Annotated in this window: 57 protein-coding genes and 3 tRNA genes (1 of these 60 only partly in view); 7 read left to right on the forward strand and 53 right to left on the reverse strand. The window is 65.7% G+C overall.

Annotation, left to right across the window (positions count from 1 at the left end; genetic code table 11):
* Positions 1 to 133: 133 nt before the first annotated feature.
* Complete coding sequence (locus ACEQZD_RS08175) at positions 134 to 1,573, reverse strand: hypothetical protein (RefSeq protein WP_067608112.1); 1,440 nt, start codon at positions 1,571 to 1,573, stop codon at positions 134 to 136.
* A 347-nt stretch (positions 1,574 to 1,920) separates the two neighbouring features.
* Here ACEQZD_RS08175 and ACEQZD_RS08180 point away from each other — a divergent pair, with 347 nt between their 5' ends.
* The gene (locus ACEQZD_RS08180) at positions 1,921 to 2,448 is read left to right on the forward strand and encodes a hypothetical protein (protein WP_138771171.1); all 528 of its coding nucleotides are present in this window, start codon (positions 1,921 to 1,923) and stop codon (positions 2,446 to 2,448) included.
* A 399-nt stretch (positions 2,449 to 2,847) separates the two neighbouring features.
* Here ACEQZD_RS08180 and ACEQZD_RS08185 read toward each other — a convergent pair.
* The 10 genes from ACEQZD_RS08185 to ACEQZD_RS08230 all read right to left on the reverse strand — a co-directional run bounded on the left by ACEQZD_RS08185 (position 2,848) and on the right by ACEQZD_RS08230 (position 9,440).
* Positions 2,848 to 2,924, reverse strand: a tRNA-Pro gene (locus ACEQZD_RS08185).
* A gap of 131 nt (positions 2,925 to 3,055) precedes the next feature.
* On the reverse strand, positions 3,056 to 3,439 hold the full coding sequence (locus tag ACEQZD_RS08190; protein ID WP_142948647.1) for a MerR family transcriptional regulator: 384 nt from the start codon (positions 3,437 to 3,439) through the stop codon (positions 3,056 to 3,058).
* The gene (gene ihfA / locus ACEQZD_RS08195; protein ID WP_142948648.1) at positions 3,420 to 3,719 is read right to left on the reverse strand and encodes an integration host factor subunit alpha; all 300 of its coding nucleotides are present in this window, start codon (positions 3,717 to 3,719) and stop codon (positions 3,420 to 3,422) included. The genes ACEQZD_RS08190 and ihfA overlap by 20 nt, the downstream gene beginning before the upstream one ends.
* A gap of 27 nt (positions 3,720 to 3,746) precedes the next feature.
* On the reverse strand, positions 3,747 to 6,122 hold the full coding sequence (gene pheT / locus ACEQZD_RS08200; protein ID WP_370184884.1) for a phenylalanine--tRNA ligase subunit beta: 2,376 nt from the start codon (positions 6,120 to 6,122) through the stop codon (positions 3,747 to 3,749).
* A gap of 13 nt (positions 6,123 to 6,135) precedes the next feature.
* Entirely contained in the window at positions 6,136 to 7,155 is a 1,020-nt protein-coding gene (gene pheS, locus ACEQZD_RS08205; protein ID WP_142948751.1) for a phenylalanine--tRNA ligase subunit alpha, read from the reverse strand.
* Positions 7,156 to 7,293: 138 nt separating this feature from the next.
* Positions 7,294 to 7,653 carry a 50S ribosomal protein L20 gene (gene rplT, locus ACEQZD_RS08210; RefSeq protein ID WP_067610411.1) on the reverse strand — a complete coding sequence of 120 codons (360 nt, stop codon included), beginning with the start codon at positions 7,651 to 7,653 and terminating at the stop codon, positions 7,294 to 7,296.
* Between the two features lie 26 nt (positions 7,654 to 7,679).
* Positions 7,680 to 7,874, reverse strand: coding sequence for a 50S ribosomal protein L35 (rpmI, locus tag ACEQZD_RS08215; protein WP_067610414.1), 195 nt, complete (start codon positions 7,872 to 7,874; stop codon positions 7,680 to 7,682).
* Between the two features lie 50 nt (positions 7,875 to 7,924).
* Positions 7,925 to 8,482: a translation initiation factor IF-3 gene (gene infC, locus ACEQZD_RS08220; RefSeq protein WP_142948650.1), complete on the reverse strand. Its 558-nt coding sequence runs from the start codon at positions 8,480 to 8,482 to the stop codon at positions 7,925 to 7,927.
* Between the two features lie 125 nt (positions 8,483 to 8,607).
* Positions 8,608 to 8,684 (reverse strand) — tRNA-Val (locus ACEQZD_RS08225).
* 63 nt (positions 8,685 to 8,747) lie between these two features.
* Complete coding sequence (locus ACEQZD_RS08230; RefSeq protein WP_067610418.1) at positions 8,748 to 9,440, reverse strand: GntR family transcriptional regulator; 693 nt, start codon at positions 9,438 to 9,440, stop codon at positions 8,748 to 8,750.
* Positions 9,441 to 9,627: 187 nt separating this feature from the next.
* Here ACEQZD_RS08230 and ACEQZD_RS08235 point away from each other — a divergent pair, with 187 nt between their 5' ends.
* From ACEQZD_RS08235 to ACEQZD_RS08250, 4 genes are all read left to right on the forward strand, one after another.
* Entirely contained in the window at positions 9,628 to 10,170 is a 543-nt protein-coding gene (locus ACEQZD_RS08235) for a hypothetical protein (RefSeq protein ID WP_142948651.1), read from the forward strand.
* 112 nt (positions 10,171 to 10,282) lie between these two features.
* Positions 10,283 to 11,725 carry a cytochrome ubiquinol oxidase subunit I gene (locus tag ACEQZD_RS08240; RefSeq protein ID WP_370184887.1) on the forward strand — a complete coding sequence of 481 codons (1,443 nt, stop codon included), beginning with the start codon at positions 10,283 to 10,285 and terminating at the stop codon, positions 11,723 to 11,725.
* A 3-nt stretch (positions 11,726 to 11,728) separates the two neighbouring features.
* Positions 11,729 to 12,736, forward strand: coding sequence for a cytochrome d ubiquinol oxidase subunit II (gene cydB, locus ACEQZD_RS08245; RefSeq protein ID WP_370184889.1), 1,008 nt, complete (start codon positions 11,729 to 11,731; stop codon positions 12,734 to 12,736).
* 17 nt (positions 12,737 to 12,753) lie between these two features.
* Positions 12,754 to 12,915, forward strand: coding sequence for a DUF2474 domain-containing protein (locus ACEQZD_RS08250; protein WP_370184891.1), 162 nt, complete (start codon positions 12,754 to 12,756; stop codon positions 12,913 to 12,915).
* 330 nt (positions 12,916 to 13,245) lie between these two features.
* On the opposite strand, the gene ACEQZD_RS08255 is transcribed toward ACEQZD_RS08250, so the two are convergent.
* The 5 genes from ACEQZD_RS08255 to dapA form a co-directional block, all read right to left on the reverse strand.
* Positions 13,246 to 14,418 (reverse strand): phosphoglycerate dehydrogenase, encoded by a 1,173-nt coding sequence (locus tag ACEQZD_RS08255; protein ID WP_370184893.1) that lies wholly within the window; start codon positions 14,416 to 14,418, stop codon positions 13,246 to 13,248.
* Positions 14,419 to 14,482: 64 nt separating this feature from the next.
* Positions 14,483 to 15,199 (reverse strand): phosphoribosylaminoimidazolesuccinocarboxamide synthase, encoded by a 717-nt coding sequence (purC, locus tag ACEQZD_RS08260; RefSeq protein WP_142948656.1) that lies wholly within the window; start codon positions 15,197 to 15,199, stop codon positions 14,483 to 14,485.
* A 51-nt stretch (positions 15,200 to 15,250) separates the two neighbouring features.
* Entirely contained in the window at positions 15,251 to 16,024 is a 774-nt protein-coding gene (locus ACEQZD_RS08265; protein WP_142948657.1) for an MBL fold metallo-hydrolase, read from the reverse strand.
* Positions 16,025 to 16,069: 45 nt separating this feature from the next.
* Positions 16,070 to 16,687 carry an outer membrane protein assembly factor BamC gene (gene bamC / locus ACEQZD_RS08270; protein WP_370184895.1) on the reverse strand — a complete coding sequence of 206 codons (618 nt, stop codon included), beginning with the start codon at positions 16,685 to 16,687 and terminating at the stop codon, positions 16,070 to 16,072.
* Positions 16,687 to 17,568, reverse strand: a complete 882-nt coding sequence (dapA, locus tag ACEQZD_RS08275) for a 4-hydroxy-tetrahydrodipicolinate synthase (protein ID WP_142948659.1) — start codon at positions 17,566 to 17,568, stop codon at positions 16,687 to 16,689. The genes bamC and dapA overlap by 1 nt, the downstream gene beginning before the upstream one ends.
* A gap of 147 nt (positions 17,569 to 17,715) precedes the next feature.
* Here dapA and bcp point away from each other — a divergent pair, with 147 nt between their 5' ends.
* On the forward strand, positions 17,716 to 18,180 hold the full coding sequence (gene bcp, locus ACEQZD_RS08280) for a thioredoxin-dependent thiol peroxidase (RefSeq protein WP_142948660.1): 465 nt from the start codon (positions 17,716 to 17,718) through the stop codon (positions 18,178 to 18,180).
* A gap of 114 nt (positions 18,181 to 18,294) precedes the next feature.
* On the opposite strand, the gene ACEQZD_RS08285 is transcribed toward bcp, so the two are convergent.
* Entirely contained in the window at positions 18,295 to 19,392 is a 1,098-nt protein-coding gene (locus ACEQZD_RS08285; protein ID WP_335629303.1) for an AI-2E family transporter, read from the reverse strand.
* 15 nt (positions 19,393 to 19,407) lie between these two features.
* The gene (locus ACEQZD_RS08290; protein WP_142948662.1) at positions 19,408 to 19,635 is read right to left on the reverse strand and encodes a sulfurtransferase TusA family protein; all 228 of its coding nucleotides are present in this window, start codon (positions 19,633 to 19,635) and stop codon (positions 19,408 to 19,410) included.
* A 118-nt stretch (positions 19,636 to 19,753) separates the two neighbouring features.
* Here ACEQZD_RS08290 and ACEQZD_RS08295 point away from each other — a divergent pair, with 118 nt between their 5' ends.
* Positions 19,754 to 21,190: a M48 family metalloprotease gene (locus tag ACEQZD_RS08295; RefSeq protein ID WP_370184898.1), complete on the forward strand. Its 1,437-nt coding sequence runs from the start codon at positions 19,754 to 19,756 to the stop codon at positions 21,188 to 21,190.
* Positions 21,191 to 21,217: 27 nt separating this feature from the next.
* On the opposite strand, the gene nadA is transcribed toward ACEQZD_RS08295, so the two are convergent.
* The 35 genes from nadA to tolQ all read right to left on the reverse strand — a co-directional run.
* The gene (gene nadA, locus ACEQZD_RS08300; RefSeq protein ID WP_370184900.1) at positions 21,218 to 22,267 is read right to left on the reverse strand and encodes a quinolinate synthase NadA; all 1,050 of its coding nucleotides are present in this window, start codon (positions 22,265 to 22,267) and stop codon (positions 21,218 to 21,220) included.
* Positions 22,268 to 22,413: 146 nt separating this feature from the next.
* Positions 22,414 to 23,688, reverse strand: a complete 1,275-nt coding sequence (locus ACEQZD_RS08305) for a class I SAM-dependent methyltransferase (RefSeq protein ID WP_370184902.1) — start codon at positions 23,686 to 23,688, stop codon at positions 22,414 to 22,416.
* Positions 23,675 to 24,457: a DUF1365 domain-containing protein gene (locus ACEQZD_RS08310; protein WP_370184904.1), complete on the reverse strand. Its 783-nt coding sequence runs from the start codon at positions 24,455 to 24,457 to the stop codon at positions 23,675 to 23,677. The genes ACEQZD_RS08305 and ACEQZD_RS08310 overlap by 14 nt, the downstream gene beginning before the upstream one ends.
* A complete protein-coding gene (locus ACEQZD_RS08315; protein WP_335629299.1) occupies positions 24,454 to 25,731 on the reverse strand; it encodes an FAD-dependent oxidoreductase in 1,278 nt (425 codons plus the stop codon). Before ACEQZD_RS08315 ends, ACEQZD_RS08310 begins: the two co-directional genes overlap by 4 nt.
* Complete coding sequence (locus tag ACEQZD_RS08320) at positions 25,728 to 27,170, reverse strand: deoxyribodipyrimidine photo-lyase (protein WP_370184906.1); 1,443 nt, start codon at positions 27,168 to 27,170, stop codon at positions 25,728 to 25,730. Before ACEQZD_RS08320 ends, ACEQZD_RS08315 begins: the two co-directional genes overlap by 4 nt.
* A complete protein-coding gene (locus ACEQZD_RS08325; RefSeq protein ID WP_370184907.1) occupies positions 27,145 to 28,035 on the reverse strand; it encodes a MerR family transcriptional regulator in 891 nt (296 codons plus the stop codon). The genes ACEQZD_RS08320 and ACEQZD_RS08325 overlap by 26 nt, the downstream gene beginning before the upstream one ends.
* 7 nt (positions 28,036 to 28,042) lie before the next feature.
* Complete coding sequence (locus tag ACEQZD_RS08330) at positions 28,043 to 29,017, reverse strand: YbgA family protein (protein ID WP_370184909.1); 975 nt, start codon at positions 29,015 to 29,017, stop codon at positions 28,043 to 28,045.
* A gap of 572 nt (positions 29,018 to 29,589) precedes the next feature.
* Positions 29,590 to 30,621: an ATP-binding cassette domain-containing protein gene (locus tag ACEQZD_RS08335; RefSeq protein ID WP_370184911.1), complete on the reverse strand. Its 1,032-nt coding sequence runs from the start codon at positions 30,619 to 30,621 to the stop codon at positions 29,590 to 29,592.
* Positions 30,608 to 31,288, reverse strand: coding sequence for a molybdate ABC transporter permease subunit (gene modB / locus ACEQZD_RS08340; RefSeq protein ID WP_370184913.1), 681 nt, complete (start codon positions 31,286 to 31,288; stop codon positions 30,608 to 30,610). The genes ACEQZD_RS08335 and modB overlap by 14 nt, the downstream gene beginning before the upstream one ends.
* Positions 31,272 to 31,994: a molybdate ABC transporter substrate-binding protein gene (modA, locus tag ACEQZD_RS08345; RefSeq protein WP_185956906.1), complete on the reverse strand. Its 723-nt coding sequence runs from the start codon at positions 31,992 to 31,994 to the stop codon at positions 31,272 to 31,274. Before modA ends, modB begins: the two co-directional genes overlap by 17 nt.
* Positions 31,995 to 32,043: 49 nt before the next feature.
* The gene (locus tag ACEQZD_RS08350) at positions 32,044 to 32,502 is read right to left on the reverse strand and encodes a molybdenum cofactor biosynthesis protein MoaE (protein WP_370184915.1); all 459 of its coding nucleotides are present in this window, start codon (positions 32,500 to 32,502) and stop codon (positions 32,044 to 32,046) included.
* A complete protein-coding gene (locus ACEQZD_RS08355) occupies positions 32,503 to 32,748 on the reverse strand; it encodes a MoaD/ThiS family protein (RefSeq protein WP_142948674.1) in 246 nt (81 codons plus the stop codon). It lies immediately after the preceding gene.
* Positions 32,745 to 33,227 carry a cyclic pyranopterin monophosphate synthase MoaC gene (moaC, locus tag ACEQZD_RS08360; protein ID WP_370184917.1) on the reverse strand — a complete coding sequence of 161 codons (483 nt, stop codon included), beginning with the start codon at positions 33,225 to 33,227 and terminating at the stop codon, positions 32,745 to 32,747. Before moaC ends, ACEQZD_RS08355 begins: the two co-directional genes overlap by 4 nt.
* On the reverse strand, positions 33,208 to 33,804 hold the full coding sequence (gene moaB / locus ACEQZD_RS08365) for a molybdenum cofactor biosynthesis protein B (RefSeq protein ID WP_370184919.1): 597 nt from the start codon (positions 33,802 to 33,804) through the stop codon (positions 33,208 to 33,210). The genes moaC and moaB overlap by 20 nt, the downstream gene beginning before the upstream one ends.
* Positions 33,801 to 34,382, reverse strand: coding sequence for a molybdenum cofactor guanylyltransferase (locus ACEQZD_RS08370; RefSeq protein WP_370184921.1), 582 nt, complete (start codon positions 34,380 to 34,382; stop codon positions 33,801 to 33,803). The genes moaB and ACEQZD_RS08370 overlap by 4 nt, the downstream gene beginning before the upstream one ends.
* 1 nt (position 34,383) lies before the next feature.
* A complete protein-coding gene (gene moaA / locus ACEQZD_RS08375; protein ID WP_370184923.1) occupies positions 34,384 to 35,355 on the reverse strand; it encodes a GTP 3',8-cyclase MoaA in 972 nt (323 codons plus the stop codon).
* Between the two features lie 26 nt (positions 35,356 to 35,381).
* On the reverse strand, positions 35,382 to 38,030 hold the full coding sequence (locus ACEQZD_RS08380; RefSeq protein ID WP_370184925.1) for a molybdopterin-dependent oxidoreductase: 2,649 nt from the start codon (positions 38,028 to 38,030) through the stop codon (positions 35,382 to 35,384).
* Between the two features lie 3 nt (positions 38,031 to 38,033).
* A complete protein-coding gene (gene nirD, locus ACEQZD_RS08385; RefSeq protein WP_370184927.1) occupies positions 38,034 to 38,390 on the reverse strand; it encodes a nitrite reductase small subunit NirD in 357 nt (118 codons plus the stop codon).
* A gap of 29 nt (positions 38,391 to 38,419) precedes the next feature.
* Positions 38,420 to 40,975: a nitrite reductase large subunit NirB gene (gene nirB, locus ACEQZD_RS08390; protein ID WP_370184929.1), complete on the reverse strand. Its 2,556-nt coding sequence runs from the start codon at positions 40,973 to 40,975 to the stop codon at positions 38,420 to 38,422.
* 14 nt (positions 40,976 to 40,989) lie between these two features.
* The gene (locus ACEQZD_RS08395) at positions 40,990 to 42,276 is read right to left on the reverse strand and encodes an NAD(P)/FAD-dependent oxidoreductase (RefSeq protein ID WP_370184931.1); all 1,287 of its coding nucleotides are present in this window, start codon (positions 42,274 to 42,276) and stop codon (positions 40,990 to 40,992) included.
* Between the two features lie 12 nt (positions 42,277 to 42,288).
* On the reverse strand, positions 42,289 to 43,170 hold the full coding sequence (locus ACEQZD_RS08400) for an ABC transporter ATP-binding protein (RefSeq protein WP_370184933.1): 882 nt from the start codon (positions 43,168 to 43,170) through the stop codon (positions 42,289 to 42,291).
* 37 nt (positions 43,171 to 43,207) lie between these two features.
* Positions 43,208 to 44,209, reverse strand: a complete 1,002-nt coding sequence (locus ACEQZD_RS08405; protein ID WP_194855438.1) for an ABC transporter permease — start codon at positions 44,207 to 44,209, stop codon at positions 43,208 to 43,210.
* A 25-nt stretch (positions 44,210 to 44,234) separates the two neighbouring features.
* On the reverse strand, positions 44,235 to 45,644 hold the full coding sequence (locus ACEQZD_RS08410; protein ID WP_370184935.1) for a CmpA/NrtA family ABC transporter substrate-binding protein: 1,410 nt from the start codon (positions 45,642 to 45,644) through the stop codon (positions 44,235 to 44,237).
* A 277-nt stretch (positions 45,645 to 45,921) separates the two neighbouring features.
* Complete coding sequence (locus ACEQZD_RS08415) at positions 45,922 to 47,106, reverse strand: CmpA/NrtA family ABC transporter substrate-binding protein (protein WP_370184937.1); 1,185 nt, start codon at positions 47,104 to 47,106, stop codon at positions 45,922 to 45,924.
* Positions 47,103 to 47,723, reverse strand: coding sequence for an ANTAR domain-containing protein (locus ACEQZD_RS08420; RefSeq protein WP_323745338.1), 621 nt, complete (start codon positions 47,721 to 47,723; stop codon positions 47,103 to 47,105). Before ACEQZD_RS08420 ends, ACEQZD_RS08415 begins: the two co-directional genes overlap by 4 nt.
* Positions 47,724 to 47,725: 2 nt before the next feature.
* On the reverse strand, positions 47,726 to 48,946 hold the full coding sequence (glp, locus tag ACEQZD_RS08425) for a gephyrin-like molybdotransferase Glp (protein ID WP_370184939.1): 1,221 nt from the start codon (positions 48,944 to 48,946) through the stop codon (positions 47,726 to 47,728).
* Positions 48,947 to 49,123: 177 nt separating this feature from the next.
* Positions 49,124 to 49,199, reverse strand: a tRNA-Lys gene (locus tag ACEQZD_RS08430).
* A 66-nt stretch (positions 49,200 to 49,265) separates the two neighbouring features.
* Positions 49,266 to 49,937 carry a 7-cyano-7-deazaguanine synthase QueC gene (queC, locus tag ACEQZD_RS08435; RefSeq protein ID WP_142948688.1) on the reverse strand — a complete coding sequence of 224 codons (672 nt, stop codon included), beginning with the start codon at positions 49,935 to 49,937 and terminating at the stop codon, positions 49,266 to 49,268.
* A gap of 37 nt (positions 49,938 to 49,974) precedes the next feature.
* Positions 49,975 to 50,616 carry a 7-carboxy-7-deazaguanine synthase QueE gene (gene queE / locus ACEQZD_RS08440; protein ID WP_370184941.1) on the reverse strand — a complete coding sequence of 214 codons (642 nt, stop codon included), beginning with the start codon at positions 50,614 to 50,616 and terminating at the stop codon, positions 49,975 to 49,977.
* A gap of 150 nt (positions 50,617 to 50,766) precedes the next feature.
* The gene (gene ybgF, locus ACEQZD_RS08445) at positions 50,767 to 51,552 is read right to left on the reverse strand and encodes a tol-pal system protein YbgF (protein ID WP_370184943.1); all 786 of its coding nucleotides are present in this window, start codon (positions 51,550 to 51,552) and stop codon (positions 50,767 to 50,769) included.
* 3 nt (positions 51,553 to 51,555) lie between these two features.
* On the reverse strand, positions 51,556 to 52,128 hold the full coding sequence (gene pal / locus ACEQZD_RS08450; RefSeq protein WP_370184945.1) for a peptidoglycan-associated lipoprotein Pal: 573 nt from the start codon (positions 52,126 to 52,128) through the stop codon (positions 51,556 to 51,558).
* Between the two features lie 46 nt (positions 52,129 to 52,174).
* A complete protein-coding gene (tolB, locus tag ACEQZD_RS08455) occupies positions 52,175 to 53,464 on the reverse strand; it encodes a Tol-Pal system beta propeller repeat protein TolB (RefSeq protein ID WP_142948691.1) in 1,290 nt (429 codons plus the stop codon).
* Complete coding sequence (tolA, locus tag ACEQZD_RS08460) at positions 53,461 to 54,294, reverse strand: cell envelope integrity protein TolA (protein WP_370184947.1); 834 nt, start codon at positions 54,292 to 54,294, stop codon at positions 53,461 to 53,463. Before tolA ends, tolB begins: the two co-directional genes overlap by 4 nt.
* On the reverse strand, positions 54,291 to 54,725 hold the full coding sequence (gene tolR, locus ACEQZD_RS08465) for a protein TolR (RefSeq protein WP_142948693.1): 435 nt from the start codon (positions 54,723 to 54,725) through the stop codon (positions 54,291 to 54,293). The genes tolA and tolR overlap by 4 nt, the downstream gene beginning before the upstream one ends.
* 17 nt (positions 54,726 to 54,742) lie before the next feature.
* On the reverse strand, positions 54,743 to 55,041 hold the end of the coding sequence (gene tolQ, locus ACEQZD_RS08470; protein ID WP_142948694.1) for a protein TolQ. Its footprint extends 391 nt past the window's final position; 299 of the gene's 690 nt are visible here — the last part of the coding sequence; its start codon lies off the right edge, out of view; it ends in the stop codon at positions 54,743 to 54,745.

Raw genomic sequence — 55,041 nt, forward strand, 5'->3', positions numbered from 1 at the left:
CTTGCTGGAATTAGCGAAGGAAACATGCACCAGCAGTAGGTGAAGCATCAACCAGATAATCCGATGAGATGCCGGTCTGTCTCACTCTCATGCAAAGGTAAGATCAACCATTTAATCCGCTTACCCATAATCTTTACGCTGGGTTCTTCGCATCCGCCTGGTCAGTCTGCTCCCTGCAGTCGTAGGTCAAAAAATGGACGGTCTTCCCCCTAACCGGCATCAAGAGGATATCTGAATAACGCGAACCGATGTTTTCGGTCACCGATTCCGGGCTCGCTTCCTCATTCTTAGCCATGACCGCTATAACCTCCCGGGCCCTCCGCCAGACGTGAATGCAGAACCAGCGAGCCAATAAGACCCTGGCTCCCTTATACCTCTCTCGTAACTGACCATTGGACAACAATTCGCGCTCTACCCTTTCAAGGAGGGCCCCGGCCGCATCCGGTTCACTCCGCTCGCCTCTCTCCCCGTCGTGCAGCTCCGTTGGATACTCGTTAACCAGCCACGTCACATAGTCACAAGCTTTGAATAGAAGATATTCTCGAACCTCTGCACGACGTGGTTCGCCGGCGAATGCCGAATATAAGGGCGGAGGCTTCTCCTCGCCTTCTTCCTCCTCCTGATGCGGTGGTACCAGACCGGGATAAGCGGAAGCCTCCGCCTCGATCCATCGATCCGAGTCACCGTCATTCACCTTACCGCTCACAGCAGCGGCGCTCCTTTTGTTCGAAATCCGATCGCACTTCCGGTGCACGGACGCCACAGGACTGAGTTCGCCTAGGTTCAGAAAGATGCCAGTCGAGGGAGTATCTGTCGCTAACTTTGGATAACCGATGGCGGCGCTGTTCAATACCAGGGCACTCGGCACCTTTCCTGGGACGAAGCGCCCGGTCAGGCCAGGGACCCTTAACGTGAAGAACCCCAACTGCTCCAGGCGGTGAAGATGATTACGGACTCGGGAAGGAGACATCCCCACCAGCCGAGATAGCCGACGAAGCCCAGCGTCGATCACCACCCCTCGTCTATCCGCCAAATTCCACAGAATCGCTAACAAAAGCTTGCCCGGAATGGCCAGGCGAGAAGGAAGCTGATCCTCAGCCTTAACCTGCACCCGCCCATCGAACGAATCAGTATTTTGACCTAACTGCACCGCGCGGCAGTGAAGAGCTGCAGCTACTTTATTCGCCTGACTAACGGCGCCCCGATCAATCGGCATGCTCGCCAACTTTTGCCCCAACGCTCTCTCCACACGGAACTCCCGCACAGGACGCCCCCGAGTAAATTTACCAGGTCCCCAGTCGGGCCAATCATCCTGATAGCGCGTCACCAAACACGGCCTTCGCTCCTCTGACCTGGGATCCGCGAGCAGCTCGCCTCTGGCGTCGAGAAATGTCTTTCGGCTGATCCCGAACAACTCCTGTAACTGCTTAATTTTCAGTCTCACCGGAGAGGTTCCGAACATGAGCCACACTCGCACCAGTAAGTACCTAGCCTCTGGTGAAAGCGCTGGATCTTCCGTGGTTAATAGCCACGCCATGCCACCCAGCTTGCCGTCAAGCGCGCTTTCATCCAAAATTAACACCTATTAAAAATAGAATTAAAACACGTCACAACTCTAATCGTTGATGTGTAATAATACAATCAAGAATATAATTTCGGACATCTCAGATCTAAGACAGACGTGGGGGAAATCCAATGGGGAGGGAGTGGCTCGACTGGTTTAAGTTCGAAGACCAAGAGCACTGTGAATGGGCTACCAAGTATCTCGGTCAGCGAGGCCACATAGTCGGTCCAGCGAATGGCTGGCGGTCACTTCAATCGCGTCTGAGCGGGCTGGTAGCGGAGTGGCCGGCGCGCGATCAGGCCACCCAAATGCCACAAGATCCTGCGCACGCTCCATACCTCATGCTGGAGCTGAGGATGCGCTCCGCGTACTACCAGTGGAAAAAAAGGCGGGACGATAAGCAGTTCAGCACCTACAACTTAAGAATGAGAAAAGATCTACGGCCTTTGCTGCGCCATCTTGCCAAAAATCAGAATATGACCATCAGCGAAGCTCTTGAGGATCTCGTGCGCCGAGAGAACAGCATGAGCCGGGATTTCCGGGCCGAAATGGACCGGCGCCTTGCAGAAGCGAGCCAGAAAGCGAGTCAAGAAGCGGAACACAAAGAAGAGCTGCAGAAGCAGCGCCTTGAGCAACACCAGCGTGTTATCACGCAGCTCACCAACCGGGCCGCAAACGTGGAGGTTCAGCTAGAAGGCCTCACAATAACGGACCAGGCGGCCCAAGAAGAGCGCGAAGCATTCGAAGGTTTGGTCGAGGAAAGAGCAAGCGTGATACGCGATGAGTACCAGGACGAGCTATCCCGGATTCCAAAGGCGCGTAGACGCTCCTCGGCCTCCCTACCACGCACCCCTCCTCCACCCCCGGACAACAGTACAGACTGAAAGCCAGTATCTACCGAAGCGTTTCCAGGTGATCCGCCCACCGCTGTAGCCACTCCCGGCCCCCTTCCTCATAGCCGTGCACCTTGACGCCCTCTGGGAATGCACCAGGACGCGCACAGGGTTGTTGTAGAGGGTACGGCGGAGGAGCCTGGCGTTAGGCTCGCGCAGGCCAGGGATGCTCTTCAGCACGCCGCTGCAGGAATCGACAAACCACCCTGCCCTTAATCACCTCGGACAGATAGAGCTCCACGGGTGCGCCCCGCTTTGGAAAAGGGCCTTCTACGCGACCGGGGTGCCACTCCGAGGCCGAGCAATTATTCGGTGGGGCAAAAAGTGGGGCAAAAATGCCGGCAACAAAAAAGGGGCTAGGCTGTGAATCGCCTAACCCCTTGTTTTATTTGGTCGGGACGGAAGGATTCGAACCTTCGACCCCTTGCACCCCATGCAAGTGCGCTACCAGGCTGCGCTACGCCCCGAAATTGTGCTGCTCCGCCAGGGGAAGGTTCAGTGCGGCGAAGCGGCGGGAATCATAACGGATTCCCCGGTCGGATGGAACCCGGAATCCGCGCCGGTCGGCGCGGATGCTCAGGCTTTGAGCAGACGGCGTTCAGGGATGGCGCACGCTGTTGATGCGGTCCGCGTTGAGCACGTCCAGCACGTCTTCCAGTTCGACGATCATCTGCTTGATCATCTGGTGGTAGCGGGTGGACTGCTCGGCGTTGGCGTCGCCGGAGAGCTGCTGACGGGCGCCGCCGATGGTGAAGCCCTGCTCGTAGAGCAGGCTGCGGATCTGGCGGATGGTGAGCACGTCTTGGCGCTGGTAGTAACGGCGGTTGCCGCGCCGCTTTACCGGTTTGAGCTGGGGGAATTCCTGCTCCCAGTAGCGCAGCACGTGCGGTTTGACGTCGCACAGCTCGCTGACCTCACCGATGGTGAAGTAGCGCTTGCCGGGGATCGCCGGCAGTTCGTCGTTATGACTGGGTTCGAGCATAGTCTTCCACCCGCTGTTTCAGTTTTTGCCCGGGACGGAAGGTGACCACGCGGCGCGCGGAGATCGGGATCTCTTCCCCGGTTTTCGGGTTCCGGCCGGGGCGCTCGCTTTTGTCACGCAGGTCGAAGTTGCCGAATCCGGAGAGCTTCACCGGCCGGTTGTCGGCCAGTGAGTCTCGAATCTGCTCGAAGAACATCTCCACCAGTTCCTTGGCTTCGCGCTTGTTGAGACCGAGCTCCTCGAACAGCCGGTCGGCCATATCTGCTTTGGTCAACGCCATTGGAAATGCCTCAATCCAGGCCCTTCTTCAGTCCCTGAGGGTCGCCTTAAACTGTTGTTTTAACTGAGATACTACCGCTTCCACCAGGTCGTTGACCTGGGCGTCCTTAAGAGTGCGCGAAGGATCCTGGAAGGTCAAGGTCAGCGCCAGGCTTTTGCGTCCGGCCTCGATGTTGTCGCCCTGGTAGAGGTCGAAAATATGCACCTGACGCAGGCGGTCGTCGCAGGCCTGGTGGGCGGCGGCGACCATCTCGCCGGCCGGCACGTCGGCGTCGACCACGAAGGCCAGGTCGCGCTGCACGCGGGGCTGGTCGGAGACCGGCTCGAAGTGCGGCAGGCGACCCAGACGCAGGGGCTCCAGGGCCAGTTCGAACAGATACAGGCCCTTGGGCAGGTCCAGCTGCGCGGCCAGGCGCGGGTGCAGGCGGCCCAGGTGGCCCACGGTGCGGCCGTCACGGGTGACTTCGGCGCACTGGCCGGGGTGCAGTGCCGGGTGGCTGCCCGGCTGGAACGCGAAGGCGTCTGGTTGTGACAGGGCCAGCAGCGCCTCCACGTCCCCTTTCAGGTCGTAGAAGTCCACCGGGCGGGGCTTGCCCTCCCAGTGGGCGGGCTGGGCGCTGCCGTAGAGCAGGCCGGCGACCATGGGTTCCTGGGCCAGGCCGTCCGGGCCGGGCACGAAGCGCAGGCCGGTCTCGAACAGGCGCAGACGGCTGCACTGGCGGTTGACGTTGCGCTCGGCGGCGCTCAGCAGGCCGGCGATCAGGCCGGTGCGCATCACGCCCAGGTCGGCGGAGATCGGGTTGAGCAGCGCCAGCGGCGCGTGGTCCGGGTCCACCTTGGCCTGCAGCTCCGGGGCCACGAAGCTGTAGGTGATGGCTTCCATATAGCCGCGGTCGCGCAGGGTGTCGCCCAGGCGGCGCAGCGGCAGCTCTTTCTCCGGGGCGGGGTCGCCGGCGGGGGTGCCGGCGGGCACGCGGCTGGGCAGATTCTCGTAGCCGTGCACGCGGGCCAGTTCCTCGATCAGGTCTTCCTGGATCGCCATGTCGAAGCGCCAGCTGGGGGCGCGCACCGACCACTGGCCGGCGCCGGTTTCGGTGACCGTCATGCCCAGGCGCTCGAGAATGTCGACGATGTTGGCGTCGTCCAGGGGCGCGCCCAGCAGGCGGGCCACGCGCTCGGCGCTCAGCTCGATGGTGGCGGGCTCGGGCAGCTTGTCCTCGGCCAGGGTTTCGTCCAGCGGGCCGGCTTCGCCGCCGGCGATCTCCAGGATCAGCGCGGTGGCGCGCTCCAGGGCGCGTTGTTGCAGGGCCGGGTCGACGCCGCGCTCATAGCGGTGCGAGGCGTCGGTGTGCAGGCCGTAGCGGCGCGCCCGGCCGGCGATGGCCAGCGGGCTGAAGAAGGCGCATTCCAGGAACAGATCGCGGGTGCTTTCCGAAACCGCGCTGGGGCGGCCGCCCATGATGCCGGCCAGAGCCAGGGGGCCGTTGTCGTCGGCGATCAGCAGGGTGTCGTCGTTCAGCTCCAGGGTTTGATCGTCCAGGCTTTGCAGGGTCTCACCGGCCTTGGCCCGGCGCACGCGGATGCCGCCGGTCAGTTTGGCCAGGTCGAAGGCGTGCAGCGGCTGGCCCAGCTCCAGCAACACATAGTTGGTCACGTCGACGATCGGGTCGATGGCGCGCACGCCGGCGCGGCGCAGGCGCTCCACCATCCACAGCGGCGTCTCGGCGGCGGCGTTGATGCCACGGATCACCCGGCCCAGGTAGCGCGGGCAGCCGTCGCTGTCGTCCAGGGTCACCGGGAAGCGGTCGTCCAGGGTGGCGGGCACCGGCTCGATGGCGGGCTCGTTGAGCGGGGTGCGGTTGAGCACGCCCACTTCCCGGGCGATGCCGCGCAGGCTCAGGCAGTCGGCCCGGTTGGGGGTCAGATCCACTTCGATGACGGTGTCGTTCAGCGACAGGTAGTCGCGGATATCCGTACCCACGGGGGCGTCTTCCGGCAGTTCCAGCAGACCGTCGATGCGGTCTTCGAGACCCAGCTCGGAGCCGCCGCACAGCATGCCCTCGGAGGGCTCGCCGCGCAGCTTGGCTTTCTTGATCTTGAGGTCGCCGGGCAGCAAGGCGCCGACCCGGGCGAACGGCGCTTTCAGGCCTTCGCGGGCGTTGGGGGCGCCGCACACCACCGGGAAGGTGCTCTCGCCGTCGCTGACTTCACAGACGCGCAGCTTGTCGGCGTCCGGGTGCGGCTGGCAGCTTACGATTTGCCCCACCACCACGCCGGTGAACGGCGGCGCCGCCGGCTCCACGGCGTCCACTTCCAGGCCGGCCATGGTCAGTTGGTGGGCCAGGGTATCGCTATCGATGTCCGGGTTGACCCATTCCCGCAACCAGGCTTCATTGAAACGCATTCTTTATAATCCCCTAGGCGAATTGCGACAAAAAGCGCGCGTCGTTTTCGAAGAACAGACGCAGATCGTTGACGCCGTAGCGCAGCATGGCGAGGCGCTCCACGCCCATGCCGAAGGCGAAGCCGCTGTAGCGGGTGGCGTCCACGCCGCCGTGCTCCAGCACCTTGGGATGGACCATGCCGCAGCCCATGATTTCCAGCCAGCCGCTGTGCGAGCACACCCGGCAGCCCTCACCGCCGCAGGTCATGCAGCCCACGTCCACCTCGGCGCTGGGCTCGGTGAACGGGAAGTAGCTGGGCCGGAAGCGCACCGGCAGGTCGTCCACCTCGAACACGAACTTCAGGAACGCCGCCACGGTGCCTTTCAGGTCCGCGAAGGTGATGTTCTCGTCCACCAGCAGCCCTTCCACCTGGTGGAACATGGGCGTGTGGGTGAGATCCGAATCGCAGCGGTACACCCGCCCGGGGGCGATGATCCGGAACGGCGGCTCGCCCTTCTGCATCACGCGCACCTGCACCGGCGAGGTGTGGGTGCGCAGCAGACGACCGTCACCGAAATAGAAGGTGTCGTGCATGGCCCGGGCCGGGTGGTGGGCGGGAATGTTGAGCGCCTCGAAGTTGTGGAAGTCGTCTTCCACCTCCGGGCCTTCGGCGATGTCGAAGCCCAGCCGCAGGAAGAAGTCTTCCATGCGCCGGCGCATGCGCGTGACCGGATGCAGCGCCCCGGGCTGTTCGCCGCGGCCGGGCAGGGTCACGTCCAGGGTCTCGGCGCTCAGCTGCTCGTTCAGGGCCGCTTCCTCGAGCGTTTGGCGGCGCTCGTCGATGGCCGCCTGAACGCGCTGCTTGGCTTCGTTGATCAGCGCGCCGGCCTTGGGCCGCTCTTCCGCGCTCAGCCCGCCCAGGCTCTTGAGCAGCGCGCTGATCTCCCCCTTCTTACCCAGGTAACGCACCCGCACGTCGTCCAGCGCGCGCGCGTCACCGGCCCCGGCCACTTCCGCCAGCGCCGCCTCCACCAGGCTTTCCAGGTTCTCCATCATACGATTTACCCGTTCCCGTGTTATCTATGCCTTGCTTCGGGAGCGCCAGTCGGGGCTCCCAAAACGAAAAAGGGGAAGAGCGCGAGCTCTTCCCCCGTTTCGGAGTGCTGTCGTGTAGGCTAACCGACAGTCAGCTCAGGCGGCGAGACTCGCTTTGGCTTTCTCGGCCAAAGCACCAAACGCTGCCTGATCGCGAACCGCCAGGTCCGCCAGCACTTTACGGTCGATCTCGATGGACGCCTTCTTGAGGCCGTCGATCATACGGCTGTAGGACATGCCGTTGACGCGGGCGGCGGCGTTGATCCGCACGATCCACAGACGACGAAACTGACGCTTGCGGACCTTGCGGTCACGGTAAGCGTACTGGCCGGCCTTGGTGACCGCCTGTACCGCCACGCGGAAGACGCGGCTGCGCGCCCCGTAATAACCTTTTGCTTGCTTGAGAATCTTCTTGTGCCGGCGACGCGCCTGCACACCACGCTTAACTCGAGCCATTGTTCAGACCTCCAAAAACCGGTGATTTAGCTGTAGGGCATCATGCGCTTGACCAGGGGCACATCGGACTCGTGTACCTGGGTCTTGGGGCGCAGATGACGAATCGTCTTGGCGGACTTCTTCGTCAGGATGTGGTTTTTGAATGCCTGCTTACGCTTGAAACCGGAGGCGGTTTTTTTAAAACGCTTTGCGGCCCCGCGGTTTGTCTTGATCTTTGGCATGGTACCTGTCTCAAGTTGTGTGAATAAAACAAAAGCAACCGGGGTTCCGGTTACTTTTTCTTCTTGCTGCCCGGGCTGAGCACCATGATCATCTGGCGCCCTTCCATGTTCGGGCGTTGCTCGACGGAACCGTGTTCCGCGAGATCGGCCTCCACCCGCTCCAGCAGTTCGCGACCCAGCTCCTGGTGAGCCATTTCGCGACCGCGGAAACGCACGGTGACCTTGGTCTTGTCGCCGGCCTCGAGGAAGCGCTTGAGGTTACGCAATTTCACCTCATAGTCGCCGGAGTCGGTGCCGGGACGGAATTTGATTTCCTTAAGCTGAGTCTGACGCGTCTTCTTGCGCGACTCCTTGGCTTTCTGCTTTTGTTCGAACAGATGCTTGCCGTAATCCATGATTCGGCAAACAGGCGGTTCCGCATCAGGGGAGATTTCCACCAGATCCAGTTGCTTGCCGCTGGCCTGCTCGATGGCCTCCTCTAAGGGAACGATGCCTACCTGCTCGCCATCGACGTCGATCAGTCGAACCTGAGTCGCCTGGATTTGCTGATTAATTCTGGCTCGCTGCTCGCGGCCTTTGCCTCCACGCTTAATGTCGTGAACCTCCAACTGGTTAATCGAACGAGGCCGCCATCACCTCAGCGGCTCTTGAATATAGCCGATCATTCTAGGCGACCCCTTGGTCCGCGTAAACCTGGGGTGGCCAAGCGCTGAATTCAAGAGCGGCTCGAAACTGGTAGAACCGGGCGGATTCGAACCGCCGACCTCTGCCATGTCAAGGCAGCGCTCTAACCAACTGAGCTACGGTTCTGCAGAGGGGCGCAATTCTAGGCAGCCAGGACGCCGCTGGCAAGCCCTTATCGGCCTGTGGGGGCTATTTACGGCGGCCACCCCAGGCCGCTTCGATCTGGCGGGCGCGGGTAATGGATTCCTGTACCAGCTCGGACTGGTGCTCGGCGAATTCGCGGATGATCTCCAGGGCCGAGCGCACGTCGCGGCGGAAAATGGTCTCCACCAGCGCCTTGAAGAACGACAGGCACTCTTTCATCTCGTCGTTATCCAGGTGCAGCGCCATGAAATAGGTGCGCTGCAGGGCCGGGTGCAGGTCGGTGAGCACGTCCTCGACGAAGCCGTTGCGGGCGAACGGATAGGCGTGCTCCAGGAACTGGAAGCTGAGGTCGAAGAAGCGCTCCAGATCCCGGTCGGAGGCCGCCACCTGCAACTCGTGGATGAGCGCGATGATCGGGTCCAGGTCGTCCTCGCGCACATTCTTGATCGCCTTGCGGATCACCAGACCCAGCAGCACCTGGACCAGCTCATAGAGGCCGCGCACCTGGCTTTCCGACATTTCCTTCACCACCGCGCCGCGGCGCGGCAGGATGTCGATCAGGTGGCGCCGCTCCAGGATCAGCAGCGCCTCGCGCACCGACCCCCGGCTCACTTCCAGCTCGCCGGCCACGCGCAGTTCCTGGATGCGGTCGCCGGCCAGCATGTCACCACGAATGATCTGCGCGGCCAGATGGCCGGCGATTTGTTCGGAAAGGCTTTCCCGGGCTTTAAAGGTCACGTTGGCCTGCGTCCGCTGGCGAATGGAAGACGATGGAAATCACTTTGTCCGACTATAAAACAATCCGGCAGGACCACCAAGCCGGCGCCGAATGCAAAAAATCCACCCCGGGCATGACAAGCCTGGCCCGGTCTGGTTAATTGAGGGTACAGAGGGATTGCGGACGGCCACCACGCCAAGGGCAGTAATGAAAAGGCTAATCACCGAACTGGCGGAACTGGACGGCCTGTTCGACCAGTACGCGGAGCGCTTCGGGCGGGATCAGACGCCCTATCGGAACCACGTTTACCGGGTGATCAACCTGGTGGCGGCGCAGCGCACGCTCACCGGTGACGATCTGCGCAAACTGGAGCTGGCCGGCTTCTTCCACGACGCCGGTATCTGGCTGGCGGGCACCTTCGATTACCTGCCGCCCTCGGCGCGGCTCGCCTGCCACTATCTGGACGAGCACGGGCTGCAGAGCTGGAGCGACGAAATCCACGCCATGATCGTCCAGCACCACAAACTCACCCGCAGCGACGCCCCCGCCGAAACCCTGGTGGAGGCGTTCCGCCGCGCCGACTGGATCGACCTCTCCCTGGGCCTGCTGCGTTTCGGCGTCGACCGGGAGCGCCTGCGCGAGATCAACCGGCGTTTCCCCAACGCCGGCTTCCACGCCCTGCTGCTGGGCCTCAGCGCCCGGCAGCTGATCACCCAGCCGTGGCGGCCGTTCCCGATGCTGCGGCTGTAGCCCGCCGGGGTAGGACCTTTTGTCACTTGGTGCGGATGCCCCTGATGGGGCAGCATACCGGGTATGACAGCGGCCCCGCCCGGAGCCGCCGGATCACTCAGGAGCTTCGCCCATGACCGAAACCCTGGCCCTGGACCTGGCGCGTGCCCAGTTCGCGTTCACGATTTCGTTTCATATCATCTTCCCCGCCATCACCATTGGCCTGGCGAGCTATCTGGCGGTGCTGGAAGGGCTCTGGCTGTACACCAAGAACACGCTGTACCGGGACCTGTACCATTTCTGGGTGAAGATCTTCGCCGTTAACTTCGGCATGGGGGTGGTCTCCGGCCTGGTGATGGCGTACCAGTTCGGCACCAACTGGAGCTTCTTCTCCGAATTCGCCGGCAGCATCACCGGTCCGCTGCTGGCCTATGAAGTGCTCACCGCCTTCTTCCTGGAGGCCGGCTTCCTGGGCGTGATGCTGTTCGGCTGGAACCGGGTGGGCCCCGGGCTGCACTTCTTTTCCACCGTGGTGGTGGCCATCGGCACGCTGATTTCCACCTTCTGGATCCTCGCCTCCAACAGCTGGATGCAGACGCCCCAGGGCCACGAGATCATCAACGGCCAGGTGGTGCCGGTGGACTGGCTGGCGGTGATCTTCAACCCCTCCTTCCCCTACCGGCTGATCCATATGTCGGTGGCCGCGTTCCTGGCCACGGCGCTGTTCGTGGGCGCCTCCGCCGCCTGGCATCTGCTGCGCGGCCGCGACAACCCGGCGGTGCGCAAGATGTTCTCCATGGCGATGTGGATGATGGTGCTGGTGGCGCCGGTGCAGGCGGTGATCGGCGACTTCCACGGGCTCAATACCCTGGAGCACCAGCCCGCCAAGGTGGCCGCCATGGAGGGCCACTGGGGCGGCGAGGAGGCCGCCGACGGCGAGGGCCTGCCGCTGATCCTGTTCGGCTGGCCGGACATGGAGGAAGAGCGCACCCGTTTCGCGGTGTCGGTGCCCCACCTGGGCAGCCTGATCCTCACCCACAGCTGGGATGGCACCATTCCGGGGCTGAAGGAATTCGCCCCGGAGGACCGTCCCAATGTGCCGATCGTGTTCTGGTCGTTCCGGATCATGGTGGGCCTGGGGATGCTGATGATTCTGCTCGGCGGCCTGAGCCTGATGCAGCGCTGGCGGGGGCGGCTCTACGACAGCCGCTGGTTCCTGCGCTTCGCGCTGCTGATGGGCCCCGCCGGGCTGATCGCCATCCTGGCCGGCTGGTACACCACCGAAGTGGGCCGCCAGCCCTGGGTGGTATACGGGCTGATGCGCACCGAAGACGCGGTTTCCACCCATTCCGCCACCACCCTGGGCGTGTCCCTGGCGCTGTTCGTGGTGGTCTACCTGTTCGTGTTCGGCGCCGGCGTGGCGTACACCCTGCGGCTGGTGCGCAAGGGCCCGCAACTGGAAGAAGGCGCCCGGGAAACCAGCGGCGGGCCGGGGCGGCCACGGCATGCCATGCGCCCCCTGTCCGCGGTGGAGGAAGACCTGGACGACGATCAAGACACGGACGGAGGGCGCTGAGCCATGGGTATTGATCTGCCTCTTATCTGGGCGCTGATTATCGGTTTCGGCGTCATGATGTACGTGCTGATGGACGGCTTCGACCTGGGCATCGGTATCCTTTATCCCTTTATTCCCGACCGCCACCACCGCGACGTGGCGATGAACACCGTGGCGCCGGTCTGGGACGGCAACGAAACCTGGCTGGTGCTGGGCGGCGCGGGCCTGCTGGCGGCCTTCCCGCTGGTCTACTCGGTGGTGCTCACGGCGCTCTATCTGCCGCTGATTTTCATGCTGCTGGGGCTGATCTTCCGCGGCATCGCGTTCGAGTTCCGCTTCAAGGCCCGCGACCACGAGCGCCACATCTGGGACAAGGCCTTTATCGGCGGCTCCTTCACCGCCACCTTTTTCCAGGGCGTGGTTCTGGGCGCCTACGTCAGCGGCCTGCCGGTGGAGAACGGCGCCTACCCCGGCGGCCCGCTGGACTGGATCGCGCCCTTCCCGCTGTTCACGGGCGTCGCCCTGGTGTTCGCCTACGCCCTGCTCGGCAGCACCTGGCTGATCATGAAAACCGAGGGCGAGCTGCAGTTCCGCATGTTCCACCTGACCCGGCCGCTGATGTGGATTCTGCTCGCCGCCATCGCCGTGATCAGCCTGTGGACGCCGCTGCGCGATCCGGTGATCGCCGAGCGCTGGTTCAGCTTTCCGAATATCGTCTGGTTCTCGCCGGTGCCGCTGCTGGTGGTGGGCGCCGCCCTGCTGATGCAGCGGGCCCTGGCCCGGGGCCGGCCGGTGGCGCCGTTCCTGCTGGCCCTGCTGCTGATGTTCCTGGGCTACGCCGGGCTGGCGATCAGCGGCTGGCCGAACATCCTGCCGCCGGACATTTCCATCTGGGAAGCGGCCGCCCCGCCCCAGAGCCTGGGCTTCGCCCTGGTGGGCGCGTTGCTGATCATCCCCTTCATTCTGATGTACACCGCCTTCGCCTATTACGTGTTCCGGGGCAAGGTGCGCCACGGCGACGGCTACCACTGACGCGTTGAGGAGTCCGCATGCAAAGTCGTGAAACCCGGGACCGCGACGGCGCCACCGCCCCGTTGCGCAAGCGGCTGGGCTGGTTGGTGCTGATCTGGGTGGCCAGTGTTCTGACGCTGGGTGGGGTGGCCTGGTTGATGCGCTTGTTCATGAACGCCATCGGCCTGCAGACCAACTGAACCGGCGTGTAAGAAAATCCTCACGAAAAAGTTACTCACAGATTCTGTGGATAACTCTGTGCATAGTCTGTCAGGAACTGTCCCCAGGGCCCATGATCACGCCGATGACCCCTAAATGACGAAAAAATATCCATATTATTAATTTCAATAAAATCAATCAGTTACAAACCTTTCCTTCACAAATCAAGCGGTTACGGGTGCTTGCTAAAAGTGAAATGAGCAATCGCCGTCCGCTGTGCAAAACTCCCAGCCACGGAATGCCCTTTCACGGCGCTGTCACAGGCTGCTGGCGCCGTTTTGGTGCGAAATCGCTGACGGGCCGTGCGTCGCTCACGGACGCACCAGACGGGCGTTAACCACCCCTTCCAGAGCACGGATTCTGGCCATCGCCGCCTCGGTGGGTTCTTCCTCCAGGTCCAGCAGGTTATAGGCCAGCTCGTCGCGGCTTTTATTGAGCATGTCGATCACGTTGATGTCGGCGTCCGCCAGCACCGACAGCACCTGGCCGAGCATCTTGGGGATGTTGCGGTTGGTCACCGCCAGACGCACGCCCGGGCCCGGCTCCAGAATCAGGTCGGGGAAGTTCACTGAGTGGCGGATGTTGCCGTTTTCCAGGAAGTCGGTGAGCGCCTCGGCGGCCATCACCGCGCAGTTCTCCTCGGATTCGCCGGTGCTGGCGCCCAAATGGGGCAGCGCCAGCACGCCGGGAACGCCGGTCAGCGCCAGGCTGGGGAAATCGGTGACGAAGCCGCGCAGCTTGCCGGCGCGCAGCGCCTCGGCCACCGCCGCGTCGTCGACGATGCCCTGGCGGGCGAAGTTGAGCAGCACTGCGTCTTCCTTCATGGGCGCCAGCTGGGCGGCGCCGATCAGATTCCGGGTGGCGTCCAGCAGCGGCAGATGCAGGGTGACGTAATCCGCCCGCGCGAGCAGCGCTTCCAGGCTGGCCATGGGGGCCACCTGGCTGGGCAGCCGCCAGGCGGCGTCCACGCTCAGCGCCGGGTCATAGCCGATCACGTTCATGTCCAGCGACAGGGCGGTGTGCGCCACCCGCGAACCGATCGCGCCCAGCCCCACCACGCCCAGGGTGCGGCCGCGCAACTCGCGGCCCTGGAAATGCTTCTTGCCCTCTTCCACCTGGCGGTGCAGGTCCGCTTCGCTGTCCGCGCGCAGCCCGGCCACCCAGTCCAGCCCGTCGCGCAGGTGCCGCGAGGCCAGCAGCAGGCCGGCCACCACCAGCTCCTTGACCGCGTTGGCGTTGGCGCCGGGGGTGTTGAACACCGGAATGCCCCGCGCACTGCAGTGGGCCACGTCGATGTTATTGACGCCGGCGCCGGCGCGGGCCACGGCTTTCACCGTCGGAGGGATGTCGGCGCCACCGAGGGGGTGGCTGCGCAGTAACAGGGCGTCCGGTTCGGACAATTCGCTGGCGACCTCGAAACGGTCGCGGGGAAAACGCTCCAGGCCGCGCAAGGCGATCTGGTTGTAGGTGCGAATGCGGAACATGGCGGTCCTCCGAAGGGCTGCTGGATCACCACAGCCTCTCCGTAAACCGCCCTGATTTCCAGAGTTATTGCTGGAAGGTCATGCCCAGGCGGCGCCCTACTTCCTCGTAGGCCTCAATCACGTTGCCCAGGTCCTGGCGGAAGCGGTCCTTGTCCATCTTCTCGCGGGTGTCCTTGTCCCACAGCCGGCAACCGTCCGGGGAGAACTCGTCACCGAGCACCACCTCGCCGTGGAACAGGCCGAATTCCAGCTTGTAGTCCACCAGCAGCATGTTGGCGTCCAGGAAGCGTTTCTTGAGCACGTCGTTGACCTTGAAGGTCAGCTCTTTCATTTTTTCGATGTGCTCGGGCTCGGCCCAGCCGAAGCTGCGCACGTGGTATTCGTTGATCATCGGATCGCCCAGGGCGTCGTCCTTGAGGAACAGCTCGAAGGTGGGCGGATTCAGCTCCTTGCCCTCCTCGACGCCCAGGCGGCGCACGATGGAGCCGGCGGCGATGTTGCGCACCACGCACTCCACCGGAATCATGTCCAGCTTCTTGACCAGCGACTCGTTGGCGCTGAGCAGTTTTTCGAAGTGGGTGGGAATGCCCGCCTCGTGGAGCATCTCCATGATCGCCGCGTTGAACTGGTTGTTCACCGCGCCCTTGCGATCCAGCGCTTCTTTCTTCTTGCCGTCGAAGGCGGAAGTGTCGTTGCGGAACACGATCACCAGCCGCTCCGGATCGTCGGTGGTGAATACGGACTTGGCTTTACCCGCGTAGAGTTCGTCGCGCTTTTCCATGACCTACCTGCGTTAAGTTTGAGAACCCCGCGCGCTCGCCGCCGGGGCGTCTTAGTGAATGTCGAGCCAGCCGAAGCCCTGCTCCTGGCTGGCCACGCGGATACGCTCCCGGCCCGCCTCCACCGCCTGGTGGATCCAGCCCAGGGCGTGGTCCGGCGTATTGTTCTGCTCACTCAGGTGCGACAGCACCAGGTGCTGCAGCCGGTCCACGTTGCAGTGGCCCAGCAGCGTGGCCGCCTGCTGATTGCTCAGGTGGCCCAGATTACCACCCACCCGCCGTTTCAGGGACGCCGGATAGGGGCCCGCGGCGAGCAGCTCCGGCTCGTGGTTGCACTCCAGCACCAGGGCGTCGCATTCGCGATAGGCGTCCACCACATGGGGGGTCAGCGAGCCCAGGTCGGTGAGCACACCCAGCTCCCGTTGCCGCCAGCTGAAGCGGTACTGGCAGGGCTCCAGGGCGTCGTGGGGCACGGTCACCGGCGTCACCGTCATGTCCGCCAGCTCGAAGGTCCGGCCCGGGCGCACTTCGCGCCAGTCGGCGCCGTGGAAACCGGCGGCCTTGCCGGTCACCGCCCGAGCGGTGCCGAAGGTGCTGTAAAGAGGGGTCTTGTACTTGCGCGCCAGGGCACCAGCGCCGCGCACGTGATCGCCGTGCTCGTGGGTCACCAGCAACGCGGCCAGATCCGTGGCGCTCAGCCCCAGGGCCGCAAGCCGGCGTTCCGTTTCACGCAGGGAAAAACCGCAATCCACCAGCACCAGCAGATCGCCGGCGCACACCAGGGTGCCATTGCCTTTACTGCCACTGCCCAGGGACGCCAGCCGCAAGAACGCTCTCCCCCTAAACGGCCCGGCCGGCGGCCGGAGCCCGGTTCACCATTCGCCGTGGATGCTGTCCAGGATAGCCAGGCCGGAGGTCTTTCCGGCCAGCGCCGTGCCTTCCTCGTTGAGCACCGCCACCTGGATACCATTGGTGGTGTGGCTCAATTTGAGGCGCGCCTGGGGCGGCTGCAGCTGGTAACGCTCGGGCACGGTCAGGAAGAACACCCCCTGGTCCCGGTTGCGGTCGGTGACGCGCAGATCGGTCTGGGTCAGCGCCTCGCTGACCTTCTCCCAGGCCCAGGCGAAGCTGGTGGGCATCATGATGATCGGGTAGCCGCTGCCGTCTTTCGCCAGCACCGCCTGGCCGGTGTTGTCGGCCGGCGCCGCCGGGGTCTCCTCTTCCTCGTCATCGGCTTCGCCGGGCGCCGCCACCAGCTGCGGCGGACGGGGCGCTTCGAATTTGTCCTCGCCCTCGCCCTTGCCCTGCAGGCGGCGCTCCATCTGCGGCACCGCGTAGAGCGGGTCCGCGCCGATGAACACCATATCCCCGGGTACCGTGATCGGCTCCAACACTTGCGCTTCACGGTAGCGCAGGCTGTTATCCGGAATCAGGCCGCAACCGGCCACGCTCAGCGCCACGGCGCCGGCAACAATCAAACTACGATGCATTATCCCTCCAGGAGACCGCAGCTACGCAGCGTTTCGCGCAAGCGTGGCTGGGCGGCCTCCGACAAATGAACCAGCGGCAAACGGATGCCGCTGTCGATCAGACCCATTTCGTACAGGGCCCATTTCACCGGAATCGGGTTGGCTTCCAGGAATAGATCACGGTGGAGGGGTTCCAGTTCCGCGTTCAGGGCGCGGGCACGGTCCACGTCGCCGTCCACCGCCGCCTGACACATGGCGGCCATCTTCGCCGGCGCCACATTGGCGGTCACCGAGATGTCGCCGTCACCGCCGGCCAGAATCAGCTCCAGGGCGGTGGCGTCGTCGCCGGAATAGATCAGAAAATCGTCGCCGCAGCGCTCACGGATTTCCCGCGCGCGCTCCAGGTTGCCGGTGGCTTCCTTGATGCCGACGATGTTCGGCACCTTGGCAAGACGCTCCACGGTTTCCGGCAGCAGGTCGCAGGCGGTGCGGCCGGGCACGTTGTAGAGAATCTGCGGGATGTCCACCGCCCGGGCCACGGCCAGGAAATGCTGATAGAGGCCTTCCTGGGGCGGCTTGTTGTAGTACGGCGTCACCAGCAGGCAGGCGTCGGCGCCGTCGCGCTTGGCGTCACGGGTAAGGCGGATGGCTTCCTCGGTGCTGTTGGCGCCGGTACCGGCGATCACCGGAATCCGTTTGTCGGCCACCGCCACGATCTCGCGGACCACACTGTCGTGTTCCTCGAAGCCCAGGGTGGCGGACTCACCGGTGGTGCCCACCGCCACGATTCCATGGGTGCCCTGCTCCACATGCCAGTTGACCAGACCGCGCAGACGTTCCCAGTCCACCGATCCGTCTTCGCGCATGGGGGTTACCATTGCCACGATGCTGCCGCGAATCATGCCGCTTCCTCTTAAACGCTTTCGACGCCTTGATTAATGGAGCGCTATGGTAAACCCCGCCCGAAGGGCGGACAAGCGTTGCCCGGCCCGGTAAGCTGTGCCGCTGGCGGCCCCGAGGCCGCGATCAGGCAGTAGCAGGAGACAACCATGACGATCAAAGAAGGACAGCCGGCGCCGGACTTCACCGCCCCGGCCACCAGCGACACCACCATCACCCTGTCGGCCCTGAAGGGCAAGAAAGTGGTGCTTTATTTCTACCCCAAGGACAGCACTCCGGGCTGCACCACGGAAGGCCAGAACTTCCGCGACCTGTACCCCAACTTCCAGGAAGCCAACTGCGAGATCCTCGGTGTGTCCAAAGACTCCCTGCGCCGCCACGAGAACTTCAAGGCGAAGCAAGAGTTCCCGTTCGAGCTGATCAGCGACGAGGACGAAACCGTCTGCCGCCTGTTCGACGTGATCAAGTTGAAGAAGATGTACGGCAAGGAATTCGAGGGCATCGAGCGCAGCACCTTCCTGATCGACGAAGAAGGCGTGGTGCGTGACATCTGGCGCAAGGTCAAGGTCAAAGGCCACGCCGAGGACGTCCTCGACGCCGTCCACGGCCTCTGACTTCCGTGCCACCGGGCCCGCGGGAGCGGGCCTTGTGGGAGCGGGCCCAGCCCGCGAAAGGCAAGCTTTGCTTGCCGGCAAAGGTTGCCCCGCAGGATCCCAGAGCCCTCTCTATTACTCCTTACTCCCTTCCACTTCCCCCGCCGGCAACCGCCACGCATCACTGCGCTTGGGCCACGCATTGATCACCGCCTTCAGCAAGGTCGCCAGCGGAATCGCGAAGAAAATCCCCCAGAAGCCCCACACGCCGCCGAAGAACAGAATCGCGGTGATGATCGCCACCGGGTGCAGATTGACCGCCTCGGAGAACAGCAGCGGCACCAGGATGTTGCCGTCGATGAACTGAATCACCCCGTAGATCACCATCACCAGCGCGAAGTCGCCGCCCCAGCCGAACTGCAGGTAGGCCACCGCGGCCACCGGCACGGTGACGATGGTGGCGCCGATATAGGGAATCAGCACCGACAGCCCCACCAGCACCGCCAGCAGCACCGCGTAGTTCAGGCCCAGCAGCAGGAACGCCAGGAAGGTCACCGACCCCACCAGCAGGATTTCCACCGCCTTGCCGCGCACATAGTTGGCGATTTGCTGATCCATTTCCTGCCACACGTGGGAGAGAATACGCCGCCGCTCCGGCAGAAAACCCAGCACCCAGCCCACCAGCTTCTCGCGGTCCTTGAGGAAGAAGAACACCAGCAGCGGCAGCAGCACCAGGAACACCAGGATTTCCAGCATGTTGGGAATCGAGGACAGCGACAGGGTGAGCACCGACTGCCCCAGCTGGGCCAGCTCCCGCTGGGCGATGGTGACCAGGGTGTTCACCTGCTCCATGGAGATCATTTCCGGATAGCGCTCCGGCAGGCTGCGCAGCCAGGTCTCGGTGGTGCGCAGAATATCCGGCAGCTGGTCGCGCACCAGCAGCACGGTCTGGCGCCACAGCAGCGGCATCAGCACCACCAGCACCGCCACCAGGGCGGTCAGGAACACCAGGAACACCAGATTCACGGAAAGCACCGGCGGCACCCGGTAGCGGTTCAGGGCGGTGACCAGCCCCTGCATCAGGTAGGCCACCACCAGCGCCGCCAGCACCGGCGCCAGAATGCCGCCGAACAACAGCACCACGGCGAAGCCCGCCAGCAACAGAAACAGCAGGTACACCGCCTCCTCGTCGGAGAACCAGGCATTGAACCAGCCTTTAAGCACATTCAGCATCGGAGAACCTCGGGCCTAGTCGCCACAACGAATGAGAAAGCGGAATTCCCGCTCGTCCTGCTCGTGGCGAACCAGCTCATGGGAAGACTGTCGAAGATATTCAGGGATGTCCCGGGCCGACCCGGCGTCGGTGGCCGTCACTTCCAGCAAGGCACCGGCCTGCAGGGCGCGCAACGCCTGCCGGGTCTTGAGCAGCGGCAGCGGGCAATTCAGACCGCGGGCATCCAGATATTTGATATCCATGGTGTGATCCGTTCGCAGGGGCGGTCATTATAGGGCACATGACGGCATTATCAGAGACACCTCGTCGCGACAGAATCATGGTGACACGAAAAATGCGGATCGCTAAGGAGAGTCCATTTTGATCGCTGCCGCGCGCTTCGCTCTTGTGGCCTTGCTGTGCCTGGGCGCGGGCCTGGGCCAGGCCCAACAACAGGATCTGCCGGAACTGGGCGACCCCACCGTGGCGATCATTTCCGCCGAGCAGGAGTACCGGCTCGGGCGCGGTTGGCTGCGCGACCTGCGGGGCCAGACGTCGATCATGGAAGACCCGCTGGTCCAGGAGTACGCGGAACATCTGGTCTACCGGCTGGCGTCCTTCAGCGAGCTGAACGAACCGGACCTGGCGATCGTGGTGATCAACAGCGCCGCCATCAACGCCTTCGCCGTGCCCGGCGGGGTAATCGGCCTGAACGCCGGCCTGTTTCTGAACGCCGCCAGCGAGGACGAGGTGGCCAGCGTGGTCGCCCACGAAATCGCCCACGTCAGCCAGCGGCACTTCACACGCCGCTACATGGACTCGAAACGGCGCGGCCCGGCGGTGCTGGCCGCCATGCTGGCGAGCATCGCCCTGGCCATCGCCGGCAGCGGCGACGCCGGCATGGCCGGCATCGCCGCCACCCAGGCGGCGTCGATCCAGGCGCAACTGGCCTACTCCCGCCACAACGAATACGAGGCGGACCGGGTGGGCATGCAGATTCTCGCCGCCGCCGGCATGGACCCCAGCGCCATGCCGCGCTTCTTCGAGCGCATGCTGGAGCAGCAGCGCTATTCCGGCGACCCGCCGGAGTTCCTGCTCACCCACCCGCTCACCGCCGAGCGGGTCGCCGACTCCCGCGCCCGGGCGCGCTCGCTGAGCGCGCCGCCGGCGAACCCCTCAGCGTCCTTCGAGCTGGTGCGCGCGCGCATCCAGGCCCGTTACTTCGACGGCCAGGAACGGGCCCGGGATTACTTCGGGCGGCGCCTGGAGAGCAACGACCGCGTTCAGAAGCAGGCGGCGCGCTACGGGCTCGCCCTCACCGACCTGAAAGAGGACCGCTACGACGCGGCGCGCCGCGCGCTCACCGAGCTGGTGGAGGCGCACCCGGACCAGATCTGGTTCCAGCTGGGTCTGATGGAAGTGGATATGGATCAGGGCCGCTACGCCGACGTGATCGAGCGCGGCAAGGAGGTGCTCACCATCAATCCCAAGGACTACGCCGCCTCGGTGATGACCGCCCGCGCCTACCTGCTGAGCAAAAAGCCGGAACAGGCGGCGCCGCTGCTGGAGCCGCTGCTGCTGCAGCGGCCCAACGACCCGATGCTGTGGTCGCTGGCCGCCGACGCGTGGGGCAACAGCGACCAGAACGCCCGCGCCCACCGGGCCCGGGCGGAGGTGCTGTTTCTGCGTGGTCAGGATCAGGCCGCCCTGCGGCAGATACGTTTCGCCCTGGACGAGGCCGACGGCCAGTTCGCCCTGCGCAGCAAGCTGAATGCACGCATGGGCGAAATGGAGCGGCTGTCCTCGGAGGAATTCTAGGGGCGCCCGGAACGGCGCCCCGGTGGATCAGGGCTTGAGGCGGGCGCCGACCTCGAGCATGCGGTCCAGCGGCTTCATGGCCTTGGCCGCCAGGGTCGGGTCGACGAAGATTTCCTGGCCGCAGCCGTTGTCGTCTTCCAACACCGCCAGGGTGTTTTCCAGGCCGTTCATGGCCATCCACGGGCAATGGGCGCAGCTGCGGCACGCCGCGCCGCTGCCGGCGGTGGGCGCTTCCACGAAGGTCTTGTGCGGCGCCAGCTGCTGCATCTTGTAGAAGATGCCCTTGTCGGTGGCGACGATAAAGGTCTGGTTGTCCATGTCCTGGGCGGCTTTGATCAGCTGCGACGTGGAGCCGACCACATCCGCCATCTCCACCACCGACGCCGGGGACTCCGGGTGCACCAGCACCGCCGAGCCCGGATAAGCCGCCTTCAGATCTTCCAGCCCCTGGGCCTTGAACTCTTCGTGGACGATGCAGGCACCGTCCCAGCAGAGCACGTCGGCACCTGTTTTACTGCGCACATAGTTGCCCAGGTGCTTGTCCGGCGCCCACAGAATTTTCTCGTTGCGCTGATCCAGGTATTCGATCAATTCCACCGCGATCGAGGACGTCACCACCCAGTCGGCGCGCGCCTTCACCGCCGCCGAGGTGTTGGCGTACACCACCACGGTGCGGTCCGGATGCTGGTCGCAGAACGCCGCGAACTCGTCTTCCGGGCAGCCGATGTCCAGGGAACAGGTGGCTTCCAGGGTCGGCATGAAGACCCGCTTTTCCGGGCTCAGGATCTTGGCGGTCTCGCCCATGAAGCGCACGCCGGCCACGATCAGGGTGCTGGCCGGGTGGTCGCGGCCGAAGCGCGCCATTTCCAGGGAATCGGCCACGCAGCCGCCGGTCTCCTCGGCCAGGGCCTGGATCTCGGGGTCGGTGTAATAGTGGGCCACCATCACGGCGTCACGGGCCTGTAACCGTTCTTTAATGCGCTGACGGTACAGTGAACGCTGATCGTCGGTGAGTTCGGTCTGCTCGTTAGCGCCCGCCAAATGGGCGCGCACGATCTCTTGGGCCTGTGCTGTCATACGGCATCACCACCCCAGGGTAAGGGGACTATCAATCGCTTGAGGCACCTGCTGTCCAGGATACCACTTTGGTCTCGGTGTCGGGATCATACCATATTGGTCTTAGCAGGACGCTGACCATGACCAAAAGCGACAGCCTCATCGTCTTATGTGGACGCCGCGCCGCCCGGATTCAAGCCCTCGCCGCCCCGGTAATCCGGGCCGGCGGCGAGCAGATGCACGGTGCTGATGGCCCGCTCCATGAAGGCGCCCTGGCAGTAACACAGGTAGTAATCCCACATTCTGCAGAAGCGTTCGTCGAAGCCCAGTTCACGGATGCGCGGCAGCGCGCTGATAAATCGGGCCCGCCAGTCCTCGATGGTTTTGCCGTAATGGGCGCCGATGTCTTCCAGCCCCACCGGCATCAGCCTGGTGTTCTTGCGCAGCGCCTGGCACATCACCGTCACTGACGGCAAAAAGCCGCCGGGGAAGATGTAGCGCTTGATGAAGTCCACGTTGTCGCGGGCGTATTCGTAGCGCTGGTCCGGCACCGTGATTGCCTGCAGCAGCAGCAGCCCTTCCGGCTTGAGGCGCTGGTTGAGCACGCGGAAGTATTCGTCCAGGAACTGGTGGCCCACCGCCTCGATCATTTCCACGGAAACGATGCGGTCGTAGCGGCCCTGCAGCTCCCGGTAATCCTGCTCGAGCACCTGGATACGGTCGGACAGGCCGGCTTCGCGGACCTGTTCGCGGGCGAACCGGGCCTGCTCCCGGGAGATGGTGGTGGTGGTCACGCGCACCCCGTAGTGGCGGGCGGCGTGCAACGCCAGGCCGCCCCAGCCGGTGCCGATTTCCAGCACTTCCATGTCCGGGGCCAGACGCAGGCGCTGGCAGATCAGATCCAGTTTATGGGTGGCGGCGGTTTCCAGATCCGCTTCCGGGCTCGGGTAGATGGCGCTGGAATACATCATGTGCCGGTCCAGGAACAGGGCAAAGAAATCATTACCCAGGTCATAGTGGGCGGCGATATTGCGTCGCGATCCGTTCAGGGAGTTACGGTTCATGGCGTGCAGCGCCTTGAGCGCCGGCTTGGCCAGCCAGGCGGCGGCGCCTTCCAGCGCCCGCATGGCGTCCACGTTGGCGGCGAAGAAGCGCACCACCGCGACCAGATCCGGGCTGTCCCAGGCGCCGTCCATGTAGGCTTCGGCGGCGCCCAGGGCGCCCCCGGTCATCATCTGCCGGTAGCTGTCCCAATCATGGATACGGATCTCGGCGGCGCCTTCGGCCGCCGTGTCGCCAATGGACACGGTCTCGCCGTCGGGCTCATGCAACACCACGCCGCCCTTGGGCATTTTTGCCAGGTGTCCCTGCACCAACCGTCGGGCCAGACTTTGCGCCCAGGACGGGCGCTGACCCACCAGCGCCTTATCACCGTCCATCATGAGTGTTCTCCCCATTACCTTGCTTATCTTTACCCGGGTGGGCGTGGAACCGGGCGCCCTTGCGCCAAAGCTTCCAGGCCTGCCAATAGATGCCCGCCACTGTTTTCACGCTCTGCGCGCCGAAGCGGCGTATCACCCGCGCCATGGCGGGTGCGTCGGCCTCCGCCATGTGCATTTTCAGGCCGGCGGCGAAAACCAGCTGGTCGCCGTCCCGGTCCTCCAACGTTAGGCGCAGATCGGGAAATAAGGCGTGAAGATGCCAGTGATAGCGCAGCCCCAGCGGCAGGAAGGGCGACACATGGAAGGTCTTTTCATGGGTCACCGTTTGCGGCCCCGGCCCCTGGCTCAGGGTCAGGGCGTAGATATGGCGTTCATGCCAGGGGGTGTTGCGCACCTCCGCCAGCATCGACGCCGGCCGTTCGGCGCCGTCCGGAAAGTGGAAGTACAGCACCAGGGGGTTGAACAGCATGCCGAAGGTGCGCCACTGGCCGAGCATGAACACCCGGCCGGCGCGCCAGTCCAGGCCGGCCTCGGCGGCCCGGTCGCGCACCTTGTCACCCAGCGGCCGGCTATCGGCGTCGATGAAGTCCCGGTCACGGAACGTCACCGGACGCCAGCGGCGGCCCCACAAACGCTGGCGGGCCAGCATCCGGTCCGGCGCGTCCACATCGCACCACACCAGCCACAGCGGATAGCGGAAGGCGTGCCGCATGGGGGTATGGCGCTGATGCCACACCTGGCCGGTGGCGAGCGCGAAGCGGGGAATCACAGCGCCGCTCCCCGGCCGCCGCCCTGGCCGCGGGCGGCGATGCCTTCGACCACGTCCAGCGCCGACACCACGCCGTCTTCGTGGAAGCCGTTGCGGCACCAGGCGCCGCAGAACCAGGTGCGGTTCTCGCCGTTGGCGGCCAGCAGGCGTTCGCGGGCGAGCAGCCCCTCGGTGGTGAACAGCGGGTGGTGGAACACCTCCCGGCGGATCACCGTTTCCGGGCGGATCCGGTCACCGGCATTGAGGGTCACGCAGAAGGTCTCCGGCGCTTGAAAGCCCTGCAGAATATTCATGTTGTAGGTCACCTGTACCGGCTCCGCGTCATCGGTGCGCCCCAGCAAGGCGTTCCAGCTCGACCACACCCGGCGGCGCTTGGGCAGCATGGCGGTGTCGGTGTGCAGCACCACGTCGTTGGGCTGGTAGCGCAGGTCCGCCAGGCAGTCCCGCTCACGCGGGCCCGCGTCGTCCAAAAGCGCCAGGGTCTGGTCGCTGTGGCAGGCCATCACCACCTGATCGAAACGGTGGCTGTCGCCGCCGGCTTGCACCGTGACGCCCTCGCTGTCCCGGCGCACACCGGTGACCGGCGTGGCGGTGTGGAAGCGGGCGCCGCAGGCGGCGCGCAGGGCTTCCACATAGCGGCTGGAGCCGCCGGGCACCACGTACCACTGGGGCCGGTTCCGCAACGCCAGCAAACCGTGGTTGATAAAAAACCGCACGAAGAATTTGGCCGGAAACGCTTCCATCTGTGCCAGGGAGCAGGACCAGATGGCGCCGCCCATGGGCAGAATATAATGCCGCCGGAAGCGCTCGCCATAGCCCTGTTCGTTCAGATAAGCGCCCAGGGGCTGCTCGCCGGCGTCGCTGTCCAGCAGCGCCGGCGCCTCCCGGTTGAAGCGCAGAATATCGCGCAGCAACGCCCAGTGACCGGGGTCCAGCAGATTGCGGCGGCGCCCGAAAAAGCCGCCCAGGCCGTCGCCGCAGTATTCCACGCCGGTTTCCGCGTCGGTGACCGCGAAGCCCATGGCGGTGGGCTGGCGGCCGATGCCGAGCTCCGCCAGCAGCGCCTCGAAGCGCGGATAGGTGCGGTCGTTGAACACGATAAAGCCCATGTCCACGGCGTAGTCGCCGTGCTCGCGCTGCACGTCCACGGTGAAGGTGTGGCCGCCCAGGCGGGGCTCGGCTTCGAACAGCGTCACCTGGTGGTCGCGGCTCAGATACCAGGCGGCGGTCAGGCCGGCGATGCCGCCGCCGACAATGGCGATGCGCTGGCTCAAGAGGCGTCTCCGTTCTGCTGGTTCCAGGCGTCGCGGGCGGCGCGGAAGGCGCTCTCCACCCGCTGCTTGACGCCCTGGTGGGCGACGATCGTGGTGGGGTAATCCGGGGTCATCAAAGGCTGCTTCCAGGGTTCATGGATGGTCTTGTCGTCGGCGGTGGCCAGCTCCGGCACATAGCGGGCGAGAAAGCGGCCCTGCGGATCGAAACGGTGGCTCTGGCGCACCGGACTGAATACACGGAAATACGGCGCGGCGTCGGTGCCGGTGGAGGCGCTCCACTGCCAGCCGCCGTTGTTGGCGGCGAAGTCACCGTCCACCAGATGCGCCATGAAAAAGCGCTCCCCTTTGCGCCAGTCGATAAACAGATGCTTGGTCAGGAACATGGCGGTGAGCATGCGCAGGCGGTTGTGCATCCAGCCGGTCTGCACCAGCTGGCGCATGGCGGCGTCCACCAGCGGGTAGCCGGTGCGGCCTTCGCACCAGGCCTGGAAGTGCTCTTCGTTATCGCTCCATTGCAGCAGCGCGGTCTCCGGCCGGAACGGCGCGCCGGTGGCCAGCGACGGAAAGCGGTGCATGATCTGCCGGTAGAAATCCCGCCAGGCCAGCTCACCGATCCAGGTGGCCGCGCCCTCCCGGGCCTTGGCGTCCTGCAGCGCCGGCCGCGCCGCGAGGTAGGCGTCCAGCGGCGCCAGCGTGCCCGCCGACAGCGCCGCGGACAGACCGCTGGTGCCGGGCTCGGCGGGAAAGTCCCGCCGCGCTTTGTAGTCGCCCAGATGCTGCTCGACAAAATCCTTCAGCTGGCCGCGCGCGGCGTCCTCGCCGGGGTGCCACAAGGCGGTCACCGAGTCCGGCACGGACAGCGTCTCCAGCGCCCGCTCCACCCGCTCGCGACCGACAAAGCGGCCCTGCCCGCCGGGCCAGTCCGGCGCCGGCACCGCCTCGGGCTGAAGGTCGTCCATCCACACGTCCCAGCGCTTCTTATAGGCGGTAAAGACGGTATAGGGCGTGCCCTTGCCGGTGTGCAGCGCCCTCGGCGGCACCAGCACGCCGTCGTCGAAACCGTGGATGCGCACGCCTTGCGCTTCCAGGCGGCGGGCCACCGCCCGGTCCCGGTTCAGTTCGTTGAGCGGGTACTCCCGGTTGCAGAACACCTCGGTGACGCCCTGCTCGGCCACGAAGTTTTCCAGCGCGGTGACGCTGCCGTCGAAATCGCCGCCGTCGAGCACATGCAGATCCACGCCCCGCGCCGCCAGGGACTCGCCCAGCTCCAGCAGGCTGTGCAGCACGAACCAGCGACGCGCCGGCGCCACGCCGTGGGCGTCCCACTGGTCCGGGCACAGAATGTGCAGCGCCGTGACCGCGTCGCCGCCGGCCAGCGCCTGGGTCAGCGGGGTGTGCCCGTGACAGCGCAGATCATTTCGAAACCAGACCAGTCGCACCCTGTTCTCCTTGCTGTTGAGTGATTGATTCGGCGTCGTCCATTCGCTTCGCCACCGCCTGATAGTCGCCCGACTCGCACGGCAGCCAGGCCGGCGTCGGCGGGTCCCCGGCCAGGGCCGGTCCCGCGCAAAGAAAGGCGCCTTCGGGCTGTTGCTCCGGCCACAGCTGGCCGATCTGCCGACGGGCCGGGCGCTCGCCGAGCATCCACACCACGCCGGTCAGACGCGGCTCCGCCAGCCAGGGGGTCAGCGCCGGCCAGGCCACCGGCGTTTCCAGACACCACACCGGCCGGTCCGCCACCGCCGCCTGAATCAGCGCCGGCAGCGGGTCGCCCACCGCCATCACCAGCCAGGCCCGCTCGCGGCGGCCGGGCGCCCGCGCCAGCAGCCGCCCGGCCAGCTTTTGCCGCAGAAAACTGTCCAGCAGCGCCTGCGACGCGCCCTGGCCCGGCAGCGCGCGCAGATGATCGCGCAACGGGTCGCAAAATCCCGTGACCACCCTGCCCAGCGGATAGTCCGCGGTGAGCCGCTGGAACAGCTGCTCCAGCCGGCGCACGTTGTGCGCCTCCAGCGCTTGCAGCGCGTCCTCCATGGCCTCCCGCCAGGGGCCGTCCACGGCGGTGACCGGGGTGCCGCCCTGCTCCAGCACCGGGCGCACCTGACTGATCGGCAGACCCCGGTCCAGCCAGGAAAGAATCTGCTCAATCACCGCCAGGTCCTGGTCGCTGTAGCGGCGGTGGCCGCGCTCGGTGCGGGCCGGGCGAATCAGACCGTAGCGGCGCTCCCAGGCGCGCAGCGTCACCGGGTGCACGCCGCTTTGCCGGCTCACCGCCTGGATGCTGTAACCGTCGTCGAAAGCTTTCATGGCTGTCTCATACCCGGTTGCGCAGCCCGAGCGCGTCCGGGTAGGGGCGCAGGTACTGCTGGGTGGCCAGGTAGGGCTGCTCCACCTTGCTCTGGGCGGCGCGCAGCATCGTCATCGGCACCACCAGCGGCACCTCGCCGCGCAAGTAGGCGTCGATCTGTTCGTGGATCGCGGCGCGGTCCTGCTCGCCCAGTTCGTCGCGCAGAAAGCCCATCAAATGCAGCATGGTGTTGACGTGGGCGCCCGGCGAGATGCGCTTGGCCATGGCCGGCATAAAGGCGTGGATATAGTCGTCGGCGATGTCCGCCAACGGTCGCTTCTTAAGGTCGGCGAGCAGCGGCCCCAGGCGCCGATAGGTGGCCTGGCAATGGGCCAGAAGCTGGAATTTATGGCGGCTGTGGAAGTCGATCAGGCCTTTGGCGGTCAGGCCGCCCTCGCGCTCGTTCAGCCGGCACCAGTCGTCGTAGACGAACACCCGCTCGACGAAATTCTCACGCAGACGGTCGTCGTTCAGACGGCCCTCCTCTTCCACCGGCATCAGCGGGAAACGGGCCATCAGCGCGGCGGCGAACAGGCCGCTGGCGTCGCGGCGGGCCACCTCACCGTCTTCGCGGTAGACACGAATGCGCTCCATGCCGCAGCTCGGCGACTTGGCCATCAGCACGAAGCCGCGCAGGTCCGCCAGCCGCTCCACGGCGTCGGTGACGAAGCCGTCCATCAGGGCGGTGAAATCCCGGTCGCCGCGGGTGGCCTTAAGGCGCACGCCCTGGTCGGTGTCCACCAGATGCATGGCCGGTCGCGGCGTGGACAGGCCGGCGCCCATTTCCGGGCACAGGGAGCGGAACCGGAAGTATCGCGCCAGCACCCCGGTGCAATAGCGGGAATGCTTATGGCCGCCGTCGTGGCGCACCTCGCGGCCCATCAGGCAGGCGCTGATGCCCACCGGAATCCGCTGATCGTCGCTGTCTGAATGCCGCGCCATGGATGCCTCCGTTCGCCACGCTTGAAGCTGTACAAACCGTTATAGTTGTACAAGTCTCGGGCGTCACCCATGAAGGCTTTGTGAAGCAGGTCTCACGCTGAAACGGCGAAGGCGGCGGAAGGCGTACATTTAAAGCTGTTTTACACACGGCGGCGCGGGATCGTGGCACAGTGATCTCGCGTTGCTGGCCACGGACGGTCAACGTCTCCCCCAGGACGTCATGCAACGCGCATCCCCCCTTCCTTCAGGCATTTGAAGGAACCCCAGGCCGCCTCCCCCCAGGCGGCCTTTTTTATGCCCGCAAGAAAGTGGTTCTCCTGGTGTTTGGTGCTCCGTATCCGAGACGCGGGGCAATGGTGGTGCCTTCCGGGATCGCTCAAGCCTTCCCTGGGCGCTCTCATTTGGCCATCCATGGCCAAATAGGTCCCTCCAGGCACCACCATTGCCCCGCTTACTTAGCAGCGGAACCGCCACGGGTCAGCTCCACCCTTTCAGAGAAAGGCGCCCGGACCTTTGAATTTTCCAAGGAGCGCCCCCGATTCGAAGTCCCACACCATAGAACACCAGCGTTACTAAAACTCCGCCAACAAGGACACCGCCGACGCTTTGAAGAGCAGCACCACCCGGCTGCCTGCCCGCAATCCGAGGCGGGCCTGGCTGCGCGCGGTAATGCGCGCCTGGATCGACTGCCGCTCGCAGAGGCACTCCACCAGCACCCCGGAGTCCTGCGCCGTGAGCGCGGTGATGCGCGCGGGAAGTTGATTCATAAGGCTGACGCCGTCGAGTTCGGCGGCGCCCAGGGCCACGTCGTCGGCGTGCACCAGCAGACGTACCGGCGTGCCCGCCGGCGGCAAACGCGGGGTGCGCACCCAGAGGGTGCGCTCGCCGAGGGCCACCGGCAGCAGGCCGGCTTCCGCCTCGGCGGGCAGCGCCTCGCCCAGCAACACCGAGCACGGCGACGCCTGCCCCTGGTAGCGGCGCAGGCCCGGCTGAAGCGCGCCGCAGTAGGTGACGCCGCCGGGCTCGAGAATCGCCACCTGGTCGCAGAGCCGGGCGATGTCCTCGATCTGGTGGGCTACCAGCACCACGTCGCAGCCCAGGCGCCGGGTGAGGGCCTGCAGCTTGGGATAGAGGCGGTGCCGGCTGTCGTCGTCGAGCGCGGAAAACGGCTCATCCAGCAGCAGCAGGCGTGGCCGGCGCAGTAACGCCAGCGCCAGCGACACCCGGCGGCGCTGGCCGCCGCTTAACTGCGGGGGACAGAGAGGGCGCAAACCGTCGATGTCGAGATCCCGGATCAGCTCGCCGGTCAGGTCACCGGTTTGATGGTGGCGCGCCACCCGCCGCAGGTGCCGGGCCACGGTCCAGTGATCAATCAGCGCCGGGGTTTGCGACACCAGCGACACCCGGCGGGCCAGCGCCGCCGGCGTCACCGCCCGGTCTTCGACACGCAAACGGTGAGCCGCCGGGTTGAGGCCGGCCAGCGCCCGCAGCAGCGTGCTCTTGCCCACCCCGGAGTGCCCCAGCAGGCCGAGCCATCCGCTTTGCGCCCGCACCCGGGCGCGCAGGGCCACCGGCGCCGCGAGGGCGACATCAAAATCGATCATGGCGGCGGCCGCTCCATTGCGACAGCAACACCGTGGCCACGGCGATCGCCATCATGGTCAGCGCCAGCCGGTTGGCGGCCTGGTAGTTCATTTGCTCGACATGCTCAAACAAGGCCACCGACAGCACCCGGGTTTCGCCGGGAATATTGCCGCCGATCATCAGCACCACACCGAACTCACCCAGGGTGTGGGCGAAGCAGAGCAAGGCGGCGCTCACCAGCGCCGGCCGGATACCGGGGATAACGATAAACAGAAACCGGTACCCGCCCGGGAAGCCGAGCACCCTGCCCGCTTCATCCAGGGCCGGGCCGCTTTGCTGCAAGGCCGCTTCCAGGGGACGAAACGCGAACGGCAGGCTGTAGATCAGAGAGCCGATCAGAATGCCGGTAAAGCTGAACGCCAGTTGCTGGTCGAACAGGCGCGCCAGCAAGGAGCCGGGCGGATGCGCCGGGGAAAACGCCACCAGCAGGTAGTAGCCGAGCACGGTAGGCGGCAACACCAGCGGCAGCATCACCAGGGATTGGATCAGGCTCCGCCCGCGCGAGTCGCGGCGCACCAGCAACCAGGCCAGCGGCAGGCACACAGCCACCAGAATAACGGTAGTGGTGGCGGCCAGTTTGACCGTCAGCAACAGGGCCTGGGCGTCACCGCTAGCGAGCCAGGGCATCGGTGCCTCCTGGTAAGGCGTAGCCGGCGGCGCGAATCAGCCGGCCCGCCCGCTCGGAGAACAGAAACGCCATAAAGGCTTCGGCCAGCGGATCGCCGGGGTTCACCACCACGCCCTGCTGCACCAGCGGCCGGTGCCAGTCGGCGGGCAGCACACGGTATTCACCCCGCCGCGCTTGAATCAGGCTCAGCGCCACCAGCCCCAGGTCGGCGTTGCCGCCGTCCACCAACTGGGTGGCTTGGCTGACATTGGCGGCGACCACGATTCGCCAGCGCGGCGCCGGCCGCGCATCGCGGTAGCGGGCGATGGCCGCTTCGGCGGCGCGGCCGTAGGGCGCGGTGGCCGGGTTGGCGATGGCCAGGGTGTATTGGCGCTCGCCGTTCAAGCCCAGACCACGTGGGTCCCAGATCGCCAGCCGCCCCAGCGCGTAGGTGCGCGGCACGCTACTGCCGTTGTTCCGGTGCAGCGCCGCCGGGTAGGCGCTGTCGGCGGACAGGAACAGCTGGTATGGGGCGCCGTGGCGAATCTGCTGGTAAAGGTGGCCGGACGCGCCGCTGATCAAATCCAGCGCCACCTGGGGATGATCTTCGTTGAACAGAACGGCCAGCTTTTTCAGGGTGGGATAGAAATTGCTGGCGCAGGCAATGCGTAATTCGCCCTCTTCCCGCGCCTCAACCGGGGGCGCGAGACAGAACGCCACCAACATTAGCAGCCCGACTGCTTGCCGGCCGATTCGCTTCCCGGCGCGGCTCATCTCACAGCGCCACGGCGTCAGCGTACCAGCGCCCGGCGGCGCGGACGTCGTTGGCAGCGGCATCAAGCCAGCGGGCGCCGTCGGGGCAATGCTCTTTTTTCCAGAACGGGGCCCGGGTTTTGAGCTGGTCGATCAAGAAATGGGCCGCCTCAAACGCTTCGGCGCGGTGGCGGGTGGCCACCGCCACGAACACGATCTGCTCGCCGGCGGCGAGCCGGCCGACCCGGTGCACCAGACGCACCGCGCGGCAGTCCCAGCGGCGCCGCGCTTCGTCCACGAAGCCCTGCAACTGGCGCTCGCACATGCCGGGGTAATGCTCCAGCTCCAGCGCCTGCACGGCGCCGTCGCCGCCGCGCACCCGGCCGACGAAGAACACCACCGCGCCGGCCTCTCCGGCCTGCTCGCAAAGCCGCCGGTACTGGTCGCCCACATCGAAGTCGTGTTGCTGCACCGAGATCATCTAGCCTCCGGTCACCGGGGGAAAGAACGCCACTTCGTCGCCGTCGCGCACCGGCGTCTGGCCGTTGGCCATTTCCTGATTCACCGCGCTCAGCAAGCGGCCGTCCAGGTGCACCGCCCAGTGCGGGTATTCGTGAATCAGATGCCGGCGCAGCGCCGCCACCGACAGCGGCGACGGCGGGCACAGGTCGAGGAAGTCGCAGTCCAGCGCTTCCCGCAGGCGGGCGAAAAAGCGTATCCGGATCATGCCTGCGCCCCCCGGTGCCAGTCGCCGCCGGCGCCGCCGCTCTTGGCCTCCAGGCGGACCGCGTCGATCGACATGCCCCGGTCCACCGCCTTGCACATGTCGTAGAGCGTCAGGCCCGCCACCGACACGGCGGTGAGCGCTTCCATCTCCACGCCGGTGGGCGCGGTGGTTTTGCACTGGGCCTGGATATGGATGATGCCATTGTCGTGGTCCAACTCGAACTCAACCGTGACACCGCTGAGCGGAATCTGGTGGCAGAGCGGGATCAGCTCCCAGCACTTCTTCGCCGCCTGGATCGCGGCGATACGCGCCACCGCCAGCACATCGCCTTTTTTCAGACCGTTGTCGCGGATCAGCGCCAGGGTGGCCGGCGCCGCCCGCACCCGGCCGCTGGCTCGGGCCACCCGGGCGCTGTCGGTCTTGGCGGACACATCCACCATGTGCGCGTGGCCGTTCTGGTCAGTGTGCGTCAGCGACATGGGCCGGCCCTCCGTTGTCGGTTTCGCGGCTGTCGCAGGCGCGGTCCGCGCGCTTCAGATGCGACACGAAATTGCACGGCCGGTGGGCGGCGTCCAGCTGCTCCACCAGGATGCGGTCCCAGGCCAGCCGACAGGCGTTGGTGCTGCCCGGCAGGCACACCACCAGGGTGCCGTTGGCCAGCCCGGCCACGCAGCGGGACTGCAGGGTGGAGGTGCCGATCTCCTCCAGCGAGAGCGCCCGGAACAGTTCGCCGAAGCCGTCCACGGTTTTGTCGAACAGCACGCTGACCGCCTCCGGGGTGCTGTCGCGACCGCTGAAGCCGGTGCCGCCGGTGATCAGCACCACCTGCACGGCGGGATCGGCGATCCAGCGGGACACCTCGGCGCGGATGAGATAGATGTCATCCACCACCAGCCGCCGGTCGGCGTTGCGGTGGCCCTGCTCAAGCAGCCGGGAACGCAACAGATCGCCGGAGCTGTCCTCGGCCAGGGAGCGGCTGTCCGACACGGTCAGCACGGCAATGTCCAGCGGCCGGGCGCAACGCGGTGCGGCCCGGGTCACGGGGGAAAGGGTCATGATCCGATCTCCTTGCAGAGTGTTTGCGGGGCAGCGTCCAGAGCGGTCGCCCGGCGCCAGGCCTCCGGCGTATTGGTATTGAGAAAGGCGGCGGCGTCACCGCCGTCCAGCGCCCGGGCACGGAGCGCGCGCAGAAAGCCGCCCAGCGCCAGGTCACCGCGCCGCAAGCGTTGCGCCAGCCGCTCCGGCAGGGCCGGATCGCCGCTCAGGTAGCAGGGCAAGAACGAGTGCCGGTAATAGCAGTGGCCATGATCGCGGCCGGCGTCGATCAGCCCGCGCAGCAGCGCCACCGACAGCAGCGGCATGTCCACCGGCACCACCAGGTAACCGGCCGCCGGCCGGCTTTGCAGCACCGCATGGATGCCGCCCAGCGGCCCGCGGTCCGGATAAAGGTCGGCGATGCAGCCGGGGGCGGCGCGGCTGGTCACCACCGCCTGGCAACCGGCCGCCCACAGCCGCGCCCGCAGGTGGTCGAGCAGCGGCTGCCCGCGCCATTCCAGCAACGCCTTGTCACGGCCCATGCGCCGCGAGCCGCCGCCGGCCAGTACCACGCCGATCACACCGGGAGTGTCCTGCATGTCAGCCTCCGATCATGGCCAGGTGGCGGGTGGCGCCCGGGTCATGCCGATGCAGGCCGTGGCCGGCTTTCTTGCCCAGCACCAGGCGGTGCAAACGCCGCGATAACTGTTCCGGGGTGTCGTGTCGCAGAGCGTCGCGGAGCGAAATACCGCCCTGGGAGAACAGACACAGCTGTAGGTCGCCCAGGGACGACACGCGCAGCCGGTTGCAGTCGTCGCAGAAGCCTTGTTTATAGGGGCGGATCAAACCGACCCGACCGGCGTGGCCGGGGTGGGCGAATTCCCGCGCCGGGCCGTCGTTCTCACCCCGGGAACAGGCGGTCCAGTCATGCGCCGCCAGCCACTCCTCAAGCAGGTGGGCGGGGCGATGCTGCTGGCGAAAAAACTCACGGTTGTCGCCGGTTTCCATCAGTTCGATAAAGCGGGCGGTCACCGGACGGTGGCGCAGGTAGTCGGTGAACCGCGCCAGCTCGTCGCCGTTGTAGTGGCGCATCAACACCGCGTTGAGTTTCACCGGCATACCCAGTGCCAGGGCTTCATCCACCGCGTCGAGCACATCGCGCAGCCGGTCATGGCCGGTGATCATTTCGAACACCGCCGGCGTCAGGCTGTCGACGCTGAGGTTGATGCGGTCCAGGCCGGCTTTTTTCAGCGTCGCCAGCTTTGGCGCCAGCCGGTAACCGTTGCTGGTCATCACCACCTCGCGGATACCCGGTGTCTGTTTGCACAGCGCGATAATCTCCGGCAGGTCCTTGCGCAGGGTCGGCTCGCCGCCGGTGATGCGAATCTTGCGGGTGCCGCTGAGCGCGAAGGCGCGCACCAGGGTGCCGATCTCCTCCAGGCTGAGTGGCTCCGGCACGTTGTCGCCGCGTTGATAGCCGCGCGGCAGGCAATACTCGCAGCGGTAGTTGCAGACCTCGGTGATGGAGAGGCGCAAATAGGTGAAGCGTCGGTTGAACTGATCGGTGAGCATGCTTTCTCTCCTGCCTTGGGGCCCGGTCAACCGGCCAGAATGTGTTTCAACTCGGGGATGCAGGAACCGCAGTTGGTCCCGCAACGGAGCGACTTACCCAACGCCTCGACGCTGCGGTCGCCGGCTTCGATGCGCGCGCGAATGGCCGGCTCGCCGACCTGGAAGCAGGCGCACACCACCGGCCCGCTTTCGGCGGCGCCGTCCGGCGCTTCGCCGCTGAGCAGCGCCCGCCGCTCCGTGTCTTCCAGCGCGTCCCGTTGCAGCATCTCGATCAGCCAGTCGCGACCGGGCAAATCGCCTTTCGGGTGGATAAACAACGCGCCCATCAGCCGGCCGTCGCGTACCGCCGCCTGGCGGAAATGGCCGATGTACGGGTCCTGCATGTCCAGCCAGTGCAGGTCGTCGGCGTCGCCGGGGCCGCTGATCAGGGCGGCCAGACGCCGCCGGGCGCGGTCCGGATCGTCGCGGCCGGCCAGTTCGAACAGGTGCCCCCGGGGCAAGGGGCTGTAGCTCCAGTAAAAGCAGCGCGGATCGCCGCGCCGCTCGCGGGTGATCAAAAAGCCCTGCCAGCGCACCGCGCAGGGCGCCACGCGGACGCGGGACACTTTTGATTCCGGCTGACCGGACAGCGGATCGGTGGTGGCCTGCACCAGGGCGCCCATGCGCGCGCGGGCGCTGAACGGGCTGCTCCAGTGCATCGGCACGAACAGCTCGCCGGGACGCTGGTCGGCAGTGACACGCGCGCGCATCACGATGGCGCCGTGGCGGTTTTCCACGCTGGCCAGTTGGCCGTCGCCGATACGATGGCGGCGCGCGTCCTCGGGGTGCAGGGCGACAAAGGGTTCGCCGATATGCTGAAGCAGGCGCCGCGCCTTACCGGTGCGCGTCATGGTGTGCCACTGGTCGCGGATACGGCCGGTATTCATGATCATCTCACCGGGACCGGGCTGGCCTTCCGGTAGCCTGGCGGTGACCGCCACGACGCGGGCGCGGCCGTCGTCGGTGGTGAAACGGCCGTCGCCGAACAGCCGCCGGCGCCCTTGCGGCCATTGCCGGTTCACCGGCCAGCGCACCGGCGCCAGGGCGTCGTAGCCGGCCCGGTCCAGCGTCGCCAGCCCGCTGATATCGAACGCCCGGCGACCGTCGTTTTCGAACCCGGACAGCGCCGCGTGTTCGGCGAACACCTGGGCCGGATGCCGCCAGTCGAACGCCTCGGCGTAACCGAGCCGCCGGCCCACCTGGGCCAGCGCCCACCAGTCCGAGCGCGCCTCGCCGGGCGCTTCCAGGAAGGGCCGCTGGCGGGAAATGCAGCGTTCGGAGTTGGTCACCGTGCCGTTCTTCTCGCCCCAGGTGCGCGCCGGCAGTTTGATGTCGGCGAGCCGCACCGTGTCGGTGTCGGCCATGCACTCCGACACCACCACGGTGGGGCAGCGGCGCAGGGCGTCACGCACCCGATCCGCCTCGGGCAGGCTGACCACCGGATTGGTGGAAAGAATCCAGATAAATTTGATCCGCCCGGAGGCCACCGCCTGGAACAGCTCCACCGCCTTGAGGCCGGGCTCGCTGACCATGTTGGCGGCGTTCCAGAAGCGCTTTACCCGGTCCACGTCATCCGGCGCGAAATCCATGTGCGCGGCCAGCTGATTGGCCAGCCCGCCCACTTCGCGGCCGCCCATGGCGTTGGGCTGGCCGGTGATGGAAAACGGCGAAGCACCGGTTTTCCCCACCCGGCCGGTGGCCAGGTGGCAGTTGATAATGGTGTTGCACTTGTCGGTGCCGGTGGCGCTTTGGTTGATGCCCTGGGAGTAGAACGTCACCGTGCGCGGGCGCCCGGCGAACCAGTTAAAGAACGTCTCGATATCTTCTTCCGGCAGATCACAGCGTTGCGCCAGGCTCGCCAGCGAACCGCTGTCCGCCTCGGCCCGGGCCAAAGCGTCCTCGAAGCCGCGGGTGTGTTCGCGAATGTAGTCCCGGTCCAGATGGCCGTGCCGGCCCAGCCAGGCCAGCAGGCCGTTGAACAGCAGGCCATCGGCGCCGGGCCGTAACGGCAGATGCAGATCGGCCAGATCACAGGTGGCGGTGCGGCGGGGATCGATCACCACCACTCTGGTGTCCGGGCGCGCTTTTTTCGCGGCGACCATGCGCTGGTACAGCACCGGATGGGTCCAGGCGGCGTTGGAGCCCACCAGCACCAGCAGCTCGGCGCTGTCCAGATCCTCATAGCAGCCGGGCACGCTGTCGCCGCCGAAAGCGCGCTTGTAGCCGGCCACCGCCGACGCCATGCAGAGCCGGCTGTTGGTGTCCATGTGGGCGCTGCCGACAAACCCTTTCATCAGCTTATTGGCGACGTAATAGTCCTCGGTGAGCAGTTGCCCGGAGCCGTAGCAGGCCACACTGTCGGGGCCGTATTCCGCCACCGTGTCGCGCAGCCGATGCGTCACTTCATCCAGCGCGCTGTCCCAGTCCACCACCGCGCCGTCCACTTCCGGGTACAGCAGCCGGTTGTGATGGTCGAGGGTTTCATGGAGCGAAGCGCCCTTTACACAAAGACGCCCCTGGTTGGCCGGGTGGTTCGCCATTCCGGTAACGCTGTCGCCGGCGCCGTTCACGGAGACACCGCAACCCACGCCGCAGTACGGGCAGGTGGTGTCGGTGGTGTGAATGCGCTCGGCCATGGCTCAGGTACCGGTCCGGTTTAGCGCCGCCTGCAGCGGCCGCAGCAGCACCTTGTCACCGTCCAGCTTCACCTCCCAGACCGGCACCGACACGTGGTCCTGCTCCAGGCAGGCACCGGTGAGCAGGCTGAAGTGCTGCTTATACAGCGGCGAGGCCACCACCAGCTCGCCGTTGACGTCGCCGACGATGCCCCGCGACAGCACGTTGGCGCCGCCGATCGGGTCGTGGTTGCCGATCGCGTAAAGCGGCGGCGACTGATCCGGCAGGTAGAACAACGCCACCTGCTCGCCGTTGATCAGCGCGGCCACGCCGCTGCCGGCCACCAGATCCTCCCGGGTACAAATATGTTGCCATTGCATGGTTGCTCTCCTTCCCTTCGCCGGTTGTTTCAGACGCTGACGGTTTCAATCAGATCGCTGCGCTCGTCCTCGGTGGCGGGACGGGGCTGGCCCCGCTCGCGCACGAAGCGGATGTCCTGGTCGGGCGTCTCCGCATTGACGAAGCTGCGAAAGCGCTTGAGCTTTTGCGGGTCGTCGATGGTGGTGCGCCACTCGCACTGATAGCGCTCGCGGACCACTTCCATCTGCGCTTCCAGTTCGGCGGCGATGCCCAGGGTGTCGTCGATCACCACCTGGCGCAGGTAGTCCAAACCGCCTTCCAGGTTTTCCAGCCACACCGAAGTGCGTTGCAGGCGGTCGGCGGTGCGCACGTAGAACATCAGCACCCGGTCCACCAGTTGCACCAGTTGCTGATCCGAAAGATCGGTGGCGAACAGATCCGCGTGGCGCGGCCGCATGCCGCCGTTGCCGCACACATACAGGTTCCAGCCGTTCTCGGTGGCGATCACGCCGATGTCCTTGCTTTGCGCTTCGGCGCATTCGCGGGTGCAGCCGGACACCGCGAACTTGAGCTTGTGCGGCGAGCGCAGGCCCTTGTAGCGATGCTCCAGGAAGATCGCCATGCCGACACTGTCCTGCACGCCGTAACGGCACCAGGTGGAGCCGACGCAGGATTTCACCGTGCGCACCGACTTGCCGTAGGCGTGGCCGGTTTCGAAGCCGGCGTCGATCAGCTCTTCCCAGATCAGCGGCAGTTGTTCCAGACGGGCGCCGAACAGATCGATGCGCTGGCCGCCGGTGATCTTGGTATAGAGATCGTATTTGCTCGCCACCCGGCCCAGTGTCATCAGCTTTTCCGGGGTGATTTCACCGGCCGGCACGCGCGGCACCACCGAGTAAGTGCCGTCCTTCTGCATGTTGGCGAGGAACACGTCGTTGGTGTCCTGCAGGCCCACGTGCTCGGGTTCGAGGATGTAGTCGTTATGGATGCTGGCGAGAATCGAGGCCACCGCCGGCTTGCAGATTTCGCAGCCGAGCCCTTTGCCATGGGTGTCGCGCACCTCGCGGAAACTCTTCAGGCCGCCCACCAAAATCAGGTGGTAGAGCTCCTGGCGAGAATATTCAAAGTGCTCGCAGAGGTGGTTGTTCACCTCCACGCCGCGCGCTTCCAGCCCGGCGTCGACCACGCTTTTCAACAGCGCGGCGCAACCGCCGCAGCCGGTGGACGCCTTGGTGGCGTCCTTGATATCGCCCAGCGAGCAGCAGCCGCCGTCCAGCGCGTCGTTGATGGCGCCCTTGGAAACGTTGTGGCAGGAGCAGATGGTGGCGCCGTCCGGCAGCGCGTCGGCGCCCAGCGCCGGCGCCGCGTCACCGGCGGGCAGAATCAACGACGCCGGGTTGTCCGGCAGCGGAATGCCGTTGAGCATGTACTGCAGCAGGGTGTCGTAGGCGTCGCAGTCGCCCACCAGCATGGCGCCGAGCACGTACTTCTGGTCTTCGCTGACCACCAGCTTGCGGTAGACGCCGGCCACTTCGTCCTGGAAACGGTAACAGCGGGCGCCGGCGGTGCGCGCCTGGGCATCGCCCACCGACCCCACGTCCACGCCCATCAGTTTCAGCTTGGTGCTCATATCGGCGCCGGTGAAATCGCCGGCTTGGTTGTGGAGCACCGCGGCCACGGTGCGCGCCATGGTGTAGCCCGGCGCCACCAGCCCAAAGATCTGATTGTTCCAAAGCACGCATTCACCGATCGCGAAGATCGCCGGGTCCGAGGTGCGGCACTGGTTGTCCACCACGATGCCGCCGCGCTCGCCCAGCTCCAGACCACTCTGGCGGCCCAGGCTGTCCTGCGGGCGGATGCCGGCGGAGAACACGATCATGTCGGTTTCCAGCGGCGCCTGGCCTTCGAAGTTCATGCGCAGGGTGTGCTGTTCGCCGGCGTCGATCAGCTCGGTTTTCATGCCGGTGTGGATGTGCACGCCGAGCGCCTCCACTTCCTTGCGCAGCAGGGCGCCGCCGGTTTCGTCGAGTTGCACCGGCATCAGTTGCGGCGCGAATTCCACCACATGGGTTTCCAATCCCAGCAGCCGCAGCGCGTTGGCGGCTTCCAGCCCGAGCAGGCCGCCGCCCACCACCACGCCGCGTTTGGCGTTGCCGGCGCAGCGTTTGATCGCGTCCAGGTCGTCCACGGTGCGGTACACCAGGCAGTTCTCGTGGTCGTGGCCGGGGATCGGCGGCACGAACGGATAGGAACCGGTGGCCAGCACCAGGGCGTCGTAGTCTTGCCGGACACCGCCGGCGGTGATCACGGTTTTATGGTCCCGGTCGATCTCCACCACCTCGTCGTTCAGGTGCAGCGTCACCCGGTTGTCCCGGTACCACTGCGCCGGGGACAGACAGAGATCCTCCGGGGTCTGGTCGTCGAACAGCGCGGACAGATGCACCCGGTCGTAGGCGGGCCGGTTCTCGCCGGCGAACACATGGATGGTCCAGGGGCTGGCGTCGCCCTGCTCGACCAGGGTCTTCACCAGGTGGTGACCGACCATGCCGTTGCCGATGATCACCAGGTTGCCCGAGGTGGGAAGTACGGTGTTGTCGTCCGTCATAGCCTTGCCTCCTGTTAAGCGACATCGACCGAAACATCGGCCGGGGTTGATTCGTCGTCGTCACGGCTGGGGTCCGTGAGCAGCACGTCGCGCAACGCACTGACGTCGCGGTCGCTTTGATGGGTTTGGAAATACCACTGGCTGTGGCGCACATCGCCGACCAGCAGCACGCCGCGCAGGCGGCCGTCTTCGATAATCAGTTTTTTATAGACCCCGGCTTGCGGGTCGCTGAGCCACAGGGTCTGCTGGCCGGCCACCGCCTCCACCTGCCCCATGCTGTGGATATCCAGGCCGCCGACCTTGAGGCGGGTGACCAGGGAAGGATCGCGATAGCGGGCGGACCGGCCCTTGAGCACCCAGGCCAGCACGTCGGCCTGTTCCTGCACCGGCGCCACCAGGCCGTAGGTGTTGCCCTGGAATTCGCAGCATTCGCCCAGCGCGTGCACCTGCGGGTCGGAAGTACGCAGGGCGCTGTCGACGCGCACGCCGGCGCCACACTCCAGGCCGGCGTTTTGCGCCAGTTCCCGGTTGGGGGTGATGCCGGTGGCGAACACCACCAGATCGGCGGGCAGCGTTCGCGGCGTGCCGCCCTCTTCCACTTCCACACCACTCACCGAGGTGTCGCCGAGAAGACGCTTGGGGTCGCAACCGGTGCGCACCCGGATACCACGGGCGGCCAGCGCCGCCTCCAACAGGGACGACGCGCGGGCGTCGAGTTGCCGGTTCATCAGTACCGGGCGGCGGTGCACCAGGGTCACGTCGGCGCCCAGACGGCGCAGGCCGACGGCGGCTTCCACGCCCAGCAGGCCGGCGCCGACCACCACCGCGCGGGCGCCGGGGCGCGCCCGGCTCCAGCCGCGCAGACGCTCCACGTCGTGCAGGGAACGGAAGCCGCTGACACCGTCCAGCTCCGCGACACCGGGCAGCGGCGGCATGGAAGAACGGGCGCCGGTGGCAATCACCAGGGTGTCGTAGTCGACCCGTTCACCGTCGTCGCAGAACAGGCAGCGGCGCTGCCGGTCGAGGCGCGCCACCCGTTTGCCCAGGCTCACCGTCACCCGGCGCGCCCGGTACCAGGCGTCATCACGCGGCGTGATGGCATCCAGGTCGGTCTCCTCGCCGAGCAACGGCGAGAGCATGATGCGGTTGTAGTGACGCACCGGTTCCTCGCCGAGCACACGCACCGACCAGCCATGGTCGGTGCCCAACCGGCTGATCAGGCTTTCCGTGGCCATGCCGTTGCCGACGATCACCAGCCGGCGCCGTGCCTCGGTGCGTTTCATGCGGGTGGCCCGAATCATCGCTGGCTCCCCTCAGGCCCGACGGCCGAGCCGGTCCACCAGGCCGGCCACCTTGCCCCGTGCCGGCGCCGCCTCGTGTTCGTCGACGGCCGGTTCGCGGGGGATCTCCACCACCTTGCGCTGCTTCTCGTAGAGGAAGCTGAGCACCTGCTGACGGAAGTGGTTGTAGTCGCTGTTCTCGGCCAGCGTGACGCGGTTGCGGGGGCGCGGCAGATCGATATTGAGCACCTCGCCGATGGTGGCGGCGGGGCCGTTGGTCATCATCACGATGCGGTCGGACAGCAATACCGCCTCGTCCACATCGTGGGTAATCATCACCACGGTGTTGTTCAGATCACGCTGAATCTCCATCAGCGAGTCCTGCATGAGCGCCCGGGTGAGCGCGTCCAGGGCGCCGAACGGCTCGTCCATCAGCAGCACCTTGGGGCGCATGGCCAGGGCGCGGGCGATACCGACACGCTGCTTCATGCCACCGGACAGTTCGTCCGGGCGTTTGTGCATGGCGTGCTCCATGTGCACCAGCTTCAGGTTCTGCTGAATCCAGTCGCGCATTTCCGCTTTGCTCATGCTGTCGCGGAACACCTGACGCACCGCCAGCTGCACGTTCTCGAAGGCGGTCAGCCAGGGCAGCAGCGAATGGTTCTGGAACACCACCGCCCGGTCCGGGCCCGGTTCGTTGACCTCCTTGCCGTCGAGGGCGACACCGCCTTCGGTGGCCTGAAGCAAACCGGCGAGAATGTTCAGCACCGTGGATTTGCCGCAGCCGGAGTGGCCGATCAGCGACACGAACTCGCCTTTTTTGATGCGCAGCGACAGCTCATCCAGGGCCCGGAACGGGCCTTCCGGGGTCGGGAAATCGATGCTGATCTTGGAGATGTCGAGATAATGGCTCATCACAGAATTCCTCTCTTAAAACCTGCCCGCAACGCGTTCAGCGCAGGTCCGCGGATTTGTCCCAGGACACCAGGCTCTGCACGGCCAGCATCAGACGGTCGAGCAGAAAGCCGATGGCGCCGATGGTGATCACCGCCACCATGATGCGGCTCAGCGAATCGGAGCTGCCGTTCTGAAACTGGTCCCAGACGAACTTGCCCAGGCCCGGGCTCTGCGCCAGCATTTCCGCCGCGATCAGCACCATCCAGGCGATCCCCAGGGAGGTGCGCAGGCCGGCGAACATCATCGGCATCGCCGACGGCAACACGATGGTGCGCACATGGGTGAGCCAGCCCAGCCGCAGCACCCGGCTGACGTTGTTGAGGTCGTTGTCGACGCCGGCCACGCCCACGGCGGTGTTGATCACCGTGGGCCACAGGCAGCACAGCATCACGGTGACCATGGAGGTAATGAACGACTTGGGGACCAGCGGGTCCTGGCTGACATAGACGGCGCTCACCACCATGGTCACCAGCGGCAACCAGGCCAGCGGCGACACCGGCTTGAGCAGTTGAATCACCGGATTGAAGGCGCGGTACAGGGTGTGGCTGAGGCCGATCAGAATGCCCAGCGGAATCGCCAGCAGCGACGCCAGCACGAAGCCCGCCGTCACCGTCATCAGGCTGGTGAGGATCTGGTCGATAAAGGTGGCGCTGCCGGTGTAGGGAAAGATCCGCGGCTGATAGGACGGATCCACCGCCTGCCGCTGGGCGTTGCGCTCACGCTGACGCTCATAGAAGGCCTCCTCTTCGCGGCGCTCCGCGGCGTGTTCCTCGAGCAGCGCCCCACCCTGCTGCCACACGTCCAGGGGCCCGGGGAAGGCACCCAATGAGGTATTGATCTGCCCCGCCGCCACGGCCCACAACAGCAGGAAGGCGGCGATGCCGGCCAGCGGCACCAGCAGGGTTTTAGCCAGGGCGCGCAACTGCTCCGACGGCCGTTCGCCGCGCGCTAGCTTGATCCACGGTTGTAACCAGGTTTGCTGGCTGATCGAAATCATTTCATCACCCTCTTTTACCGGTGCGTTAAAGGCGCTGGTCGCCTTTCAGGCCGATGTCGAACTGCTTCAGGTAGGCGTTGGGCTCGCGGCCGTCGTAGGTCACGCCGTCGATGAACTCGGACTGCGGCGGCTTGAAGCCGTCCTCGCTGTCGAAGTCCGGGAAGTCCGAGGCTTTCATCTTTCCTTCCTGGATCAGCGCCCTGGCCGCCAGTGCGTAGACATCCGGGCGGTACACGTCGCGGGCGGTCTCCATGTACCAGTCGTCGCTCTTCTGCTCGGCGATCTGGCCCCAGCGGCGCATCTGGGTGAGGTACCAGATGGCGTCGGAGTAGTAGGGATAGGTGGCGTTGTGGCGGAAGAAAACGTTGAAATCCGGGATCGGCCTTTCGTCGCCCTTCTCGTATTCGAAGGTGCCGGTCATGGAGTTGGCGATGACCGCTTCGTCGGCGCCCACGTATTCGCTTTTGGCGAGAATCTTCACCGCCTCGGGGCGGTTGGCGTTGTCGTTCTCGTCCAGCCACTTGGCCGCGCGGATCAACGCCTTGACCACACGGGCGTGGGTGTTGGGGTATTTCTCCGCCCAGGCTTCGCTGACGCCGAACACTTTTTCCGGATTGTTTTTCCAGATTTCGTAATCGGTGATCACCGGTACGCCCACGCCTTTGAACACCGCCTGCTGGTTCCAGGGTTCGCCGACGCAGTAGCCGTGGATAGTGCCGGCCTCCAGGGTGGCGGGCATCTGTGGCGGCGGCGTCACCGACAGCAGCGCTTCGGCCTGGAGCTGGCCGGAGGTATCGCCTTTATGGGGCGCGTAATAACCGGGATGGATGCCGCCGGCGGCGAGCCAGTAGCGCAGCTCGTAGTTGTGCGTGGAGACCGGGAACACCATTCCCATCTTGAAACGCTCACCGCGATCCCGGTACGCCTTCACCACCGGTTTCAGGGCGCTGGCGCTGATCGGATGCACCGGCTTGCCGTCGCGGTGCTCGATGTTTTTCTTCATCTCCTCCCATACCGAATTGGCGACGGTGATGCCGTTGCCGTTCAGGTCCATGCTGAAGGCGGTGATGATGTGCGCCTTGGTGCCGAAGCCGATGGTGGCGGCCAGCGGCTGACCGGCCAGCATGTGGGCGCCGTCGAGCTGGCCGTCGACCACGCCGTCGAGCAGCACCTTCCAGTTGGCCTGGGCCTCCAGCGACACATACAGCCCTTCGTCCTCGAAGTAGCCTTTTTCGTAGGCGATCGCCAACGGCGCCATATCGGTGAGCTTGATAAAGCCGAATGTCAGCTCCGGCTTTTCCGGCCAGCCCACCAGCGGCTTGTCCGCCGCCTTCGCGACACCCGCGAACACGGTCAGCACGAAGGCCGCCAGCACGGCCAGCCGCCGTGCAGCGCCGGGGCCCGGGCGGGGAGAGATCGAATCGGCGTTGTTCATGGTGCTGCTCCTTTACTATCAACGACGGCGTTCGGGGTCGGCGACGCAAAAAAAAAGCGCCCACCACTTTCCGTGGTGAGCGCCTTCGCTCAGATCAGTCGCATATTGTCCGGAGGGTCGGCACCGCCATTGGTTTCCGACCTGTTATCACCTGCTCTCAACCTTATACATTCAACTTCCATGCCACATCGGCATCGGCGCTCAAAGGCCGCCATCGCGGGCCCCGGGCGGCGGCGGCGACGCCGCGCCGTGCGCCAATCCGGTGATCAGGCACGGATCATGGCGCGGATTGGTGCAGAAAATTCATGGAACGCAGCTGCCACTCCTCACCATCGATAAAGGTGTCCGCGCCCATGCCGATTTCCCCCTGGCTGGTCTCCAGGCGCCAGGGGCCGGCGTGGATGCCCTCGCCTTTCCAGTCCTGGCCCGGCAACGGGGTGTCGGCCAGCGCCCGGCGGTACAGATCCGGGCGGTAGCACGCCGCCGCCACGGCGGACAGATCCTGGTCGCCGGGCAGCCAGCCCCAGCGGGCCATCTGGTTGAGAAACCAGTAGCCGTGGGAGACCCAGGGGAAATTGGCCAGGTAGCGATGAAACACCAGCAGGTCCGGCTCCGGGGCGTCGCCACTGTCCGGCCGGTAACCGGTGTGGCCCAGTAACGCCGGCGCCAGCGCCCGGCGGTCCACCGGCAGGTATTCCGCCAACAACGACACCGCCTGCGCCCGGTTTCCATCCAGCCACACGCCGGCCTGATGCAAAGCGCGCAACAGCGCATCCAGGGTGTCCGGGTTGGTCCGCGCCCAGTCCTCGGTCACCCCCAGCACCTTGTTGGGTGCGTTCTGCCAGATGTCCCGGCCGGTGGCCACGCAGCAGCCGATACCGTCCGCCGTGGCCACCGCGTTCCAGGGCTCACCGGCGAAGAAACCGTGGATGTGCCCGAGCCGCAGATGATCGACCATCTGTGACGGCGGCAGCACCACGGTGGTGACGTCACGGTCCGGGTCGATGCCGGCGCTGGCCAGCCAGTAGCGCAGCAACAGATTGTGGCTGGAATACGGAAACACCACCGCCAGAACCAGCGGCGGCTGCTTTTCCAGTTTCCGCTGCTCGATCAGTTGTTTCAGACTGGCGGGGCCCGGGCGGCCGCGCGTGGTGCTCTCAAGATCCCGGTACAGGGACGCGGACAAGGTCATGCCGTTGCCGCCCAGGTTCAGCGAATACGGCGCGATCAAGGGTTTATTCAGGCCGCCCAGCCCCAGCGTCGACGCCATCACCATGGGCGCCAGCATGTGCGCGCCGTCGAACTGGCCGACGATCACCTTGTCGCGGATATTGGCCCAGGACACCTCTTCCTGCAGGGTCACGTCCAGGCCCTGGTCCCGGAAAAAGCCCAGCTGAGCGGCGGCCAGCAGCGGCAGGCTGTCGGTGAGCGGCATATAGCCCAGGGTGAGATCGGTCTTCATTGATCACGGGTCCTCTGCGATTTCGGCGCCAGCAGCCCCAGCACCGACACAATGTCGTTGGCCACGTCCACCAGCTTCTGGCTGCGGTCCATGGCCAGCTTGCGCATGGCGTGGTAGGCCTCGTCCTCGTCCATCTGGCGGTGCTGGATCAGCAGCGCCTTGGCTTTGTCGATCACCTGCCGGTCGGCGAGCCGGGTGCGGGTTTGTTGCAGCTCGTTGCGCAGCGCCTGGAATTCACGGAAGCGGGCCACCGCCACGTCGACGATGGAACGCACCCGCTCCGGATTGAGGCCGTCCACCACGTAAGCGCTGACACCGGCCCGGATGGCGCGGTCGATGGTATTGCTGTCGCCCTGCTCGGCGAACATGATCACCGGCTTGGGAAGATGCTGGTTGAGCACCGTCATGTGCTCGAGCATGTCCCGATCCGGCGACTCGATATCCACGATCACCACGTCCGGCTGATGCTCGGCCACCTGCTTCATCAGGCCCTGGGCGCTGGCCATGCGGCAGATCACCTGGAAACCGCAGTCGGTGAGCGCCTGCTCGAGCATCGCCGCCCGGGCCGGGGTATCGTCGACCAGCATCACGCGGGTGTGTTGCGGCTGCTCACTCACGGCTACATCAACCAGCGGTCGAAAGGCAGAACGGACACGGTATCGCCGGCGGCCACATCGCCGCGCTCCGCCTCCAGGCGGATGAAAGCGTTGGCCCGGGTCACCGACGACAACACCCCGGACCCCTGCGAGCCGGTGGTCGCCACCCGGTGGCCGTCGCCGTCGGCGAACAGCACGGCGCGCTGGAAGTCGGCTCGCCCGGGCTTCTTGCGCAACGGCGCGTCGGCCCGCGCCGGCACCAGCAACGGCGACTCCCCGGAGCGCTCGCCGGCCAGATGGCGCAGGGCCGGCAGCGCCAGCTGATGAAAGGTCACGGTGGCGGACACCGGATTGCCCGGCAGGCCCAGGAACAGTGCTTCGCCCAGGGTCCCGAAAGTGAACGGCTTGCCCGGCTTCATGGCCACCTTATAGGCGTTCACCCGGCCGATACGGTCCAGCACCCGGCGGGTGTGGTCCGCCTCGCCCACCGACACGCCGCCGCTGGCGATCACCACATCATGACCGCGCGCGGCGCTCTCCAGCACGGCCTGCAAGCGCTCCGGCGTATCCGCGCAAATCCCCAGGTCGGTGATCGCCACATCCAGCCGGCGCAGCATGGCGGTGAGCAGGTAACGGTTACTGTCGTAGATCTGGCCCTCGGCGAGCGGTTCGCCGGGCTCGCGCAATTCCGAACCGGTGGACAACAACGCCACCCGGGGCCGGCGCAGCACTTCCACGGCGCTCAGCCCCAGCGACGCCAGCAACCCCAGGTCCGCCGGCCGCAGCCGCCGCCCGGCGTCCAGCAGTCCGGCGCCCACGGCGATGTCCTCACCGGCGCGGCGGATGTTCTCGCCGGGGCGCGGCGCACGCACCGGGCGCACCCGGGTGGTGCAGCCCTGCCCTGTTACTTCGCACTCCTCCTGCATGATCACCGCGTCGCACCCGTCGGGTATCAGGGCACCGGTCATGATGCGCACGCAGTGCCCCGCCGGCAGCGTCCCCTTGAAGGGCGCCCCCGCCGTGGCGGTGCCCGCCAGCGCCAGGCCGCCTTCCGCCGGCCAGTCGGCGCCGCGCAGCGCGTAGCCGTCCATGGCGGAATTGTCCGCCGGCGGCACCGCGCGGGCGGCGAGCAGGTCCTCAGCGAGAATCCGGTCCAGCCCGTCCCGCAGCGGCACCGTCTCGCGCTCCGTCACGGAGCGAACGGCGGCAAGCAGACGGTCGCGGGCCTCTTCAAGACTGAGCATAGGGTCGCCGGTTGATTAGGAGATAACCGGACTTATGCATCAAGCATGCCACCGATTGGTGCGCGGACAGCGGCGGCACCACGGCGGGGCAGCGGTCAGGTGATGGCGGGCTTGTGGGAGCGGTGAGAAAGCGACAAAAAAAAGGGGCTGCCTTTTGGCAGCCCCTTTTCGGAATAGTGGTGGGTCGTGCTGGATTCGAACCAGCGACCAATTGGTTAAAAGCCAACTGCTCTACCAACTGAGCTAACGACCCGCCGAATGAGGCGCAAATAATACGGATTTATTTCGCCGTGACAAGGCCTGAGGGCCATTTTTTTCGTTAAGACTGGTAGATCGTGGGATCTTTGATCAAAGCCTGCTCAAAGCCCTCGCGGCGCAGCCGGCAGCTGTCGCAGCGGCCGCAGGCGCGGCCTTCGGCGTCGGCCTGGTAGCAGGACACGGTGAGGCTGTAATCCAGGCCCAGCTCGGTGCCCCGGCGGATGATCTCCGCCTTGGAGAGCGCCATCAGCGGCGTGCTGATGCGCACCGGGTGCCCTTCCACGCCCGCCTTGGTGGCGAGCCCGGCCAAGTGCTGGAAGGCGTCGATGAATTCCGGGCGGCAGTCCGGGTAGCCGGAGTAGTCCACGGCGTTGACGCCGATAAAGATGGCGTCGGCGCCGACCACTTCCGCCAGCCCCAGGGCCAGGGACAGGAAGACGGTGTTGCGGGCCGGCACATAGGTGACCGGGATGCCCTCGCCGCCGTTCTCCGGCACGTCGATGGCGTGGTCGGTGAGCGCGGAGCCGCCGATGCCGCCCATGCCGAGCTCTATCACCCGGTGTGATTCGGCGCCCAGGGCGGCGGAGACGCGCTCCGCCGCTTGCAGCTCGGAGCGGGTGCGCTGGCCGTAATCGAAGGCGATGGTGTGGCACCGGAACCCTTCGGCGCGGGCCATCGCCAGGCAGGTGGCGGAATCGAGTCCGCCGGAGAGCAGTACCACCGCGGTTTCCATGGTGTCTCCTGTTTACCTCGGGTTGATGGGGGCCGGATCAACGCCCGCGGGCGTCGTTCCAGAGCAGTTTGTGCAGTTGCAGCTGGAAGCGCACCGGCAGGCGGTCGGCGAGGATCCAGTCGGCCAGCTCACCGGGCGGCAAATGCCCGTGCACCGGTGAGAACAGCACCTCGGACACCCGCGCCGTCAGGTTGTGCTGGTCCAGTGTAAAGCGGGCCCAGTCGTAGTCGCGGCGGTCGGCGAGCACGAACTTCACCTGGTGGTGCGGGCGCAGATGGGGGATGTTCTCCAGCCGGGTGTTGTGCTGTTCGCCGGAGCCCGGCGCCTTGAGGTCCATGACCACCGAGACGCGCTCGTCGACGTCGGCGATGTCCATGGCACCGCCGGTTTCCAGGCTCACCTGGTAGCCCCGGTCGCACAGTTCGGTGAGCAGCGGCAGGCAGTGGGGCTGGGCCAGCGGTTCACCGCCGGTGACGGTGACGTAGCGAGCGGAATAGCCGTCCACCTGCTCCAGGATGCGCTCGAGGGACCATTTCTCGCCGCCCTGGAAGGCGTACTCGGTGTCGCACCAGACGCAGCGCTGCGGGCAGCCGGTGAGGCGCACGAATACGGTGGGCACGCCCACGCTGCGGGATTCCCCCTGCAGGGAATGGAAGATTTCGGTAATGCGCAGTTCCACGGTGGACGCTCTCACACTTCTGAGTGGCGCGGATTCTAACACCTTGCTGCGGCCGGGTCCGCCCCCCGCTTTCTTTGGTCTCTGGGATCCTGCCGGGAGCTTTGCTCCCTTTCGCGGGCTGGGCCCGCTCCCACAAGCCCGCTCCTAGAATTAATCGCCGTTGAGCTGCTTGAGCATGCTCTTGGCCATTTCCGCCTCGGAGGCGTCGGGGAACTGCTTGATCAGCTTGTGCAGGGAGACTTCCGCTTCGCTGGTGTTGCCGGCCTTGGCCTGCAGGCTGGCGAGCTTGTACAGGCTGGTGGGGGCACGGCTGTGGTTCGGGTAGTCGTCCACCACGGTCTGGAACTGCTTGCGGGCCTTGTCCAGCTGCGGAGTTTTCTGATTGCTGTAGACCTCGCCCAGCCAGAAGTGGGCGTGGGCCCGGAACTGCCCCTGCGGGAAGTCCTTCAGGTAGGCTTCGAAGGCGGTGGCCGCGGCGTCGAAATCACGCTCGAGCAGCTTGCCGCGGGCGGCGGAATAGGCCTCGCGGTCCGCTTCCGGGTCGGCGGGCGTGTCACTGTTGCCGCCGTCGTCGCCGGCTTCGGCGTCGGTCTTGGGGGCGCTGTTCACTTGTTCGACCAGCGCGTTAATCCGGGTGTCCAGGTCCAGGTAGCGTTCGCGCTCCGCGCCTTTAAGCTGCGTCAGCTCATGGCGAAGCTCTTCCACCTGACCCTGTAAATTCTGAACTTGCTTCTGGTACTGCTCCATTTCCTGCATCAGCAGGTAGATGCCCTCTTCGCCGCCACCGTTGCCGGTGGCGGACGACGAGGCCCGGCCGCCGCCGGAGCCACGCTCCTCGACGGCCAGGGGGCCGGTGCTCTGTGCCTGGGCACCGAGCACCGGCCCGCCAAGCAGGATAGCCAGTAAAAAGCGCTTAATTACCTGCTTGGACCGCATGGCTTACGGACGGCCGGCGGTGTAGTTCAGGACCACGCGACGGTTCTTCGCCCAGTCCATTTCGCTGTGGCCGAAAGCAGCCGGCTTCTCTTCACCGTAGGCGACCACTTCCACCTGGGAAGAGCTCACGCCCTGCACGCGCAGGAACTTCTGGACCGCTTCGGAACGACGCTCGGACAGAGCAACGTTGTACTCACGGGTGCCACGCTCGTCGGCGTGACCTTCCAGACGCACCTTGGCATTCGGGTTGTCTTTCAGGTAGCTGGCGTGGGCGCGCAGGGTTTCGAAGGCGGCCGCCGGCACGGTGTTGCTGTCGAAAGCGAAGTAAATCACTTTGGTGTCGGTGGTGCCGTCGTAGTTGGACGGGTGGTTGTGGAAGTTGTCCGCGGTCACCGGAATGCTGCTGGTGTCCGGCTTGGACGGCGCGGGACGCTCGACGGGCTCAGCCGGGCTGCTCTGGCTGTCGGTCGGTTGAGTATCGGTCGCGGAGGTGTCCTCCTCGGTGGGAGTACTGGAACACGCAGCCAGCAAGCCGGCCAGAAGCACGGCGAAAAGCGGGTTAATGAATGAACGCATACTAAAAACTCCTATTGATGTCCTGGATTGGAACTCTGAGATCCGTTCAGAGGAACGGCGACCAGGCCGGTTCCCTGACTTCCCCTTCCTTCGACGGGAGCTCTACTTTCACTCTCCCATCGATGGAGACGGCTTGCAGGACCCCTGTACCCCGGTGTTGCGTCCCGTAAATTATCATACTTCCATTGGGCGCAACACTGGGCGATTCATCCATATTGGTCTGTGTCACAATATCGAATGTCCCGCGCTGGAGGTCCTGCACACCGACGTTGAAACTGCCGTTACGCCGGTGTACGTAAACCAGATACCGACCGTCCGGGGTAACCTCCGGGCGGGCGTTGTAAGCCCCTTCGAACGACACCCGGCGCACCGATTTGTCGTCCACGTTCAGCTGGTAGATCTGCGGCCCACCGGAGCGGCTGGAGGTGAACACCAGATGGTCGCCATCGGGCATCCAGCGCGGCTCGGTGTCGATGCCGTAATGATCGGTCAGCTGCTCCAGATCCCCATTGTTGAGGTCCAGGCTGTAAATGTCCGGGTTGCCGCCCTTGGACAGGGTCAGCGCCAGCTTCTGGCCGTCCGGTGACCAGGAGGGGGCGCCGTTGATGCCCTTGAACTGGGCCACCACCCGCCGCTCGGCGCTGCTCAGATTGTGCACATAGATCTTGGGCAGCCCGTTCTTCTCAAAGGAAACATAAGCAATCTTAGTGCCATCCGGCGACCAGGACGGGCTCATGATCGGCTCGCGGCTGCGCAGGATGGTCTTCACCCGGGCGCCGTCGGCGTCCGCGTACTGCAGCTGGTAGGGCCGCTCGGCGCCACGGTTGTGGGTAACGTAGAGAATCTTGGTGGAGAACGCCCCGGGGATGCCGGTGAGCTGCTCATAGATGCGGTCGGAAATGGCGTGCGCCACGTCACGCAACTGCGACTCCGGCGGACGGTAGGTCTCGGACAGCAGTTCCTTGCCGCGGGCCACGTCGTGCAACGCATAGCCCACTTCGTAGGCGCCGGTGCCGGTGGGCTTGATGGTGCCGATCACCACGTATTCCTGATTGAGCACCCGGAAATCCCGGTAGGACAGGCCCTCCTTGCTGGTGGGCCGGCTCAGCATGTCCTTGGGCGACAGCGTTTTGAACTGACCGCTGCGGTGCAGGTCGGCGCGCACGATGTCGGACACGTTCTCCGGCACGTCGCCGGCGCCGGCGAACGGCACCACCGCGATCGGCACCGCGTCCGTGCGGCCTTCAGTGATCTGGATCAGCAGCTCGGCGCGGGCGTTGACCGCCAGCAGCGAGAGCATCGCGACAATGAAGGGAAAGGCTAAAACTCGCATCATTTTACATCCGTGGGTCTGAATACGATTTGAAAGGTTCGAAACTGCTCGAACAACTTGCCGTCCGGCACCGGCAGCGGGCTGGCAAGCTCCACCGCCTTGACCAGCGACTCGTCGAAGTTCGGATAGCCACTGGACTTGTCCACCTCGACACTGACCACTTCACCACCCGGAATCACCCGCAGACGCACACGCACGCTGAGGTCGTCCCGGTTGCGGTAATTGCCGGGAATGCGCCACCGCTGCTGGATAGCGTTCTGTATGGCGTCCGTGTAACCAGCGGTCTCTTCCTGAACGTCGCTGTCAGGCGCGCCGCTGCCGGGTGTCTCGGCGACTTTTTCGCGCTCCTTGCGCGCCATCTCCAGCTCTTCCTCGGCCATCAGTTCTTCCAGGCTCTGCTGCTCGAATTCCGGCGCCGGCGCCTTTTTCGGTTCCGGCTTGGGCTCCGGCTTCGGTTCAGGTTTGGGCTCCGGCTTCGGCTCGGGCTTCGGCTTGGGTTCGGGTTTCGGCTCAGGCTTGGGCTTGGGCTCGGGTTTTGGTTCGGGCTTGGGCTTCGGTTTAGGCTCAGGTTTCGGTTCGGGCTTCGGCTCCGGTTTGGGCTCCGGCTTCGGCGCCTCCTCCTGGGCCTGCTTCTGATCCTTTTCCTCGCGGGCCGGCGCGGTGTTGGCCTCCGGCGCGCGGCGCGTCTCTTCCATCACCGTGGCCATCACGTGGGGCGGGATTTCCGGCGGCCGCCGCAGCTCCGGCTCCGAGGACCAGGTAAACACCATCAGCCCCAGCACCAGCAGATGCAGAAACGCGGAAAACCCGACCGCAACGCCACGATCGCTCATGAACGCCCCGGCGGCTCCGTGACCAGCCCCAGGTTGGTGACGCCGGCCTGCTGCAGTTCGGACATCAGGACCACCACTTTGCCGTAGGGCACGTTCTGGTCACCTTCCACCAGGAACAGGGTCTCCGGTTTTTGTTTCCGGATCGTGAGCACATGGCCCTTCACCGTTTCCAGGCTCGCCGACGACTGGCCGTCGCCGCCCACGTTAATGTAGTAGCTGCCGTCCGGGCGCACCGTGATCATCACCGGCTCGTCGTTGTTGGTGATCGCCGCGCTGTCGGTCTGCGGCAGGTCCACGGACACGCCCTGGGTCATCATCGGCGCGGTGGCCATGAAGATCACCAGCAGCACCAGCATGACGTCGATGTAGGGCACCACGTTGATGTCGGCCATCGGCTTCTTGCGCAAACGGCGGCCGCGGATCGCACTCATGGACGCACTCCCTCGGCTCATGCGTCGCGTCCGTGGGCCTGGCGGTGCAGCACCGAGGAGAACTCCTCGGCGAACAGTTCACAATCGCCCACCAGGGATTCGGACAAGGACGCGTAGCGGTTGTAGGCCATCACCGCGGGGATCGCCGCGAACAGGCCCATGGCGGTGGCCACCAGCGCCTCGGCGATACCCGGCGCCACCACGCTCAGTGTCGCCTGGGTCACGTTGGCCAGGGCGCGGAACGAATTCATGATGCCCCAGACGGTACCGAACAGGCCGATATAGGGGCTGGTGGAACCCACCGTGGCCAGGAATG

This window comes from Alloalcanivorax sp. (genome assembly GCF_964221125.1).
GTDB lineage: Bacteria > Pseudomonadota > Gammaproteobacteria > Pseudomonadales > Alcanivoracaceae > Alloalcanivorax > Alloalcanivorax venustensis.

Bases quoted from the DNA above. Each gene is read 5' to 3' on its own strand.
- ybgF (WP_370184943.1), bottom strand. From the start codon at position 51,552: ATGCGGTCCAAGCAGGTAATTAAGCGCTTTTTACTGGCTATCCTGCTT.
- ACEQZD_RS08380 (WP_370184925.1), bottom strand. From the start codon at position 38,030: ATGGCCGAGCGCATTCACACCACCGACACCACCTGCCCGTACTGCGGC.
- tolA (WP_370184947.1), bottom strand. From the start codon at position 54,294: ATGAGCGATCGTGGCGTTGCGGTCGGGTTTTCCGCGTTTCTGCATCTG.
- ACEQZD_RS08415 (WP_370184937.1), bottom strand. From the start codon at position 47,106: ATGAAGACCGATCTCACCCTGGGCTATATGCCGCTCACCGACAGCCTG.
- dapA (WP_142948659.1), bottom strand. From the start codon at position 17,568: ATGATTCGCGGCAGCATCGTGGCAATGGTAACCCCCATGCGCGAAGAC.
- pal (WP_370184945.1), bottom strand. From the start codon at position 52,128: ATGCGTTCATTCATTAACCCGCTTTTCGCCGTGCTTCTGGCCGGCTTG.
- pheS (WP_142948751.1), bottom strand. From the start codon at position 7,155: ATGGAGAACCTGGAAAGCCTGGTGGAGGCGGCGCTGGCGGAAGTGGCC.
- rplT (WP_067610411.1), bottom strand. From the start codon at position 7,653: ATGGCTCGAGTTAAGCGTGGTGTGCAGGCGCGTCGCCGGCACAAGAAG.
- ACEQZD_RS08305 (WP_370184902.1), bottom strand. From the start codon at position 23,688: ATGATGGACGGTGATAAGGCGCTGGTGGGTCAGCGCCCGTCCTGGGCG.
- ACEQZD_RS08255 (WP_370184893.1), bottom strand. From the start codon at position 14,418: ATGTTCCGCATTCGCACCTACAACCAGATCGCCTTGCGCGGCCTGGAG.
- ACEQZD_RS08405 (WP_194855438.1), bottom strand. From the start codon at position 44,209: ATGATTTCGATCAGCCAGCAAACCTGGTTACAACCGTGGATCAAGCTA.
- ACEQZD_RS08325 (WP_370184907.1), bottom strand. From the start codon at position 28,035: ATGAAAGCTTTCGACGACGGTTACAGCATCCAGGCGGTGAGCCGGCAA.
- bamC (WP_370184895.1), bottom strand. From the start codon at position 16,687: ATGCATCGTAGTTTGATTGTTGCCGGCGCCGTGGCGCTGAGCGTGGCC.
- nirB (WP_370184929.1), bottom strand. From the start codon at position 40,975: ATGACGGACGACAACACCGTACTTCCCACCTCGGGCAACCTGGTGATC.
- nirD (WP_370184927.1), bottom strand. From the start codon at position 38,390: ATGCAATGGCAACATATTTGTACCCGGGAGGATCTGGTGGCCGGCAGC.
- ACEQZD_RS08250 (WP_370184891.1), top strand. From the start codon at position 12,754: ATGCAAAGTCGTGAAACCCGGGACCGCGACGGCGCCACCGCCCCGTTG.
- ACEQZD_RS08285 (WP_335629303.1), bottom strand. From the start codon at position 19,392: ATGCTGAATGTGCTTAAAGGCTGGTTCAATGCCTGGTTCTCCGACGAG.
- modB (WP_370184913.1), bottom strand. From the start codon at position 31,288: ATGCCCTGGCTCGCTAGCGGTGACGCCCAGGCCCTGTTGCTGACGGTC.
- pheT (WP_370184884.1), bottom strand. From the start codon at position 6,122: ATGCGTTTCAATGAAGCCTGGTTGCGGGAATGGGTCAACCCGGACATC.
- moaC (WP_370184917.1), bottom strand. From the start codon at position 33,227: ATGTCGCTGACGCACACTGACCAGAACGGCCACGCGCACATGGTGGAT.
- ACEQZD_RS08235 (WP_142948651.1), top strand. From the start codon at position 9,628: ATGAAAAGGCTAATCACCGAACTGGCGGAACTGGACGGCCTGTTCGAC.
- ACEQZD_RS08410 (WP_370184935.1), bottom strand. From the start codon at position 45,644: ATGAACAACGCCGATTCGATCTCTCCCCGCCCGGGCCCCGGCGCTGCA.
- ACEQZD_RS08370 (WP_370184921.1), bottom strand. From the start codon at position 34,382: ATGCAGGACACTCCCGGTGTGATCGGCGTGGTACTGGCCGGCGGCGGC.
- ihfA (WP_142948648.1), bottom strand. From the start codon at position 3,719: ATGGCGTTGACCAAAGCAGATATGGCCGACCGGCTGTTCGAGGAGCTC.
- modA (WP_185956906.1), bottom strand. From the start codon at position 31,994: ATGTTGGTGGCGTTCTGTCTCGCGCCCCCGGTTGAGGCGCGGGAAGAG.
- ACEQZD_RS08395 (WP_370184931.1), bottom strand. From the start codon at position 42,276: ATGATTCGGGCCACCCGCATGAAACGCACCGAGGCACGGCGCCGGCTG.
- ACEQZD_RS08355 (WP_142948674.1), bottom strand. From the start codon at position 32,748: ATGATCCGGATACGCTTTTTCGCCCGCCTGCGGGAAGCGCTGGACTGC.
- purC (WP_142948656.1), bottom strand. From the start codon at position 15,199: ATGGAAAAGCGCGACGAACTCTACGCGGGTAAAGCCAAGTCCGTATTC.
- rpmI (WP_067610414.1), bottom strand. From the start codon at position 7,874: ATGCCAAAGATCAAGACAAACCGCGGGGCCGCAAAGCGTTTTAAAAAA.
- ACEQZD_RS08400 (WP_370184933.1), bottom strand. From the start codon at position 43,170: ATGAGCCATTATCTCGACATCTCCAAGATCAGCATCGATTTCCCGACC.
- ACEQZD_RS08180 (WP_138771171.1), top strand. From the start codon at position 1,921: ATGCGCTCCGCGTACTACCAGTGGAAAAAAAGGCGGGACGATAAGCAG.
- ACEQZD_RS08240 (WP_370184887.1), top strand. From the start codon at position 10,283: ATGACCGAAACCCTGGCCCTGGACCTGGCGCGTGCCCAGTTCGCGTTC.
- moaB (WP_370184919.1), bottom strand. From the start codon at position 33,804: ATGACCCTTTCCCCCGTGACCCGGGCCGCACCGCGTTGCGCCCGGCCG.
- ACEQZD_RS08330 (WP_370184909.1), bottom strand. From the start codon at position 29,017: ATGGCGCGGCATTCAGACAGCGACGATCAGCGGATTCCGGTGGGCATC.
- queC (WP_142948688.1), bottom strand. From the start codon at position 49,937: ATGGAAACCGCGGTGGTACTGCTCTCCGGCGGACTCGATTCCGCCACC.
- ACEQZD_RS08290 (WP_142948662.1), bottom strand. From the start codon at position 19,635: ATGGATATCAAATATCTGGATGCCCGCGGTCTGAATTGCCCGCTGCCG.
- nadA (WP_370184900.1), bottom strand. From the start codon at position 22,267: ATGACAGCACAGGCCCAAGAGATCGTGCGCGCCCATTTGGCGGGCGCT.
- moaA (WP_370184923.1), bottom strand. From the start codon at position 35,355: ATGCTCACCGATCAGTTCAACCGACGCTTCACCTATTTGCGCCTCTCC.
- glp (WP_370184939.1), bottom strand. From the start codon at position 48,946: ATGCTCAGTCTTGAAGAGGCCCGCGACCGTCTGCTTGCCGCCGTTCGC.
- ACEQZD_RS08350 (WP_370184915.1), bottom strand. From the start codon at position 32,502: ATGATCTCGGTGCAGCAACACGACTTCGATGTGGGCGACCAGTACCGG.
- bcp (WP_142948660.1), top strand. From the start codon at position 17,716: ATGACGATCAAAGAAGGACAGCCGGCGCCGGACTTCACCGCCCCGGCC.
- tolR (WP_142948693.1), bottom strand. From the start codon at position 54,725: ATGAGTGCGATCCGCGGCCGCCGTTTGCGCAAGAAGCCGATGGCCGAC.
- ACEQZD_RS08335 (WP_370184911.1), bottom strand. From the start codon at position 30,621: ATGATCGATTTTGATGTCGCCCTCGCGGCGCCGGTGGCCCTGCGCGCC.
- tolB (WP_142948691.1), bottom strand. From the start codon at position 53,464: ATGATGCGAGTTTTAGCCTTTCCCTTCATTGTCGCGATGCTCTCGCTG.
- ACEQZD_RS08190 (WP_142948647.1), bottom strand. From the start codon at position 3,439: ATGCTCGAACCCAGTCATAACGACGAACTGCCGGCGATCCCCGGCAAG.
- cydB (WP_370184889.1), top strand. From the start codon at position 11,729: ATGGGTATTGATCTGCCTCTTATCTGGGCGCTGATTATCGGTTTCGGC.